Here is a 57,671-nt window from a genome sequence, read left to right on the forward strand (position 1 = left end):
AACCTCGCCCGCTCGACTTGCATGTGTTAAGCCTGCCGCCAGCGTTCAATCTGAGCCATGATCAAACTCTTCAGTTAAAATCATTTTGAAGTTTTAATCTAAACTTCCAAATCTGGCTCATCAATTTCCTGACTTAAATTTCGCTCAAATAAACTTCGAGTAATTTAAACCAATCAATCAATGAAATATTTTCGATCAATCAATCAGTAAAAATCCACACAAGTTGTTCTTCATAATCTCTTAATGATCTTCTCGATGCTTCGTCAGCATCAAGCTAGGTCGGCTATATTACGCTTTATTTCTAAAGTGTCAACTGGTAATTTAAATTATTTTAAACTTTCTTTCTAAAACTCAACTTAACCATTTTCAATCAAGTCATTGTTTTATCAGAAGTTTTAATCTTCATCACCGCCGATGGATGTGCATTATAGGGCAAATATTTCGCCATGCAACCCCTCTTTTTAAGTTTTATCAGTTTTTTAGTCCGAACGGTTAATTATTCAGCAAAATACTTCACTTTTCCACAAAATACTGTTTATTTCTTTTTCTTGATCATAAAAGGTTCAGGATTCATAACTACATCTGGCATTTTTTCTGGCTGATCATGTTCCTGCCATTTCAGTGCGCGGCAGTCGATATATTCACAATAGCCTCCTTCTCCTTGTTGTTGATCGCCATTTATAGCCAACTGATATTGAAAACTTCCGACATAACCTGCTGCAGCCCCAAATTTAAAATCACCACGACTCTGCGCCTGTAAATGAATTGAGGTGCCATCTTCATCTTGATAACGCCATTCAAACTCACGTGGCAAATACATACACTGACCTGTTGGCGTTTTTACTTTTGGATAAACCCGTTGAATATTAAATTGTACTTGCCCATCAAATACCCGAGTTTGCTCCGTGTTCGCATTTCGCAGATAGATTCGAGATTGCAAAATTCGATTCAACACATCACGACTTTGTAGCAATATCATTTGTTGCTGATGATTCAGATTAATCACTTGATAGCAAAAAAATGCCACAGCGAAATAAGGAAACTGGATTGAGCGGGCAAACTCAAAACTACCCAATTGCTCAATCTGAAAATGCTGATCTTTATAGCGCACACTACCCTGACACTGACACAACAAAGACCAATGTTCTGCCAAATTCATTCGCAATTTAGTGAAATATGAAATTGTAGAGCTTGTGGTGATCTTTAAATCAAAGCTAAGTTCGCTATCTTCACGTTGAATATGAAATTGCGGAAAGTGTCCAGTAATGCGCTCTTTATTGGCAAACTGAAAATACTCTGCAGTAAATACGCAATCATGTTGTATTGAATAATGATTGGACTGCCCCACCATGTGTGGGCTGCTACTACAAAGAATACTGGCTGTGTCTAAAGCTGAGGTTGTAATCACATTTTCAGGGCGCAGCATTGCGGTATTTAGGCTGCCCAATAAACCAATAAAGTTGAGATAATGTAAGGGTGCAGGCAAATTAGGAAGAATTAAGCCCTGATAGATAAATTTATAATGATGTTTTGGGGCGTGATAAGGCAGTTTGGCGGTTGCCGCAGGAGTTTGATTGAGTTGTTTGGAACGATCGAGAAAATCTTGAAACAGCTGCATATCAAACTCCTTGTGAGTTGATGCTTTTATGAAAGCTTAATTAACTCACTGCATTTTTTCTTGCCATAAAAGTGGTCACAAAACCTGAAAGTGCATAAATAATTGAAATCACTAAAATTCCAACAGGAATATTATAAGTCATGGCTGCAAGGATAAATACTGCGATTGGCAATACAAAAAACGGCACACGCTTACGATCAAAGGTTTTAAATGAATAATATTTAATATTGGAAATCATCAACAATCCTACTGCAATAATAATCACAGCATTGAGGATTTGTAGACCAATTTCACGAATATCATACAGTTCAGGAAAATCCCGTCCTACCCAAACCAGCGACACGATAATCAGCGCAGCCAAAGGACTTGCAACACCAATAAAGTAGCGTTTATCGACCACACCAATTTGCACATTAAAACGCGCCAAACGGAATGCGGCACAAGCCGTATAAACAAAGCAAGCCGCCAAGCCGATACGACCTAAATCATGCAAACTCCAGCTATACATCAAAATCGCAGGTGCAACACCAAAGGCGAGCATATCGGATAATGAATCAAACTGTTCGCCAAATGGACTTTGCGCACCAATCGCACGTGCCACACGACCATCTAAACCATCAAACAATGCTGCTAGAAAAATGGCATAAATCGCTTGGCTAAATTCGCCATTCATACTGGCAATAATGGAGTAAAAACCCGACAGCAAGGCTGCCGTGGTAATCAGGTTTGGCCACAGATAGATACCACGACGTTTCACCTTTTGCCCTTCACGGGTATGTTCTTCTTCCACCACTTCAAATGTAATTCCGTCATGCTCAAGATCACGGGAACTATATTCTCCTTCGGGTTTGGATGTGTTTGTCATTATTTTGTGTCCTAACTGTAACCTGAACGTCTATTTAAATTTTTTATTCGCCAACTAACCAACGCACTGCAGCATGTCCACCATGTTCTTGCATACGCAAGTGCGGGAACAACCATTGCAGGGCTTCATCTGCATCTTCAGAGAATTTCCATGGTGGATTAATCACCAATAAACCACAACCGTTTAAGCCCACAGGAGTATCGTCAGGCCACACACAAATTTCACAAATGAGTTGACGGCGAATACCTGTTTTAAACATTTTCTTTTCAAAACGTTCAATCATGGCGCGGTCTTTAATTGGATACCACACCGCAAATACGCCTGTTGGCCATTTTTTATGTGCAGCTGCCAATAATTCAACCAACTGAGGGAAATCTTTACGTTCCAATTCATACGGTGGATCAATCATCACCAAACCGCGTTTTTCTTTTGGTGGAATGACGCCCAATAAACCTTCGTAAGCATCACGCTCATGTAAACCTGCGCGTTTGTCACGAATGTTATGACGCAATTGCTGGAATACATCGCGCTGCATTTCAAAAATAGTTGCTTTGTCGATGTCACGCATACCTTGTAAAGCAAACCATGGCGAACCGGGATATGCACCTTGCCCATCCGTTTCACGCATTGCTTCAACCAGTTTTAAATACTGCTGTACGCCTTCTGGTGCCTGACGTTTGATTGAATCATCTAGTTTCACTAAACGATGAATACCATTTAAAAATTCGCCCGATTTTTGTGCAGGTGCTAAAGATAAGTCATATTTACCCGCACCGCCATGTGTATCGACATAGCGATAAGGTTTATCTTTGGCATTTAAACGTGTCAGAATTTGCAGCAATAAAACATGCTTCATGACATCGGCAAAGTTGCCCGCATGGAAATGGTGACGATAATTCATGTTTGGTTCATTCCTAAAATCAACCGACATTTTAGCATGAAAAAAAGTTTCATTCAGGAGCTTGTATTCCTCTAAAATAATCAGCTTGTCTTGCATTTTGTCTGAGTATCTATTTTATGGACGCCACACTGCTTCCAAAATCTTGGAATATTGATCAAATTCTTGAAGATTTAGATTTGCATGGTTTTGCTATGCTGGATGATGCCTATTCACCTGAATATCAACAACAGGTTCTAGCAGAGTGTAGTCAAAATTTAGATCAATTTCGTGAAGCAGCCATACAAAATGGTGTGATCAGCAAAATTCGCAGTGATCATATTTTATGGATTCACGAAAATTTAAGCTTTGCCCAACAACATACCCAAACCCTTTTGGCTTTGGCTGAACAATTCAATCAGGCATTTTATTTAGGGATTCGTGAGGTCGAAGCACATTTTGCCAGCTACCAAGCAGGTTCTTTTTATGCCTTGCACCGCGATAACCCACAACAAAAAAATGATCGGGTGATTTCTGCTGTCTATTATTTACACCCTGAATGGCAGACAGATTGGGGTGGACAACTACGTTTACAAGACAAACATGGAGCATGGCAAATTATAGAACCACGCCCAAATCGGATTGCAATTTTCCAAAGTGATTTATTGCACGAAGTTTTGCCTGCGACACAGCAACGTCTTTCCATTACCGCATGGCTACGCAGCGGCAATCAACTTTGGTAAAAACAGACCGCATTTTTCAGACTATTGGCTTTAAAACTGTAAATTTGCCCCGATGTAGAGCAAATATTGCTATCAGGAATTCACCCATGCGCAACTCGACTCAACAGCTTATTCAACGTATTGGGGAAACCGACCAACTTTTTTTACAAGGCAATACGCCTGAATTGGCATTAGAACGTGCCGATTTACGCTTACAATTGGTGAGTTTGAGCGAGTTACGCCAAGAACAGATTTACTTTTTGCAAGAAGCCATTGTGCTGTTGGAACAAGGTCGGATTGAATTTGAAGAAATACCGTTGACGCTGTATATCAACTTGTCTTTGCATTTAGCCAAAGCCTATATGATGTATTTTGAGCTGACCCGCGATGCAAAATACGCCTTAATTACTCAACAAATTTTAAAAGCCATGACTCATTATGCACATGGAGATATTTTCTTTTTCTTGGCCTATGCCAGTGCCAGTAAAAATGAAAGCGCACTGTGTCGCCACTGGTTAGGTAAGTACAGTAAAACTGCCGAATTTGATTTGGAACTCTTACAAATTCACCCTGCTTTTAACGCCTATCAAACAGAAGTCTGGTTTAAACAAATTCTCAAAAGCAGAATGCATTAAAAAAACGCCTCAGAACGTTCTGAGGCGTTTTTTTATACTAAAAATATTAAAGATGATAATGACTTGAACCTAAACAGCTTGTAAACGATAAGCATCTAAATGTAATTGTTGATTGAGTTCATCAATCCAAATGGCCCAATCATCGTCTTGTACCAAATGACTGATTAAAAATTCACGTTGTGATTTATTCCAAAACGGCGCTTCATGTAAATTAATATGTGCAGGTAATTGATGCGTACGTACATACAATTCAATGGCTGCAGGGCTGCTGGCTAAACCGAGTTGGCTGAATAACATGGCTAATGATGGAGTATTTTGCATGAGCACCTTGCCCCCTTTTATTAGTTTCGTTGTAATTCCTTATTCAACCAACTTATAACACTTTGTATAAAAAACCCAGTCTTCCGACTGGGTTTGTTGTATCTTTTTGTGAGCACGCAGTTTACTGGCTCTTTTTAGATGAAAAGTATTTGATTTAACTTAAATACCGATTAAACACTCGGGTGTTGATCACTATGCAATTGCTCATTTAAGGTTTCAATCACAATGGCCCAATCATCATCTTTTTTCCAGTGACTTTGCAAAAATTGGCGCTGCCCTTCCGTCCAAAACTCGGCACAGTGTAATTTGGTTTCTGCAGGTAATTGATGCTCACGAATAAATTGATCAATTGCTGCATCGTCAGCATCTAGACCCAATTGTTGAAATAACAGTTCTAAAGTCGGTTGTTGGTCAAACATGGCATCCTCCTTTGATTCGTCTTGTACTTTTAATGACCTTAACCTGCTTCGAGCCGCAATTCAGCAGCAGCCGAGTTGCAGCATGTTATTTTTTGTACGATGCGATATACCTAAAGCATCCCACTCAATATTCTTAACACGATGACAGGCAACAAAAAAGCCAGTCAATGTAAACCGACTAGCTTTCATCTACTTAAATTAAAAGTTAGCAACCTGTTAGTTTTTCAGGCTGTGGCTTTTCATTTGGAAAGAAGATTGGGCGCAATTTCACACCAATGGCATTCCCCATAAATGCAAATACTAGCCATAACCAACCATGCACACTGCCCGAAGCAATTCCGCTAAAGTATGCGCCAATGTTACAACCGTAGGCCAAACGTGCACCATAACCAAGTAATAAGCCACCTATAACAGCCGCAACCAGTGAACGGTGTGGAATATTAAAGTTCGGGGCAAATTTTCCAGCCAAACTTGCAGCAAGCAATGCACCCAACATAATGCCAAAATTCATCATAGAGGTGATGTCATGCCACAATGAATTTGCCAATGCTTTAGCATTGCCTGACTGCTGCCAATAATCCCAAGCGCTTACATCTACACCCGCAAAAACAGCAACTTTTGCAGCCCAAACTGCAAGCGCAGAAGTCACGCCCCACGGACGACCAGCCAATACCAAGGTAGCAAAATTCAGCAGCGTTAAAATAAGCCCACCCCAAATTAACGGCCAAGGACCTTTGAGGAAACGCTTCCAACCATGGTACTGACTTTGCGGCTCGACTTCTAAACTGCCATGACGTTTCTTTTCAAAAAACACGGTTGCGGCAGCAATCACAGCAAAAATAACAAAGCTTAGAATAAGTGCAGGAATCACCCCAAAACTTTCGACAATCGAGATTGGCGCCAAATGCGGCAGATTAAACCACCAATCTAAATGCGAAGTGGCAATCAGTGAACCTAAGCAGAAGAAAAATAGCGTAACCAACATACGCGCACTGCCACCGCCTACCGTGTATAGCGTACCCGATGCACAGCCACCCCCCAACTGCATGCCAATACCAAAAATAAAAGCACCAATCATGACCGACATCGACACAGGATTGACATTGCCCTTGACGGGATTGCCAAACAACTCACCTGCACCTAAAGCAGGAAAGAACAACAACACCGCCAAGCCCAGCATAATCATTTGAGCCCGCAAACCACGACCACGACGTTCTTTAATAAACACACGCCAGCTAGAAGTAAAACCAAAAGAGGCGTGATACAACGTCATCCCCAAAGCACCACCAATTAAAAATAACAGTGCTTGATTTAGACCCACGATTTGATAGGCGCCGATAGTACCGACAACAAGTAAGATAAAAGCCACCCAAACCGAAACATTCGATCTATGGGCACTTGCAACAATAACTTGACATGACAGAGAGAAGATTTGAAAAAGGAAACCCGCGTATTCTAAGCAATTTCCCCTACCGTGCAGGTCAATCGACCTATTTTATAGTCGCTTATCCATTCTGATATTTGATAAGCAATATGAGCTTAGCTGATGATAGGCTTTTAATTGCAAAGATAAAATCAAGCGCAAAAAAAATGCCAGTCAACTTTTAGGTTGACTGGCATCACTCCCGAAGGAGTTTTAACTTAATCTAGCAGATTAAATTATTTAATCATGTCAGCAATTGCTGCGCGTTCTTCTTCAAGTTCGTTTAACGTGAAGTTGATACGCTCACGGCTGAACTCGTCGATTTCAAGACCTTGAACGATTTTGTATTCGCCATTTTCGCAAGTTACAGGGAAACCGAACATTACGCCTTCAGGAATACCGTAAGAACCGTCAGAAGGAATACCCATAGTTACCCATTCGCCGTTTGTGCCAAGCGCCCAATCACGCATGTGGTCAATTGCAGCGTTTGCAGCAGATGCAGCAGAAGATAAACCACGTGCTTCGATGATCGCAGCGCCACGCTTACCAACTGTAGGAAGGAATACGTCTTTGTTCCATTCAGCATCGTTGATTTTGTCTTTTAAGCTTTCTCCATTTGCAGTTGCAAAACGGTAGTCAGCATACATTGTTGGAGAGTGGTTACCCCAAACTGTCATTGTTTTGATGTCAGAAACAGCAACGCCAGCTTTTTGAGCAAGTTGAGTTAACGCGCGGTTGTGGTCAAGACGTAACATTGCTGTGAAGTTTTTCGCTGGAAGATCTGGAGCAGATTTCATTGCGATGTAAGCATTCGTGTTCGCTGGGTTACCAACAACTAGAACTTTAACATCACGGCTAGCAACTTCGTTAAGTGCTTGACCTTGACCAATAAAGATTTCACCGTTTACTTTAAGAAGGTCAGCACGCTCCATACCAGGACCACGTGGACGAGAACCAACCAATAACGCGTAGTCAGCATCTTTAAATGCCACTTTAGGATCATCAGTACCGATCATGCCAGCCAATAATGGGAAAGCACAGTCGTCAAGTTCCATCATTACGCCTTTAAGCGCAGCTTGAGCTTTCTCAAAAGGAACTTCTAATAATTGAAGGATAACTGGTTGGTCTTTACCCAACATTTCACCGCTAGCGATACGGAATAATAGGCTGTAACCAATTTGACCAGCAGCGCCAGTAACGGCAACGCGAACAGGTTGCTTCATGTAATTATCTCCAATTGAGAGGATAGTCAATGCGATTAAATAGCTGTTCTATCTAATCTTAATAATCATAAACGCGAAAGATTGTACTCCAATCATTCAGCGGATGCATGCAAAAGCGCATCAAATTCCACAAAAGTCTGATAGAAAATATGAATAAAATTTCTCAAAAAGCTTAAAATTCAGAAATTACAGTCACCTAGCAAACTAGTAAGAACCTTTAATGACAAACTGATTCGGGCAATTTGATTCAATCGCTGCACCGCACTGCTTATAGCGTCCTTCGGTGTTATAACAAATTTTGATTTCAGTTAAATAACTTTTACCTTGATGGTTAGAGCACTGAAAATGCACGCTTTTTGATGACATACCTGAATTGGACTTGAGAAACAAACTCCGTAGTTGTGACAATTGCACCGTCTGCGTGTCTTGGCCTGTCAATACCGAAGGCACGTTCATCCGATCTGCATTATTAATAATCATGCGAAAATACTGACTGGCATTCATGGGCACACAGCCGCCAATACCTTGCCACAATTGTATCCGTGCAGCTTCATCAGGCATGACTCGCGCCACTACCTTCGCTTGTAGCGGCGGTAACTTCGCCGATGACTGAGTGCTGCACTCACGCGCAGCAACTTCAGGATATAAGCCTTCAATATTCAGTGAGTAGCCTTCTAAACATTTACGCTTTTTGCTTTTGCTCGAATCGATTAAACACACGGCGGGCGTCATTTGCACGGACATCACATAGCCTTGCACGGGGGCAGAAAATGTATTTTGCGTACACAAAACCAAAGCTGTACCACTCAAACCGAGCAATGTAACTTGAATTGGCTGTAAAACTGTACTCATCCACATTTTCAATGCTTCAGCCCCCTAAATTCTTATACACCCAATGACTCACGCATCTATATATCAACACGCATGATCATCTAACTGTATCACTTGTAACATTTTCCTAAGGTGTATTCCGAGATGGAATATGTTGCATACGGCTACTCATTGATTGTCCACCCTGCCCCAACAGCACACCATAGTGCGTGGCATTGGTCATGACATGCTTGACATAGTCACGTGTTTCCAACAAAGGAATGCTTTCAGTATATTGGTCTGCCGCAATTTGCTGAAACTCTGGCTGCCAACGGCGTGCACGATTTGGCCCGGCGTTGTATCCTGCTGTGGCCAGCACAGGGCTATTGCTTAATTGTCGCTGAATGGTCGACAAATAAAATGTACCATAACGAATATTGGTATTCATATCACTCAGCGCGGCAGGATTATAAGTTTCACCCATTTGTCGTGCAACCAAACGTGCCGTATCGGGCATGATTTGCATGAGTCCACCTGCGCCGACATGCGAACGTGCAGTGGTATTAAAACGGCTTTCCTGACGCATCAATCCATAAGCCCAAGCAGGGTCAATACCTGCATTTTGACTGTGGCTCACAACATAATTACGATGTGGCATAGCATAACGGTAACTATAGTTGTGCTTATTCACAGTACGATCTGCTGCATAAATGGCACGATCATACCAACCCATATCGGTTGCACGTTTAGCCGCTGCCAAAATCAAGCCATCATCTTGTCTTAAATACGCCTGACGCACCGCCCAGTTCCATTCACGATTGACATAATTGGCAGGTGCATTAATTTCACGCAAGGCAAAGGCACGGTTAAAGTGAATATCTTGATTCAAACGCTGTAAATCATTGGTACTTGGTTGGGTATTCGCAGGATTCGTATTGTAAGTTTGCCCAAGACGATCTTTCGCCAACAAGTTGTGATAATCATCACCCTGTGCCAGTTTTTTATAAATATTTTGCGCGCTGCGTTTCGATGCTGCATCACCACGTTGTTCTGAGGCACGTGCCAACCAATATTGCCAACGATCTTCCTGTTTTTGAGTCACACTCATGCTGTCTACAGCACGAATCACACTTTCCCATGCGCCAAAACGAATCGCCTGACGGGCATAAATTTCTGCTTCTTCGGGACTAAAAGGTAAGCCATAACTGGCGTCTAAGGCACTTAACACTTCACGCTTAAAATTGTTTTTCATGACTGTAGTGCCGCCAATATATCCCACAGCACGATACAAGGCTTTTTGTACCGATTCTGGCGCACCTTCTGCACTGCGTTTTAGTGAAGAAAGTGCCGAGTCTAAATCGCTATCGGCTAAACGTCCGATCGCATAAATAAGATAGGCATGGTCTTCGTTGCTTGCTTTAGGCGCAGACCACAAATAATTCAGTGGATTGGCTTGAATGCTGTTCAATTGTGCCAAACTGATATTCATACCTAAACTTTGCGCAGTCGCTAAAGCGAGCCCTGACTGCCCTGCACGCAATTGTGCCCATAAGCGTTGCTGTTTATCTTGCTGAGTCATAATTGGACTAGAGAGCATCATTCGACCTAGACCTGTACAAGATTCAGGTTGTGAGTTCGTGGTCAACCAAACATCTTTAAATTCCGCGACCACCAAAGGATCACCCGAACGGGTACGAACTTGTGCCATGGCACAGCTTTCGGCCTGATCAGCATTACTCACATAGGCAAGCACAGGTTGTGCACTGCTAAAATCGGCCTGTTTCACTTTTTCTTCGATGTAATCGGCTGCGAGTTTTTCTGCCATCGCTGATTGTGGATGGCGCTGTGCAAACTGAACAATTGCACTGGCAGGTTGCATGCCCAAATTGGTGTTCAATGCCCAGTATTCAGGATAGTAGCCCAAAACATCATTTTGCATGGCATATTGATACTGCTGCAATAAATCGACATCACCTGAATTGGCTGCACGCAGTGCATCATTAAACTGTTCATTTGCGGCATGCGTACCCGTCATCACGGCAAGCGAAACCAGACTTAGCACAAGCTTTTTCGTTAATTTATTATTTTGTTTCATCATTTGCAGCATTCGCTTGCCTTCAGTCATTTACTTCTGCCTCGAGATCCGCATCCAATCATTCAGCTTAGTTTAATTAGTCTAGAACCCAAGTTGTGTTCTGTTATGTAACCTTATGATTAGACACTATTAATCTTGAAATCAATCTTCCAACAATTTTGCTTCACATTTCAAGTATGTGATGCACGGATTAAAGGCTGTCAGTTTATCTTGAATTCCTGCTAAAATACGCCCCTCTGTTTTATCTATTCCGTTTATTTTTATAAACGAACTCGTGAATTATCTCTTAGGAGCCTACATGACGGTTCAAACCTTCATCCCGAATGGTGCCCAAGCTGCCTCAGAAAACACTGTTACCCAGCCACAGCACACCCCAGCCGACGGTTCAGTTAAAAAACTGTATATCGAAACGCAAGGGTGTCAGATGAATGAGTATGACAGTCACCGTATGGCAGACCTTTTGGGCGACTCGCACGGCTATGTGCTGACCAGCAACCCTGCCGATGCCGATATTTTGCTCATGAACACCTGTTCAATTCGTGAAAAAGCCCAAGAAAAAGTATTTTCTGAATTAGGACGTTGGCGCAAGCTTAAAGAAAAAAATCCTGATTTGGTCATTGGTGTAGGCGGTTGCGTGGCTTCTCAAGAAGGCGACAACATTCAAAAACGCGCACCGTATGTGGATATGATTTTTGGCCCACAAACCTTGCACCGTTTGCCACAAATGCTTGATCAGCACCACGATCAAGTTGAAAAACCAAAGAAAGAAAAAATCAAACTGGTGGATATTTCTTTCCCAGACATCGAAAAATTCGACTTTTTACCTGAACCGCGTGTTGAAGGGTTTAAAGCTTTTGTGTCGATTATGGAAGGCTGTTCAAAATACTGTTCTTTCTGCGTAGTGCCTTACACGCGCGGTGAAGAAGTTTCACGTCCTTTAGATGATGTCTTAGCTGAAATTGCGACTTTGGCCGAAAAAGGCGTGCGTGAAATTAGCTTGCTCGGTCAAAACGTAAATGGCTATCGCGGTGAAACTTTTGACGGTAAAATTTGTACTTTTGCCGATTTACTGCGTTTGGTTGCCGAAGTACCTGGCATTGGACGAATTCGCTACACCACATCACACCCGCTTGAATTTAATGATGATTTGATTCAATGCTACCGTGATTTACCGCAAATGGTGTCGCATTTACACTTGCCTGTGCAAAGTGGTTCGAATGATGTGCTACAAGCCATGAAACGTAACCACACCATTGATGTGTATATCGACAAGATTGCCAAGTTACGTAAAGTACGCCCAGACATGCACTTATCTAGCGACTTTATTATTGGCTTCCCGGGTGAAACCGATCAAAACTTTGAAGAAACTTATCAGTTTATTCAAGATATGGATTTTGACCACTCGTACAGTTTCATCTATTCAAAACGTCCAGGTACGCCTGCATCTGAACTTGAAGACACCACACCTGAAGATGTGAAAAAAGAACGTTTAGCCAAAGTTCAACAATGGATCAAACAATCGAGTATTGATAAGACCGATGCCATGCTTGGCACGGTACAACGTGTCCTAATTGAAAATGTTTCCGACAAAGACCCGAACATTTTAGTGGGTACGGCCGACAATACACGTTTAGTAACATTTATTGGTGACCCTGCTTGGGTCGGACGCTTTGCGGAGATTGAGATTACCGAGATTAAAACTTTGAATTTAGTTTACGGTGAACTCTTGAATCTTGAGCCTGACGTGGCGTAATGTAGGAGCTAAAGTCCAATAACAGATTAAGGAATTCTCTTGACTGCAGCGATTCGACGTACAGTAACTTTTCCTGGCATTTCAATGGAACGTCTAAAAAGCATGCTCGGTGCTTATAACGGACATTTGAAACAAATCGAACAACGTCTAGACGTCCAAATTTCTCATCGTGGTGACACCTTTTTTATAGATGGGGAAATTGATGCAGTTGAACGAGCCGAAACGCTCTTGCAACGCCTGCATGAAGAAGCGGAAAGCTCTGCACAAATTAGTGCAGACACGCTCCACATGATGATTCAGGGCAGTCAGACTGACCGTGAATTACAATCGGATGATGGGCAAGAGCATACTGGATTGGATGCTGTTTGGTTGCAAACCCGCAAAGGGCGCATTAATCCACGCGGTGCCAACCAAAAGCGTTATGTGCAACGTATTTTGCAAAGTGATATTTCATTTGGTATTGGCCCTGCAGGTACGGGTAAAACCTATTTGGCTGTTGCCGCTGCCGTAGATATGTTGGAACGCAATGAAATCCAGCGGATTCTATTGGTGCGCCCTGCGGTTGAAGCGGGTGAAAAACTGGGCTTCTTACCGGGTGATTTAACCCAGAAAATTGACCCGTATTTGCGTCCCCTTTATGATGCCCTGTATGAAATGCTCGGCTTTGAAAAAGTTGCTAAGCTGATTGAACGTCAAGTGATTGAAGTTGCACCACTGGCGTATATGCGTGGTCGTACCCTCAACCACTCTTTTGTGATTTTGGATGAAGCCCAGAACACCACGCCTGAACAGATGAAGATGTTCCTGACCCGTTTAGGGTTTGGTTCACGTGCAGTGATTACCGGTGATGTGACTCAGGTGGATTTACCACGTGGTCAGCAGTCTGGTCTGGCACATGCCTTACGTGTGATTGATAAAATCCCTGAAATTCATATTACTCGTTTCCATTCTCGTGATGTCGTGCGTCACCAGCTGGTTCAGAAAATTGTTGAAGCCTATGAAGGCTGGGACAGTGAGCAACAGCGTTTAAGTGCCGAAGCGCGTGCAGAACGTAAAGCGCGCCAGGAAGCATTAATTGCGGAAAATGATGCCGCAGCAGATGCACAGCACTAATCGCTGTGCGCTCTGCAACCTACTGAAGTATTAAGGATTCATTTTGAAATTAAGTCTCAGCCTGCAACAGGACATTCAAGCGCCTGAGCTGGTGTTAAAACGTGCCTATCTGAAAAAAGTAGTCGAAACCACTTTAAGACATATAGACACCCAAAGTGATTGTGAAATTGGAATTGCCTGTGTCGATCATGCCGAAAGTCACAAGCTCAATCTGGAATATCGCAAAAAAGACAAATCTACCAACGTCTTGTCTTTCCCAAGCGATTTACCCGATGAAATGGCACAAGTTTTGCCGAGCTTCCCTATTGGGGATTTGGTAATTTGTATTCCTGTGGTTTTACAGGAAGCTGCAGAACAAGCCAAAACACCATTAGCGCATTTCACTCACATGCTAGTACATGGCACGCTGCACCTTATGGGCTATGATCATGAAACCTCAGATGAGGATGCCGAAGAAATGGAAGCTTTAGAAGTTGAGATTCTTGCCAAGTTGGGTTTGGATAATCCATACATGGAAAGAGATTGAATTTTAAGTTTTAGAAAATCATAAAAATAGCGGGCTAAGGCTCGCTTTTTTGTTTAAAACTACTCCCTCCCAATGGGAGGGAGAACATTCATTAGAGTCCCATGATTGCTAAATACCAGAAGAACATTGCTGCGTAAAGCAGAGAGTAGATTCTTGTTACTTGTCCACAAAGTCCTCTCTCCCTTTGGGAGAGAGCCAGAGAGAGGGAAAAACTAGCGCACCTCAAACTCAGCTTCAGCAGGGTCAAAACGCCACGTCCGTACAATCCGCAATTCAGAAATATCTTTCATTTTGGCATCAAATGCACCAAAAGGTGCGGCTTTACGCACCGAAGCTTTGGCTGCTTCATCTAGCATGGCATGTCCTGAACTTTCAATTAAACGAATGGCACGAATCCCACCATTGTTGTTCAAAATCACCATTAAACGTACTTCGCCTGCCAAATTCTGTGCTTTGGCTTGTTCTGGATAATAACGGTTACCATAAAATTCGACTTTTTGACGGAATTTTTCCATATAACCAGCGGTGTTGTCTTGCTTGGCCTGAATCCCATCGATGGTTTTAATTTTTTGCTGACGGCTAAAATTTTGTTGGCGTTGTAAATATTGCGCTTCAATACTGGCGACCATGGCAGCCTTAGCTTGGAATTGGCTATTCAACTCCTGCATGGCTTTTTTGCGCTGATTTTCTGCAGCCTGTTTTTGCCAACTGAGCGTGGTCATCAATACTTTTTCTTCAAAGTTTAATTCACGCTGTTGCTGCATACGCTCTAAACTTTCCAATTGCTGCTCCCCTGCACTTTGTTCAGTCATGGGTGCAGGCATATCACTCGACATGCGATGTTCTTCACGGAACGTACCTGAACCTTGCTGATCGGCTTGGGCTAAGAAATCTGCATCTTCAACTTTTGCATCGCTCATGCGTACCGATACCGCAATCTCTTTGACCGCAGCATCGCTTTGTTGCGGTGCAGCAAACTGCACGGCCAAAATTAATGCGTGCAATACAGCAGCCACCAGCAACGCTGCAGCAAAAATAGGATCTTTCCACCAATCTTGCGTAGAAGGCATCAATTGAATTTTTTTTAGCATCACATTAATCCGACAAAACGTCTGATTCCCCAAGCCGCCAAATGCGGTATAAACTAAAGAGCATATTACTTTGCTCAGTTTTTGCTTTTCTGCAAAACTGCGAAGTTCATCAAAAAGCTGACTACTGAGCCTTAAAATCTTAAAAATGGTGCAACTTATTTTGCTAAACTGCAAGCTTCTATGCCTGTATTTTTAATACAATTCGACAAAATATTTGTATCTGTAAAGAATGAATGAACGACTTGGACGGCCGTATGCAAACCCTGATCACCAATATCTCTCAACGTATCCGTCAAGTGTACCAAAAAGCGGAAGGATTTATTGAGGATGAACGTGAATTTCCATTATCTCAGGTCTTCTTAAATGCGACTTTTCAGCGCTTTGTGACCGATAATGTGAAAATGTTGCAAGATCTGCACGCAGACTTACACGACGACTGGTTACGTCTTTATGCAACCCTAGATTACAACGGCTTGAACATCACTCTGTCTGTCGATTTAAAATTAGTACAGATGGAATTGAATAAAGATACTCAGCTGATTGTGTTTGAACAAATTAGTGACACGCAGGTGATTGAAGCAAGTTATCCAAGTTTTTTGCATAAAATCGCTGTGAAGTGCGCTTTATTTTACTATCAAAAAATACGCAATGATGACCCTTTAGGCATGATTTTAGAAAAACTCAAAGTCATTAAAGTCAAAGATGATTTGCTGCATTTAGATTTAAATCGCTGGTTGGGCAAAAGCCGCTCTATCATTGACACACTCAGCAAAGTTCATGTGAATCATGCGGTATTACGTGAAGCGGAATTGGTGCTCACTGGCAACGTCAATTTAACGGCGTTGTTCCGCAAAATGTCTGAAGAAAGACTAGAAGATGTGGAAGAATCTCTTGCAGATACGCAAGTCACACCGCTGAAACAAAAATAAAGCTAAGCTGAAACTTTAGAAGAGAATACATACAGGAAAACTACACAAGCCGCATAATTCCTAATTTTCTCTTCATATTCAACGCGTATAATGGCAACAAGCAAGCAAATTGCATCTCCCTACATACAGAGGAAATATCTCAGCAATGGCAAATCATGTATTGAAAAAAATGGGTATGGCAGCCGGTGTGTCTACAGCACTGTTTTTGGCTGGTTTCTCTAGCCAAACATTTGCCATGAGTCCTTTCCAAGCCAGTTATCAATTTAACTACAATGGTAAAAACTTAGGTTCTGCAACACGTACTTTAAGCCAAACAGGTAACCAATGGAGTTATGTGTTTGCTGCCAAAGCAGGCGTGATTGCCTCTGCTACAGAAACTAGCCGTTTTAGTTTTAATAATGGCAAAATTGGCTCATCTAGCTTTAGCCGCAGCAGTAAGATTTTGGTGCATAACAACACCATGAGTATTAACTTCAATCCTTCGGCGAAAACCATTAACACCAAAAAGGACAGCGACACCCGTTCTTTTGCGTGGAAAGCGGGCGTGTTGGATGAGTTGAATGCGGAACTGCAAATCCGTGAAGACTTAAAAAGTGGCGGTTTAAAATCGAGCTACTATATTGCCGATAATAAAGAGGTGGAATCACGTCGCTTTATTAAGCAAGGTTCAGAAAAAATCAAAACCAGTTATGGTACTTTTGATACCATTAAAGTGGTGCTGAAACACAACAAACCAAACCGTGATACGATTTTCTGGTTGGCACCAAAACTTGACTACTTGCCTGTTAAAGTTACCCACCAAGACAAAGACAAGTCTTATGGATTATTACTCACAGGCTATAAAGGCCCGACCAACTAATTTAGAATATAACTACTGAGCAAAGCTTGGCAGTTATTCACCATTTGGTAAATTGTTCTTGCATTTTTTCAGGTGCTTTTTAAAATACGCTTTTGCTTTGAAAAGCACCTGCTCTTGAGGATTCTCCCGTGCATGCACTAGAACAGAAAATTTTAGCCGAAGGTATCGTTCTATCTGAAGCGGTTCTAAAAGTCGACTCTTTCTTAAACCATCAAATTGACCCTGTGATGATGCAGCAAATTGGTCAAGAATTTGCGCGTTTGTTTAAAGATGCAGGCATCACCAAAATTATTACCATCGAAGCTTCTGGCATTGCACCAGCTGTGATGGCAGGTTTAGAGCTTGGTGTACCTGTAATTTTTGCACGTAAATATCAATCTTTAACCTTAAAAGATGATTTATACCGCTCTAAAGTATTTTCATTTACCAAGCAAACTGAAAGCACGATTGCCATTTCAAACAAACATATTAGCGCTAGCGACAAAGTCTTGGTGATTGATGACTTTTTGGCAAATGGTCAAGCTGCACTCGGTTTAGCAGATTTAATCCATCAAGCCAATGCAGAAGTCGTGGGTATTGGGATTGTGATTGAAAAGTCATTCCAGCCGGGTCGTGAATTATTGCTTGAAAAAGGCTATCGCGTTGAATCATTGGCACGAGTAAAGTCTTTGGCAAACGGTACAGTTGAATTTGTACGCGATTAAGGTCGATTAAAACTGATGTTGGTTCATCATTTAAACCCGATGATCAAAGAGTGCTTAGGCGCTCTTTTTTTTATGCTTTTTTTAAACTTAAACAACTCATTTACATATATTGAATTTACAAAATAGCCGCGCTACGCCATTCTGCACTTGAAATAACAGTGATTCAGCAGTCTAGTTTTTCTGATTGCAGCTCTAGACAGCACTTTTTAGATCGTCTGCGTGCATTGATGCATGCGGCATGAGCATAAGGCAATTTACAGTCATGACACAAGACAATCCGTTGATGCAACACAGTATCACCTGTCCGAAATGTGGTTCAACTCAAGTTGAAAAACGCAACCATCAACAAAACTTACAAAAAATTGGTGGCGTGTTATTAGGCTCTGCAGGTACAGCAGCAGGTACTGTGGGCGGCGCAGCTTCGGGAGCTTCTATTGGTGCGGCAATTGGTACAGCCGCAGGGCCATTGGGCGTGATTATGGGCGGCACGATTGGCACGTTTGTCGGGGCAATTAGTGTGGGAATCACAGGCGGTTTTCTTGGGCATCGCTTTGGTAAAAAAGCAGGTGTAATTGTCGATCAGAATATTTTTCTGGATTTTCAATGCCTCAAGTGCAAACACCGCTTTAAAGAAAAAATTCAAACAGCCAAGCAACTCTAAATAGCCCTAAATCAATTTCAAAAAAATGCTGCACATGGCAACACTTTTTGATTGTATCTTTTTATTTTGCAGTGCTGCTTGCAGAAGTCATCACAGTTTTTTGTGCCGCTAAATACTGTGCTTCCGCAGGTTGTTTTTCAATACGTTGTTCTTCTGGAAAACTCAGACTATGCACAATTTCAGTCGCTGCAACACTCGACCATGAACACCCTAAACTCATTAGACCTAACCCAATCAGCATCCACTTATTCATTTTCACTTTCCTCAATCTCTCATTTTTACAGCAGTCCGTTGTGCTCAATACATCTGTCTGCAAAAAAATGCTGCGTGAACCGTGACAGAAAACTCTGCTTTTAAAGCGGTTATTAGACGTGAAAAGAGAAAACTGAATATCACTGCAAATGGTGATTTTAGGTGAAAAGTGAACTTATTTTTTAGCACGCTCAATGCTACATAAGCCAATCGAATTCAAGTACAAAAGATAAAAGCGTAAAACGATATCCACATTTTACGCTTCATCTTAATTAAAGAAAGAATCTCACATGCCCTGTAATTTTTTTACCATTTCACCTAGGCGTTGTCCTTGCGCTTCACAAAGGATTTTTTCATCCTGACTCAAAGCCTGATCGTGGCGCGGGCCGCTCACATGCGTTGCACCATACGGCGTACCGCCCGTTTTGGTATTTGATAAAGCAGGATGCGCATTATGCAATCCCATAATCATCATTCCGTGGTGAAACAATGGTGGCAACATGGTCAATAAGGTACTTTCCTGTCCACCATGCATCGAACCCGATGAGGTAAAAACGCAGGCAGGTTTATTGTGCAATGCGCCATTCAGCCACAGACTAGTGGTTTGATCCCAGAAATATTTCATTTCAGATGCCATATTGCCAAAACGTGTAGGTGAACCTAAAGCCAAACCTGCACAATTGGCCAAGTCATCCAAAGTACAATAAATATCACCTTCGGCAGGAATACTTGGCTCTGCTTGTTGCACCACGGTCGAGATATTTGGCACAGTTCTAATTTTAACGGGCATGCCACTAGCCTCCACCCCGTTGGCAATTAAATGTGCCATTTCTTTGGTAGAACCATATTTACTAAAGTACAAAACCAGAATATATGCTTGCATCATGCTAAGAAATCAGACTAAAAATGAAAACTATACGGTATTTTGCTGCTTTTTTGGTTAAGCTTAACCATGAAAACAGATAAAGATGATTAAAAAAGTTGAGACAGCCACTGTATGATCGTTGAGTATTTAAAGAAACTGCCTTTTTATGACAAACAATGGTTTCAATTTGTCTTATTTGTGCTGCGTCGCTTTGAAGCAGATCGCTGCCGTGAACAAGCAGGCTCTTTAACCTACACTACCCTGTTTGCCGTTGTACCTATGCTCACCGTATTTTTGGTGATCATCTCATCCATTAAGGCACTCGAACCTGCACGGCAACAATTACAACAACTGATTTACAGCAACTTTTTACCTAAAACCACCATCGCCTTTGATAAAGCCTTAAATGCCTTTACCGACAAATCTAGCAACTTAACCGTCATCGGGATTTTGTTTTTATTCGTGACCACGGTGATGATGCTGACCAGTATTGAAACTGTGTTTAACCGAATTTGGCGGGTTAAGGAAACCCGTGGCGGCATTATGGGTTTTATGCGTTACTGGACCATTATCTCATTAGGCCCTATTTTACTGGGCAGTGCTTTTGTCATTTCCTCAACTTTGGCATCTATGAATGTGCTGAGTAATAACTTTGCAGGTTATGAACTCAATGGCGCATTTATTTTATGGCTGATTTCATTTGCCCTAACCATTTTAGGTTTTTTTATTCTGAATTGGACCATTCCCAACCGCAGTGTACCTATTAAAGCCGCATTAATTGCGGGGGTTTTCAGTGCTGTTGTATTTGAATTTTTGAAAAACCTGTTTGGTTTTATTATGTCCAACTTCACCAGTTATGAAATTATTTATGGTGCTTTTGCTGCCGTACCTATTTTCTTACTGTGGATTTTCCTGTCTTGGAATATTGTGCTGTTAGGTGTTGAAATTAGTTATGCCTTGACCGCTTTTGAAGCCAGTCGCGAAAAAAAATGCCATCCGCTGCTCATGCTATTGGACTTACTGGAATTGTTTTACAAAAAACAAATGCGCGGAGAAAGTGTCACTGAAGCTGAAGCCTTAGATGTATTGGGACGTAATGAAATTGGGCGCTGGCCGTCTTATGTGCTGATGCTAGAACAACAAAATTTAATTAAACGTACTGAAAATGATGAATTTGTTTTGGTGCGCAATTTATCTCAGGTAGATTTTTGGAGTTTTTATTCACAGCTACCGTATTCATTGCCACGTCGTCAGGACTTGGCCAATGTCTATCCTGATGATGAATGGATGCAAAAACTTGGCCCCGTACTCAGTGAAACCGATGACTATTTGGCTGCCAAATTGTCGATTCCGCTCTCTAAGATTTTTGAAGAAAAATAATCTTGTACGCGCTCGCTAGATTTTAAATATCACCCATCTTCAAATTTAAACCCGTATTGAGCTACTAGGTTATTTGAAGATGATTTTTACATGACAACATTGCTGATGTTGAGTCTTGCTCAAGTTCATGGAAAAGCTGCAAATACTTATTTTCTTTTTAGTACTTGGGTTTTATGTTTAAACCAACATTGAGCATTCACCATCAACACCCCCAGCATGACCAAAACAGCCCCAATCATAAAACTTTGGCTCAAGCTTTCATTCAACAACCATACACCAAACAATACGCCAAATAATGGCGTTAAAAATGAAAACACGCCTAAACTGGATGCTAAATATTGTTTCAGCAACCAAAACCAAGCGAGATAGCTAATAAACGAAATCAATACCGCATGAAAAATCAAACTGCCTATGGCTAAGGCTGTCCAATAAATTTCAGCCTGTCCCATCCACCATGCCATCGGCAGTAAAATCAAAAAACCACCCATCAATTGGTAAAACAAAGTTTGTGTTGCAGGGGCTTCCGATAAACGACTTAGACGTACCGCAACAGTTGTGGCTGCCCAAAGTATGCCTGCACTCAGCGCAAGTAAATCGCCAAAAAGCATCTGGCTGAAGTTTTGGTGGCTCTCTTGTTGCACAGTATCACGCCATAAAAAAGTCACCGCTATGCCAGCAAAAGACAACAGAATCCCGCCCCATTGCAAGCGAGATAAACGCTCTGCAGGTAGTTTCCAATGCAACGCTAAAGCCACAAAAATAGGCGCGGTATATAGTAAAACCACCACATGCGACGCAGAAGTATATTGAATCGCCTGCCCTAACATAAAAAATTCTGCGGCAAATAAAATACCCACCAATATGCCTGCAGGCAGATATTCAGTCGAAGCCCATTGTGTATTTCTTGCAAGCAATAACAAAGGCAACACCATCACAGCAGACAAGCCTGAACGCAGTGCCAATTGCATCAAGGGTGAAATATCTGCCGCAGCAACTTTTAGCACCACTTGTTGCAAACCCCAAAAAACACACAAAATTAGCATCATACTGCTGGCTTTTGCATCAAGTGCTTGGCGTGAACTCATGGCTGAACCTGATCTGAGATAAAAAATAGACTTTAAAGTAAGCAGCGGACTCAACCTAAATCTTTTGGATATTCAACATCATTGAGTACTTGAGGAGTTTTGGCATTATGCGCGACTTTGCATAAAAAAAGCGACCTAAATAGATCGCTAATTTTTAAGGATTAACTTAATCATCTGTTGCGAAAGCAATATCACTGAGTCCGGCTTCACTCGCACGTGACATCACTTGCGCCACAGTATCATAACGCGCATCTTTATCTGCTCTTAACACCACGGTTGGCTGTTGAGCTTGCTGACTAGCATCATTAAAGCGGGTTTGCAACTCATCTAAACTAATGATTTGATCATCCCACGCCACTTCACCATTGGCATTGATACTGACCTGAATTTGCTCAGGCGGTAAATCAACAATTTCTGCGCTGGTTTGCGGTAAGGTTAATGGTATAGATGGGTTGGCAACGGTCGCTGTCACCAAAAAGATGATCATCAATACCAACATAATGTCGATCAGGGGAATAAGGTTCATCTCATTCATGCCTGAATCGTTGTCTTCACCCAATTGAAAAGCCATTAAACCTGACCTCCCACTAAACTTTGTTGTGTTGCATTCACTTCAGTTCTTTGAACAGAAGAATCTTGTTGCAACATGGTGTCAATCAACAAACTATGTGCATGATCTTGCAAATTTGTAGATAAGGTACGGTTCACACGCGAACAAATGTTGTAAGCAATCACGGCAGGAATCGCCACCGCCAAACCGAAGCCCGTCATAATCAACGCTTCACCAACAGGCGTTGCCACTTGAGCCAATCCCGCCTGACCGCTTTTTCCAACCGCAACGAGTGCATGGAAAATACCCCAAACTGTACCAAACAAACCCACAAACGGTGCTAATGACGCAATTGTACCCAGTACCGATACGCCTTTTTCTGCCGATGCTTTTTCTACCGAAATTTGACGCAATAAGGCTTGCTCAGCAACCGCTTTACGCTGCTCAAAATTTAAGGGCACCAGTTTTGCTTTAAGCTGATTTAAAGCCTGTGACAGTTGAGCATAAGCTTGTTGCTTCAATTGGCGCGTGCCTATCAAACGTAATGCGAAGATGGTCCATGTCGCAATCGACATCGCCAATAACACGAAATACAGCGTTTTGCTGACTGCATCTGCGTGTTGCCAATAGACGGAAAAGTTCATACTCGAACTCCTGTTGAAGGTTAGCCGTTAGGGTTCAATGTCAATTCAAAAGGCTGCTCAGCACGAATTGGATAAGCCACGCCATTTTCTTTGTACGGTTTGAATTTTGCACTACGCACTGCGCGTAAAATCTTTTGATCTAAAGCAGGTACACCACTAGAACGCGTAATTTGAGCATCGGTGATCACGCCTTTTTCATTGGCTTCAATCCGAACCACCACGTTACGGGTTTCTCCCTGTAAATCACGATTGGTATAAGAAGGTTTTGGAGAACGACTCCATTGCACGCCTGAGCCGCCAATCGACACTGTTTTTGGAGCAGAAGGTGCGACAGGAGCAGGTGCTGGCGCAACAGGTGCAACTGTCGGTTTCGGTGCAGGCTGTACCACTTTAGTTTCAGTCACCGTTGCTACAGGTGCAGGTTGCACCACACGTTCGACTGGTTTTTCTACGGGCTTCGCCACGGGTTTAGGGGCTTCTGCTTTTTTAACTTGCTGTACTTTTTCTACTTTTTTCGGTGGCGGTGGCAACGGTTTTTCTACCACAGGCACTTCTTTTACAGGCTGAGGCTTGGGTTTTTCAGGCTGTGGTTCAGCCTTAGGTTGCGGTGGCAACGGTTTAGGCTGTTCTTGAATTTTTACAAAGCGTACTTTTAAAGGTTCTTTTTCTATGGGCTTTAAGGTCGGAGTTTGCATTTGCCCCAATGCCCACAACACACCGACATGACCTAATGCAACCACAGCTAAAGCCGTCACAACTTTCTTTTTCATGGCATTGGGCATTTGTAGCATAGCGTTGGGAGATTGGTTCATTAAAGTCAGCGACCTTCAAAAGCAATTGCCAAACCATCACAGTTCCGAACGATCAAACTGATCGGTTAGCACAATTAAAGTAACGCAATAATAAATGAGAAGTGTTTTCATTTGCAACTATTTTTTAATAACAAACGTGAATCATCCAATAAATTTGCTATTTTAAAAACAGTTTAAATAAATGTTATAACATTACAATTTTAGCATAAAAAAACATGCCATGTCGGCATGTTTTAATTCGATTTTTAGATAGCTTTTACCCTATTGAAATACAACAGTTTTGTTGCCATCTACAATAATACGGTCTTCCAAATGCCATTTAACTGCACGTGCCAGTACATTACGTTCCACATCCTGACCCAATTCACGCAGTTGATCTACCGTAAAGTCGTGGTTTACACGCTCTACATCTTGCTCAATGATCGGACCTTGATCTAGGTCTGCTGTTACATAGTGTGCAGTTGCACCAATCAGTTTTACGCCTTTTTCATAAGCTTGTTTATATGGATTTGCGCCCACGAAAGCAGGCAGGAATGAATGGTGAATATTGATCACTTTCATTTCCCACTTAGAGACAAACTCTTCATCCAAAATTTGCATATAACGCGCCAATACCAACAAATCATTGCCTTGCATCAATTCATCAATTTTAGCGTAAGCTTCACGTTTATTTTCTTTATTAACAGGCACTACTTCAAACGGAATACCAAAGTTTTCTACCGCTTCACGCAAGGTGTCATGGTTCGACACCACTTTGGTAATTTCACATGGTAAACCACCACGTGAATGACGCCATAATAGTTCGAGCAAAGCATGATCAACTTTAGACACCAAAATGCCGACTTTTTTCACATCGCTGACCAAAGCCAAACGCCATTGCATTTCATAACGCTCTGCCACGTTAGAAGCAAAGGTTTGCAATAAGCTTTCTTTACGGCTTTGCAAGTGATCCAGTTCAAACTCAACCCGCATGAAATAACGCCCGCCCTGAGCTTCTGTTGCGTATTGATCAAGCGCGGTAATGTTGGCTCCTTGATGATACAAAAAGCTCGATACAGCCTGCACAATACCTGGCTTATCTTCACAGGTAATCAGTAAACGTGCAGTATTCGCAGTCGTCATATTCATGTTGTTTTTAGTCACTACTTGGTTAAATTGAAAAACAAGCCGAGTATTCTAGCGCGTTTCTCAGACATTCTAAATAGCCATTCTCAGTCTCTTAGTCGGCTTGAGTATTTTTACTGGATGATAAACTCTCAAACAGTTCAGATGTGCCTAGTGTTTCTAGTAAACGCTCATAGGTTGCACGACTTTCACCCCGTAAATATGCCCCTTCAAGGAACAGCATTTGACGTAAAGCCTGCCAAATCCATTTTTCTTCCAAATGGTTTGAATCGGTAATGTGACCCGACATATATAAGAAGTTCGTCCAGTTGGTCAGCACAATCCAAATATTGATAATCAAGGCTTCAATTTCTGACTCAGTCATTTGCATCAGACCCGCATCCACAAAGGCCTGATAAATTTTTTGTCCCTGCTGCATGACCTGTCCTGCAAAACGTGGATACATTTTGCGGAAATCTTCATTGGTTTCGACCAAATGATAGACATCACGATGCAAAAAACGATAAGCCCACAGCTGACTACTGAGAACCTGAAAATAACGAATTTTGTCATTGGCATCTAAGCCACGATTTTCAGGCAAAGCCAGCATTTCTAAAGTTTCTTGCTGATATTGTTCCATCAGCTCTTTAATAATTTCGTTCTTATTGCGGAAGTGGTAATACAAGTTTCCTGGGCTCATGCCCAGTTCTGCCGCAATATGATTGGTTGTTACCGAACGCTCACCACGCTCGTTAAACAATTGCAAACTCAATTGCAAAATACGTTCTTTGGTTTTCAACGTTTTGGTTTGAGACATCCTAAAAACAACCATTCTTTAAAATTTGGGGGGCATGAAAACATAAAGTCACTTGACTGATTAGAGTAAATACTCTAAAAATTAACTTATATTGCTTTTATTGAATGGTAACATGCCATGAACAGTCAAACAAAAACAACTTCAATGACCCCACATTCACCCGATTTACAACGTCTGGATGATATTTTGGCATTGCAGAAATATGCCTATCAGCGTCATCCTGTCCCAAGTGCCAAAGAACGCATTGAACGCTTAGCCCGCTTAAAACGTGTGATTGTGAAATATCAGGATCAATTTGCCGAAGCCATTAACCGTGACTATGGCAACCGCGCCATTGCAGAAACCAAAATTGGTGAATTACTTACCTGCTTGGAACATATCAAATATTACAGCAAAAACCTGACCGACTGGATGAAGCCATCTAAACGTCAGGTTGGTATTATCCACCAACCTGCAAAAGCATGGGTACAGTATCAACCTTTAGGGGTAATTGGCATTATTGCACCTTGGAACTATCCGCTGCTGTTGTCTTTAGGCCCACTGATCTGTGCTTTGGCTGCAGGCAACCATGCCATGATCAAAATTTCCAGTGCTTCTGCGCATTTTGGTAAAGTACTGGAAAACGCCATGAGCGAAGCATTTCCACAGGAATTGGTGGCAGTAATTAATGGCGGCGGTATTATTTCCGATGCGTTCTGTCATTTGCCTTTTGACAAAATTATTTTCACAGGCTCTACCGAAGTCGGCAAAACTGTAATGGCTGCCGCGTCACAAAACCTTGTGCCTGTCATTTTAGAACTAGGTGGAAAATCCCCTGTTTTGGTGCATCCATCTAGCGATATGGTCGATGTAGCGCAGCGTATTGCGGTAGGTAAACTCTGGAATGCTGGACAAACCTGTGTTGCACCCGACTATATGTTCTTGCCTAAAGGCAAAACTGCCGAATTTATGGAGCATTTCGAGCAATTTGTGACCGAAATGTATCCGCATATTCGTGATAACCAAGACTACACTTCTATTATTAATGACAAACAATATCGTCGCTTACAGGGCTATTTAGAAGATGCACGTGAGCGAGGTGCAAATATTATTGAAATTAATCCGCAAAGTGAAAATGTGGCTGCAACCCGTAAAATGGCACCAACGGTACTGACCAATGTCAGTCCAGACATGCAAATTATGCAAAATGAGATCTTTGGTCCAGTCCTGCCAATCTTAGAATATGAACAAATTGATGATGTAATCGAGTTTATTAATAGCCGACCGCGTCCTCTTGCTTTATACTATTTCGACTTTGATCAGGCGCGTGCCGACTATGTCGCACAGCGAACCCATTCAGGGCATTTCGGACTCAATACTGTATTGACCCACGTTGCACAAGATGACTTACCATTTGGTGGTGTTGGTGCATCGGGCATGGGGAAATATCACGGTCCAGAAGGTTTTTTCAGCTTGTCACATGAACGGTCGGTAATGTCTAATCCGAAGCTTTACAGCTTGAAGTTCATTCTCCCCCCATTTGATAAGCCGATTCATCGATTGATTTCGAAGACGCTTCTTCGTTAACTGATCAAGGCATGAGCTATCAAACACGCTCATGCTGTTTTTGAAGAAAATCGCTTGTCTTTTAAGCGTATTTTTGATATAAAACGCCCCTTGAATGAATTCATCCGTTTATTTTTGACTGGCCATACAGATTTGCTGTTGGCTAAATCAATGGAGTTACACCATGTCTAAGGTTTGCCAAGTTACCGGCAAGCGTCCAGTCGTTGGTAACAACGTCTCACACGCCAACAACAAAACTAAGCGCCGGTTCGAGCCGAACCTGCACAACCACCGTTTCTGGTTAGAAAGCGAAAAACGTTTCGTACGTCTTCGTTTAACCACTAAAGGTATGCGTATTATCGACAAATTGGGCATTGAAAAGGTTGTTGCTGACCTTCGTGCTCAAGGTCAAAAGATCTAAGTAAGGAGTCAGGACAATGCGTGATAAGATTCGCTTAGTTTCTACAGCTGGTACAGGTTATTTCTATACCACTACTAAAAACAAACGTACTATGCCGGAAAAAATGGAAATCAAAAAATTTGATCCAAAAATCCGTCAACACGTAGTTTTCAAAGAAGCTAAAATCAAATAATTTTAGCTTTTTTAAAAAACGACCTTATTCAGGTCGTTTTTTTTTGCACTTTTTTTGCCTCACTTGTTAAAATTTCCTCGTTTTCTTTTTTGGCACTATTTGTGCTTGTCTTATTTCAGTCTTTTGACCACACCTTCACCATGGCTTAGGAGTTTCTCGTGCCTCATGATGTAGAACTCATCATCTTACTTGCCGTTGGTTTTAGCTTGGCACTGGTATTTGGCTATATCGCTGCGCGCTTACGCCTTCCACCGCTTATGGGCTATCTGATTGCAGGTGTCATCATTAGTCCCAACACACCGGGCATTGTGGCAGATATTCATCTTGCCAACCAATTGGCAGAACTTGGGGTCATGTTCCTCATGTTCGGTGTTGGCATGCATTTCTCGCTAAATGATTTAATGCAGGTACGACGCATTGCTTTGCCTGGTGCAGTATTGCAGATCGCCGTGGCGACCCTGCTCGGTGTAGGCGTGTCGATGATGTGGGGTTGGAGTTTTGGTTCTGCCTTAATTTTTGGCTTGAGTCTGTCTTGTGCCAGTACCGTTGTGCTCTTAAAAGCATTGGGTGATCGTGGCCTGCTCGACTCCGTGAACGGTAAAATTGCCGTAGGCTGGTTGTTAGTTGAAGACTTAGTGATGGTCTTAGCATTGGTGCTTTTGCCTGCCACAGCTGTATTACTGGGTGGACAAGCTATCGACAATGCCAGTGATGAAAATATTTGGCTAACACTCGGACTGACTTTATTAAAAGTTTCAGGCTTTATTGCCTTTATGCTGATTGTTGGCAAACGCCTTGTGCCCTTCATTATGCAAATTGTGGCTCGCTTAGGCTCGCGGGAACTGTTTACCCTGACTGTGGTCGCTGCTGCGGTATCAATTGCCTTTGGTGCTTATAAAATCTTTGGCGTGTCGATGGCACTTGGGGCGTTCTTTGCGGGGATGGTGGTCAAAGAATCTGATTTCAGTCATCGCGCCGAAGAAGAAACTTTACCCTTACGTGAAATTTTCTCCATTCTATTTTTCGTTGCTGTGGGCATGCTGTTTGACCCGCGTATTCTGATAGAAGAACCACTGCACGTTTTAGCGGTCGTCGGCATTATCATGGTGGGTAAAACCATTGCAGCCATGGCATTGGTCTTGTTCTTCCGCTATCCACTCAATACAGCCTTGACCGTAGGCGCGAGCTTGGCACAAATTGGTGAGTTTTCCTTTATTTTGGCAACGCTAGGTGTATCTTTACAACTGCTGTCACTAGAAGGACAAAACCTGATTTTAGCAGGCGCACTCATTTCAATTACCCTCAATTCCTTTGTTTTTTCTGCGATTGAGCCTGTGCAAAACTGGATTCGGGAACGCTCTTATTTGGCGCGTTTGCTTGAACGCAGCAATGACCCTTTAGCCATGCTGCCCGATGAAGTTTCTCAAGATTATTTACGTGATCAGGTGGTGATTGTTGGACATGGTGAAGTCGGACGCCGCATTACTAAAAATTTAATGGCTGAGAATATTAAGGTCGTGATTGCGGAAGAAAACCGTGAAATTGTCGAAGACTTACGCGAAAAAGGCATTGCTGCAGTCAGCGGCATTGCCACAGAAGCGGGTGTACTGATTCAGGCACATATTCAACATGCACGACTACTCGTTCTCTCGCCTATGGACATTCTGGATATTCATAAAATTGTGGATATTGCCAAAACCCTAAACCCTGAAATTCAGGTTTTGGTATGTGCAGAAAGCAAAGCCGAAGCGGAAGTAATTCGTAAAGACAACATTGGTGAAGTGTATTTTGCCAAAGAAGAAATGGCGAAAAATATGAGCAATTATATTTTAAATCAAATTGAAATTGCCCATCATCAGCCACCAACGCATTGAGCATCATTCATCTAAAACCCATAGCCAAAATCACAAAAAGCGCACCGTTTAAGCTGCGCTTTTTTTGTTGACGTATAGATTGGCTTTCATTGTGTTGATGAAAAACTATCTAATAATGTCCATGATTTTAACCAAAGCAGATAGACAATCTATTCATTAAAGATAGCTCATCACCGAAAGACCTTTTGGGATTAACTCATAAATTGCGGCTGTTCATCCACAATTTCGGCATGCCATTCATTGACCTGCTTTTCCAACAAGCCAAATAATGCCGCCTGAATCATGTGCTGTGCCACAACAGCCGTCTGATCGCCCAATATGGCTTTGACTTCGTCATTGAACTGGATTTTGACCAATGGCTCTTTCTCTGAGCCTGCATTACGCAATGCCAACTCGCCACCTTCAAGCTGAACCAGCTCTAAAATTGCTTCCTGATTACCAAATAATTCTTTCAATTGCTCTATAGACATATATCCTCCATGCTCGACATGGCGGCAAAGGCGCTTGCACTTTGCATCGTTCAGAATATTTATATCGGGCTGATCAGATTTTTTTCAAGGGCGTTTGGTCGGCTTAAAATTCCACCATTTCATTACGAAAACCATCAATCAACTGGGTTAAGTCACGATGCCATTCGCGCAAAATTTTCGTATCTGGTAGCCATGCTTGCGGAGATTGCGTGACTTTAATAATCAAATTGGATGACGTTTCCTGTTCAGGTTCTGGTGCACTTGGCTCGGGCGTGTACTGACATAAACGATAAGCGCGCTTTAACTCTGCAATAAAACCCGATTTGCTCAGTTGCTCCAAAATTGCCACTTCAGGGGAAATCTGCCCTTTGGCTGCCATCAATTCTTCAATTGATTTAAGGGTTGGATTACTGTCATTTAAACGATAATACCGCACCAATTCCTGCAAAAAAGCCAGCACCGCGCCATTTAAATGAAACACCGCAGCTTCACGATGTGCCTGCGCTTGCTGAACATGCTCGGTTTGCTCGGCCTGCTGACATGAAAGACGGGCGAAATATAATTTCTGATTGGTACGATCTGCATGAAAACGAGCAACACGGGACATGAGCATTTCCTCAATTTAGCGTTCTAAGAAGCTTAGATTAAACCGATTTTCCTGCAACACCCAATAAAAAATACACTATTTTTACTGCGATAAAATCGCGCACCAATGCAGTGCCAATCTCGTATTTTTACTAAAAATCACGCATAAAAAAGGAGCATTTTTTGCTCCCTTTGAACTATTTTGATGCAGGTTTATCTTCTGCTGCTTTGACACGTATTCCATGACCATGCAGACGCAAAGTATTCAGCGCTTTAATGGCTTTTACTGCCTCACGTGCATGTGGCATTTCTACAAATGCAAAACCTTTAGATTTTCCTGTTGCAGCATCCAACACCAAATTACAAGATTCTACAGTGCCATATTCCTGAAAAAGCTTTAACAATTCTTCTTCAGTCACTGTACGTTCTAAACTACGAACTAAAATTTTCATCTTACAACCTTAAAATAGGCAAAAAACATCAAAAAGCACTCGCCTACTCTACTTTTTGCAGGAAACCATGTGGCATAGTTTAATCGAGATCAATGCCAAAATCTAAATTAATCGCTTGGCGTTCCACCAAGGCACTTTTCACAGTTTGCTGACGGGTACGGTGATGAGTTTCCATCGCACACAACTGCCGTGTCAGATCATTCAAAAAATAACTGTCCAGTTTGCGCCCTTGTTCATCTACCGTATCACGCGCCCATAAATTAAAATTTTGCTTGGTTAAAATCAGTTCATTTTGGGCACGGGTCAAAGCCACGTACAGCACTCGACGTTCTTCTTCAATATCATCAAAACTGCCCTGCGCCCGTGCATGGGGGTACTGTCCTGCTGTCACATTCGCCACATAACAGACTTTTTGCTCAGTCCCTTTGGCAGAATGAATGGTGATTAAAGTGACCACATCGGTATCAGACTGGCGTTCAATTTCAGAAATAGACACAGGATCAAGCACGTATTCTTCTAAAAACTCACTTAACTGTGCATGCTTGCCCGCCAATTGTTGCACCAACTGAAAATCACCCTGACGACGATTCCAGTCTTTTTTATAATTATCAGTCAATTGTTCCTGAATCGCTTCAATGCCTAAACCGACGCAAGCCGCAACTTCATGTCGTAAGACATCCATTTGCTTCATGATCAATAAAGTTTTTTCTGGCAAGCGTCCAAATTTTTCCAGCTTTTCAATCACCTGATCCATTGTCGGTTCAAGCAACAATTGCTGTGCCAACTTACTCGCACCGACATCACCCACGCCATTCCATAAAGTGAGAAAACGCATCCATGCAATATCATCTAAAGGATTGGCAATAACGCGCAATAAACTAAGTAAGTCTTTCACATGCGCAGTTTCCAAGAGCTTCATGCCGCCAATAAAACGATACGGCACACTTGCCGCAATACAGGCGGCTTCAATATGTCGCGCTGCAAAACTCGAACGCACCAAGACCATGTGATCTGACCACGGCGCGCCTTGCAAGAAATGTCGCTCTTTAATATCAATCGCAATCCATTTGGCTTCATCAAATTCATTCGGGAAAATATGCATTTTGGGTTTGATGCCATCACCACGATGCGCCTGCAACCGTTTGTTATAGCGAATCTCACTTTGATCTAACAACCAATTGGACAGGTCTAAAATTTCCTGCGTAGAACGGTAATTTTGCTCTAATTTGAAAATTTGAGCATTGGGTACGCGCTCTGTGAAATGATGAATATTTTCAAAATCTGCACCACGGAAACCATAAATCGATTGTGCATCATCGCCCACACAAAACAAACTGACCCGATCTTTTAAAGGCTCAAGCAAAGCCCATTGCAAAGGATTGGTGTCCTGCATTTCATCAACCAGAAGATGCTGACAAATTGACGCGACATAATCGACCAGACCTTCCGACTGCGCCAATGCCGATGCCACCACAGCCAAAATATCGTCATAATCGAGAAAGCCACGTGCACGTTTACGGCTTTCGTATTCCTGCATAATTTCAGCAATTTGATCTTTTAATGCCAAATATTCAGGCTGTTGCTTTTCTAAAGCCACACTCAGTTTTTGACGGGTATTCCGCGCAAAAGAATACAAATCACATAATTCTTGAGGCTTGGGTAACTGACTTGGATTTTTCTTATCATCTTTTCCACGAATGAGGCGAAACATCATCAACTGATCATCACGATCAATAATTGAAAACTGCTCTAAGCCAAAGGCTTTAGGAGTACGGCGTAACAGATACATACAAAAAGTATGAAAGGTCGAAGCACGTAAGCCTTTGGCTTGCTCGCCCAGCGCTAGCTCCACCCGTGCGACAATTTCACTCGCCGCACGACGGGTAAAGGTCAAAATTTGAATTTGATTGGCTGGAATACCCTGATCAATCAAGTACGCTGCACGTGCCACAATGGTTTTGGTTTTGCCACAGCCTGCGCCAGCCAAGACCAGACTATGTTGATGTGCTGTCGTGGCTGCTTGTTTTTGCTGGGGATTCAATTCATCAATTAGGCTGGCTAAACTCATAGTGACTCATCGTAGTGGGTGGATGAATAGTTTAACAGATCGGTTTAGGAATAAACCCATGAATATAAATGGCTCGGTTCATGCCTAAACACATACTTTTACACAAGCTCTATTGTAGAGATGTGGATAAGTACATGCTTATCCACATTATTTCCAGCCCAATTCTATGGCAGTGATTTCGTTAATACGTGTCTGTTGTAACGATTCAGGCATTTTACTTTTGCTTTGCGAAAGTGGCACATAACCCGCCATCAGTTCAGCCTGTCGTTGTGGATACAATGGTTGCTGATTTGGGTCTGCATAACCAATCGGATAAATCGGCTGACCTGTGCTTAAATCATATTTATCTGTGGCACCAAAGGTATGCAGTAATTCATGCACCATCACCATGGTATTACGCTCACTGTGTGCAGCAGAAGCAAATAAATTCACCGAGCCAATTTTACCTTTTTGTAAAGCGGTGGAATGCTTCAAAATTTGAGTTTGACTCGGATCATAATAATTCAGGTACAGCGTCACGGTTGCCGTACCATCACTGCTTTGTCGTTGCTGCCAAGCGTAAAATCGGAACTTTAAACTCCAAAGTACAGTATTAAGTAGTGATGCCTGCTCAGGCACTTTTGGTGGCAACTGCTTTAATTCTCGCCCCTGTTTGAAATAAAGCGCAATGGGTTGCCCACGGTACTGCAAAGAAGCTTGTTTTAGATAGTCTTGAGCAGAATTTAAATTATTGATATTTAATGTATTGATATAGTTTTGGGTATTTGATCGTCCATCGGCATTGATTGGGTGTAACAATACGATGATGGGCTTATTCCAGTCTTGGCTCTGATCACGCCAAGCATTGACTGCAACGACCAGCAAAACCAGCAATAAGCATAAAATTCGGATTTTTTTCCACATGAATTAGGACAACATTAAGACATCAGCTTGCCGACTTTAACACGATTGTGATCACTGGAAAATTCCAACCAACCACTGTGTATTGAAAGTATAGCTGACTGTGTATTTTCAAATCCCTGATTTTGAATATTAAAGTAGGGATCATTTTGTTCGATATGTTAAATAATCTCGGAAATTTTTGCCCAACCTGCCTGATCTGCAAGTTGCTGAATGGTTTTTTGGACAAGTTTGACAAACGTACTAAAACTACGCTTTCTCAAATACATCTGACTGCCCTGTAATTTGGTTTCAAATAAACCCAAGGCTTTAATTAAACCAGAGAGTTTATCGTAACCATAGTTTCGGGTGTCAAAGTCGGGCTTGACCGAGCTGATATACGTACCAATTGCCCCTAAATAAGCCCAACCACTATCATCGGCATTTTCTTTGACCGCTTTATAAATCAGGTTCAAGGTGTATTTATCTATGCTGAGTGCAACATCGGTAACTTTATTATTTTTCCCTTTCTGATCAGATTCTTCTGCTACCGCAGCTTTTTCAGCTTCGGACACCAAGTTTTCTACATAAATAAATTTATCGCAGGCTTTACGAAAAGCTTCAGGCGTATTACTACGCCCAAAACCATAAACGATTAAACCACTTTCACGAATGCGAGAGGCTAAAGGCGTGAAATCACTGTCGCTAGATACAATACAAAAACCATCTAAAGCACCGCTATACAACAAATCCATGGCATCGATAATTAAAATCATATCGGTGGCATCTTTGCTTTTGGTATAAGCAAATTGCTGTACAGGCGTAATGGCGTGCGGTAAAAGTACATCACGCCAATTTTTTAGACTTTCGCTGCTCCAGTCACCATACACGCGCTTTACACTGGCGATGCCATACTTCGCCACTTCTTCCAATACAGACTCAATCGAGTTGACCGATGAGTTATCTGCATCGATTAAAATGGCGAATTTTTTTGGCTTCAACTCCATAACAGATCGTGTTAAGCCTCAACCCATTTACCATCTTGGTAAACCAATGACCATTTGGTTTGTTTGCCTTCAGGCGTTTCCGAACCAATATATTGCGCTTGATTCTTACGGCTGAATTTCACTAATGTTGGATTACCCTCTGGGTCTGCATCAGGTGCTTGCAAAATAAATTGATATTTTGGATCAAGCTGTTCTGCAACTGTGCGTAATTCCGCGACTTTCGGTGCACGGGTTTCACGTACTTTCGGGAACTTACTGGCTGCCAAGAACAAGCCTGCTGCACCATCACGCAACACAAAGAAATCATCGTGTTTGGTTGAACGTAAATGTTCCATTTTAATTGGATCAACACGCGGTGGCGCAGGCTGACCATTCTTGAGTACTTTTCGCGTGTTTTCACAGCTGGTGCAGGCAAAATAAGGGCCAAAACGACCTGTTTTCAACTGCATTTCGCCATCGCACTTGTCACACGGAATGGTTGGGCCATCATAGCCTTTAATTTTGAACTCGCCTTCTTCTAGCTCAAAACCTGCACAGTCTGGGTTATTCCCACAAATGTGCAGTTTACGACCACCATCAATCACATAGCTGTCCATGGCAGTTTCGCAAATTGGACAGCGTTTTTTAGACATCAAATCTGCAGTTTCAGCGGTATCATCATCCGACAATACAGCAAGCGACTCGACAGGAGTTAGGTTCAGAGTTCCCTTGCAACGTTCTTTCGGTGGCAAGTTATAGCCTGAACATCCCAAGAATACCCCTGTTGTACCTGTACGAATCTGCATTGGACGTGAACATTCTTTACAATGCACGGCATCAACCTCTACAGGTAGATTACGGCGCATGCCTTGTTCGCCCTGTGCATTGGTCAAACGCTGCTTGAAGTCACCATAAAAACTGTTGAGTAAGTCTTTCCAGTTACGTTCTCCATCTGCAACTTTATCCAGCTGACCTTCCAAGTCTGCTGTAAAATCGTAGTTCATCAGGTTATTAAAACTTTCATCCAGACGATCTGTAACAATCTCACCCATTTTTTCGGCAAACAGACGACGGTTTTCCAGTTTGACATAACCACGGTCTTGAATAGTTGAAATAATCGCAGCATAGGTCGATGGACGTCCAATACCTTTTTTCTCAAGCTCTTTCACCAAAGAGGCTTCGGTAAAACGCGCAGGCGGTTTGGTAAAGTGTTGTGATGGATCAAGCTTCTCTAATTTAAGAATTTCACCGACTTTAACTGCAGGCAGTAACACATCATCATCCGATTTGTTTTGCCCACGCACTTTGGTAAAGCCATCAAAAACCAGCGTACGACCTTTGGCTTTTAACTCGACACCATTGGCATCAACCAAAATGGTCGATGATAAATATTCGGCTGGTGTCATTTGGCAAGCGACGAACTGACGCCAAATCAGATCATATAAACGCTGTGCATCGCGCTCTACACCCACCAAACTGTCGCCTTTAAGCGCAACATTAGATGGACGAATCGCTTCGTGCGCTTCTTGTGCGCCTGCTTTATTGCCATAACGATTTGGTTTAGCAGGCAGATATTTTTGACCAAACTCCGCTTCAATATGCGTACGCACCATATTGACCGCGTCATCACTCAGGAAGGTCGAGTCTGTACGCATATAGGTGATAAAACCTGCCTCATACAAACGCTGTGCTAGCATCATGGTTTTCTTGACTGAAAAACCAAGACGGGTACTCGCAGCCTGTTGCAGCGTTGACGTGATATACGGCGCACTTGGGTTGACTTTGGTCGGCTTATCTTCACGTGCAGATACGGTGTATTGCGCATCTTTAATCAAGTTCAGTAAAGCATCGGTTTCAGCTTTGTTGCGTAACTTGAGGGTTTTACCCGCTTGCTTAACCGCTTCTAGACGAATGTCATCTTTTTCAGATTTAGTATCTGCAAAGACTTGCCAATATTCTTCGGGTACAAAGGCGCGAATTTCACGCTCGCGCTCCACAACCAGCTTCACCGCAACTGACTGCACTCGTCCTGCCGATAAACCACGGGCAATTTTTTTCCAGAGCAGTGGCGAAATCATAAAACCCACCACGCGATCTAAGAAACGACGTGCCTGTTGGGCATTGACTTTGTTAGTATCTAAACGCGCAGGATGCTTAAAGGCTTCTTGAATCGCATTTTTGGTAATTTCGTTAAACACGACACGTTGATAACGTGAGTCATCTCCACCAATGACTTCTTTTAAGTGCCACGCAATCGCTTCCCCTTCACGGTCCAAGTCCGTTGCGAGATAGACTTCATCGACCTGCGATGCCAGTTTTTTTAATTCAGCGACTACATTTTCTTTGCCTGGCAGCACTTCATAGTGTGCTTTCCAGTCATGTTCAGGATCAACCCCCATACGGTTGACTAATGCTTGTTGAGCTTTTTCAGCTTTCTGAGCCTCGGTCAGTTTGGTTCGGGTGGTGGTTTTCTTTTCTGTGGTTTTTGCGCCACCACTGGTTGGCAAATCACGCACGTGACCGACCGAAGACTTCACAATGTAGTCCGAACCAAGATATTTATTGATTGTTTTCGCTTTTGCAGGCGACTCCACAATCACTAAGGCACGTTTGTGACCAGCTTCAGATTTGGCTGCAGTGCTTTTGGATGTGGACCGAGGAGCGTTCGCCATAAGTAACCGTATTTCCTATTTAATGGTTTAAAAATTAACGTTCAGCCAAGCTATGTAAAAAGGCTTTCATCTCATCTAATTGAGTTGCGCGAAGATCGGCTTCTTCATCCCAATAGATTCCTACACAGTTTGCCTGCATATCAATAGCATAAATGCCCTTTAATGCAATGGGTAAGCCTTGGAATTTCTCATCGCCATGCAACAGTTCTAGCTTTTGGTCTGTCACTAAAGCACGCATTAACGGTAAACGTGCATCGGCAATGAGTACACTGTAATACGCCACCATACTGGCACGTGATTCCGTGGCTTTCGGGATTTTTGTCCAGTCAGGCGCAACCACCAAACGAGGGTGTAGTCCCATTTTTCGGGCTTTTTCACGCATCAATCCTAAAGCTTTTTCTCTTGGGCTGACACGCAGACCAAAAATAGAGCCCATCACAAATATAATGATGGCAACGGCAACCCAAATTCCAGTATTTTCCATAGTACAACCTTTCTATTCTTATATTAGAGTTGCATAAGCACAATATAAAACGCAAGATTAAAATAAGCTGTGATTTATTTATTTCAAGTGTTTTAGTCTATCTGCCTACAAACAGCTTAAAATCGTCTTACGTGAAAAGGCATCATTTTCAAAACTTTAAATGGTTGATAAATGATGACTTAAATCAGTCGTATCGATAAAAAACTATCTTGCAGATGGGTTTTAAATCGACTCATGCCATTAATCGAAAAATTCTAAAACTTAGCTTAAAAACATCTCATGACTATATAGCACTTCATGTCCATTCCAATAAATATAGCCTTTTTCAATCAGTTCTTTGAGCAATAAACGAATATCAGATTTTGGAAATAACCGTTCCAGCAAATCACGCAATTCATAAATATCTTTTGGTTTTTCACCTTTTAGCTCACGTAACTTTTTGGCAACTTCCCATTGCACAGGGTCAATTTGGCTAAAGTTTTTAAATAAACTGTGCTGAGGATGTGGCTCTACGGCTTCAGTTTGCGCCACGATTGTAGAAGTGACTGTCGCCTCTTGCGTAGATTCTTCCACGACATCTAGGTCAAGTTGTACCCACTGCTTCAGTACTTTTTTACGAAAGCTAATTTGCTCATCCACTCGCTTTACAATTTTCAGGTTCATCAACATGCCAACCACATGCTGCACTTTGTCTGCCTCAAGTTGCAAAATATTGGCAATCGAGTTTTTTAAAGCCTCTACGTTGGTTGGCTTGCCTGACATTTTTGCCAACGCATCACAATACTTTTTTACCAACAGCAATTCAGGTTTGTTGCGAATTGCCATTGGGCTTGGTAAACGATTTTTGCTTTTCCCAGACTGCATTTCAGGCTGAATATGAATCAGGTGACAGGCAATTTCAGATGCTTGCAACATTTCCATTAAAATCTGAATACTGTCAGCCGCAGAAATCACTTCAACTTGTGTTTCTGGCTCTAGCAGTGCCATCAGTTGCCCAACTACCACTGCATATTCAAACTCTTTAAACTCTGCGCGCGGGCTGTCTAAAATCATAAGTTGACCCGTACTGATCCAGCCAGCCAACTCAGTTAAATCCTGCAAGTTATATTCAAATTTTCCTGCACAATTAAACAGATACACACTCGGATGATGCTCAATAATTTCTCGCAACAAAGTCGCGGTAGGCTGGTTGTTTTCAAGGTCAAGTAACACAACTTTAAAGGACATAAACTTTAGCGGACACAATAGGGTTTAAAAGATTCAGGCACAGCAGCCGAGCATTACAGCGGGAAGTACAGCAAAGGTCAAATTAAAATCAGCACGGAAACCAATACCGTTGATTAAGTACGATTGATTAATAGTGTGGTGGGCGATTGGTCATCGGGTCAAATGGTGCAATCCCATCCGACAAATCTGCCGACTCTACCCGCTGATATAACAACTGCATTTGTTTCTTTAAATCAGCAATTTCCAGACTTTGATGAACCACTTGTTCATTCAATTGCTCAACTAAATCGTCCAAAAATGCAATTCGCACTTGCAAATCTTCAATGGGTGCGGAAAATGACGCCTGATCATCTATACTTTGTTTAGTCATTTCAAATCCTCATTTGAGATTTTTTAGGAAACACTATGGCCTATATTACTTTAAGGGATGTCCAACTCGCATTTGGTGGACCTGCCTTGCTCGACGGCGCGAATTTTAACCTAGAACGTGGCGAACGAGTGTGTTTGATTGGCCGTAATGGAGAAGGTAAGTCTACTCTACTTAAACTGATTGAAGGAAGTTTACTGCCCGATGCAGGTGAAGTGTCTATTCAAAATGGCATCACCATTGCCATGTTGGCGCAAGATGTGCCCATGGATTCAGGCAAAGTCGCCGATATTGTTGCTGATGGTGCAGGCGAAGCTGCTGCAGTATTAAAAGCCTATCACGAAGCCAGTGATGCCTGTGTATTGGGCGATATGGATGCCTGTGACCGTATGGGGAACTTGCAACACAAGCTAGATCAGCTTGATGGCTGGGCGCTAGAAAATAAGGTCAATGCCATTTTAAGTAAAATGGGACTTGATCCAAATGCCGACTTGGCCGATTTATCGGGTGGACGTAAACGTCGTGTGTTGTTGGCACGTGCCCTACTCACCCAACCTGACGTATTGTTGCTAGATGAACCAACCAACCACTTAGATGTGGAAAGTATTGAATGGTTAGAAAAATTCCTACTCGATCAAAATAATTTAACCCTGCTGTTTATTTCGCATGACCGTGCTTTTGTCGATAGTATCGCCACCCGCATTGTTGAGTTAGATCGTGGTGTATTACGCAGCTACGAAGGCAACTATTCACGTTATTTAGATTTAAAAGCACAGCAACTTGAAGCTGAAGAAAAACAAAATGCGCTGTTTGATAAAAAACTGGCCGAAGAAGAAGCATGGATTCGTCAGGGCATTAAAGCACGTCGTACCCGCAACGAAGGACGTGTGCGTGCTTTAAAAGCTTTACGTGAAGAATCCAAAGCACGTCGCTTCCAACAAGGCAAAGTCAATATGGCAGCGCAGGAAGCCAATCGCTCAGGTAAACTGGTCTTTGATATTGAACATTTACAAGTGGCCTTTGGCAATCAAGCTCCAATTATCAAAGACTTTTCAACATTGGTATTACGTGGCGACCGTATTGGTTTAGTTGGTGATAACGGTGTCGGTAAAACCACTCTGATTAAAGCCATTTTAGGTGAAATTGAGCATGGCGGCTCTGTCAAAACAGGAACACAACTGGAAATTGCCTATTTTGACCAATTGCGTAACGTCTTGGATTTGGAAAAGTCGGTCAAAGATAACGTGTCTGAAGGTTCAGATTTTGTTGATGTGAACGGACAACGTCGTCATATCTATAGTTATTTACAAGACTTTTTATTCTCACCAGAACGTGCGCGCACGCCTGTTAAAGCCTTGTCTGGCGGTGAACGCAACCGTATTTTACTGGCAAAATTATTACTCAAACCATCTAACCTGATAGTGATGGATGAGCCGACCAACGACTTGGATATGGTCACTTTAGAATTGCTTGAGGAAATGCTCAGCGACTATAAAGGCACCTTATTGCTGATTTCACACGACCGTGCCTTTATGGACAACGTGGTGACTTCAACTTGGGTATTTGATGGCAAAGGCAATATTGATGAATATATTGGCGGCTATCAGGACTATTTGCAGCAACGCCCAGACCAAACTGTGGTTGATCAAAAAAGTGATGTTAAAAAAGCCGTTGCCAAAGCCGAAGCGGCTGCAGCAGCACCAACGGCTAAAAAAGTAAAATTGAGCTACAAAGATCAACGTGCTTTAGAGCAGTTGCCAGGTGAAATTGAAGCACTGGAACAGGAACAAACCGAATTGGCTGAAAAACTGGCGGATGGTTCTTGGTTTGTAACAGATGCCAATGCAGCCACCAAAGCCTCACAGCGTTTGGCTGAAATTGATGAAGAACTGCTGGAAAAACTGGAGCGTTGGGACGAACTGGAAAACTTGGCGAATGGTAACTAGGGTCTATTGACACTTCGTCTACGCTTGTCCTGAAAGACTTCGCAAAACCGTTTTAAGCATCTTTCCCATTGGACGGATGCTTTTAAATTTTAAAATCGGTTCGTGCTAAACTGCAACGATACAACACTTTACACGGTCATTATGAGTCAACACACTGAATATCAACCAGGCGAATTTCAATGGTCTTTCCTGTTGCCAAAATATTGGGGCATCTGGATTGGCATTGTCTTCCTGATGATTTTAGCCATTTTGCCGTGGGCGATTCAGTATCGTTTGGCGCAGCTTTTAGGCAATCTTGCCTTTAACAGCATGAAGTCACGTCGCGTAACTACGTTACGGAATTTGGAAGTGTGTTTTCCTGAATGGAGCGAGGCTGAAGTACAAGAAAATGCTCGCCAAGTCTTTGTTGATCAAATGCTGGGCGTATTTGAAACCTTAAATGCGTGGTACTGTCCACAGTGGTTTAAAGGACGTACTCAGGTTGAAGGTTTAGAACATATTCAGCAAGCCCAAGCAGATGGTCGCGGGGTTTTATTGTTAGGTACACATTCTACTCTGCTAGATGCAGGCGGCTATGTCTGTGCGCAATATTTTGACCCCGATGTGGTCTATCGTCCACAAAACAATCCATTACTGGACATGCTGATTTACCGTTGTCGCGCCACCATTTACGGTCATCAAATTGACCACGATGACATGCGTGGTTTAATCCGTCACTTAAAAAATGGTCGTGCCATTTGGTATAGCCCAGATCAGGACTTTGGTTTAAAACAAGGTGTTATGGCGCCATTTTTTGGCGTGCCTGCTGCGACAGTTACAGCGCATCGTCGTTTACTTAAAATGACCAAAGCCGCAGCAATTCCGTTATATTTTTACCGTACAGGTGAGCTTTCCAACCCTCAATATAAAGTCTTGATTGAACCTGAACTGCTGGATTTCCCAAGCGCAGATGAAGTTGCAGATGCAACGCGCACCAATTTCATTATTGAGCAGCAATTACGGATCGCTCCTACCCAATATATGTGGTTTCATCGTCGGTTTAAGAGCCGCCCCGAAGGTTATGACAGTATTTACTAATCTGTACGGCAGAAGGAAAGATTCATGAAAGTCATGCAGTTATTACCCGAATTAAACAGTGGCGGTGTAGAACGCGGTACGCTCGAAATCGCCCGAGCCTTGGTCGCTCAAGGACATACGTCATTGGTGGTGTCGAATGGCGGACGGATGGTTAACCAACTCGAAGCTGAAGGTTCCACTCATTTAAAGTTAGCCATCCACAAAAAATCATTATCAAGCTTGTGGCAAATCCGTCCTTTACGCCAACTGATTATGCAACATCAACCTGATATTGTGCATGTACGTTCCCGCGTACCTGCATGGCTAACTCATTTTTCCCTAAAAGGTATTCCAGCCGAAAAACGTCCACACTTAATTTCAACTGTACATGGTTTTTATTCAGTTAACCGTTACAGCCAAATTATGACCCAAGCGGAAAAAGTGATCGCAGTTTCTGACAGTGTAGTCAAATACATTCGTGATCATTATCAAAACTGTCCACCTGAAGATATTGTCCGTATTTATCGTGGAATTGACCCTGCTGCATTTCCGCACGGGTATCAACCTTCGGCACAATGGATGCAACAAACCTATCAAGATTTCCCAGAACTTGAACATAAGTTTTTAATTTGTTTGCCGGGACGTATCACCCGCTTAAAAGGTCATGAAACATTGATTGATCTAATTGCGAAATTAAAAACCCAGTATCCACAGATTCATGCTGTTGTTGTAGGCGGTGCAGATGTTAAAAAAGCAGCTTATTTACAGGAACTGGAACGCAATATTCGGGATAAACATCTGACCGAAGCGATAACCTTTGTTGGACACCGTTCTGACATTCGCGAGTGGCTTGCGTTTAGCGATATTGTACTTTCACTTTCCAATCAGGCGGAAACCTTTGGACGCACTGCACTTGAGGCTTTATCTGTAGGAACACCTGTGATTGGCTGGAACCGTGGTGGTGTGGCTGAAATTTTGTCACAACTGTATCCGCAAGGGCTCATCGCAGCAGATGACCAAGTGGCTTTATTCAATGCAGTGCAATTGCATCTGGAAATACCGCAAAGTGTCACCCCTGTTGAATTGTTCAGCTTGGCAGATATGTGTCATCAAACCTTAGATTTATATCAGCAAGTTTTGCAGTCAAAACACACCTAAAGCCTTAAAACTGAATCGAGCTGATTGAAATTTAATTTGTTTAAAAACAATGAGAATGAAAAAATAAGCCCTAAAAAATCATCGCCCGAGTTCTACATCCTGTAAAACTCGGGCTCATGAGGTTGTGCTTTCAAAACTTATTGTTATTTTGTTGTGTGGCGTTCCTTACCTACATCATATCCTTGATGTTTATCCCTCAGCGTCGTCTTCCTTAATGGGATATTCCGTTCCCGAGTCCTTGTGCTGATGAATTAATCTTAACCAGATCAGTCAGAATAAACCATGCGTCATGTGCCTAAATCCGTGTAAGCCATTTCGTACACTTTTCGTTTAATTTCTAAACCGATTTATCCTGTGCTTTATACGGTTGTGCAATTTCATCGGTCACCAGTTTTTCTTCTTGCTCTGCTTTTTCAATCCCATCCTGAATCGCCTGTTGTGCTTCCTGCTCATCGGCATCGGTTTGCGGCAGTTCTTCCTGAATTCGATCAAACACCCGCCCAGTTTGCAATACCACATACACAGGAAAATGATCTGAACCAATATGTGCTAAACGCTGCATATCTACCAATGCAAAATCTGTACTATGAAATACATGGTCTAATGACCAACGCAGTAAAGGATAATCGGCATGAAAGGTATTGATATAGTGCCGCCCTACGCGCGGGTCGAGCAAGCCACTGATTCTTTGAAACAAGCGCGTAGTCCGCGACCATGCCACATCGTTTAAATCACCCATTACGATACAGCTTTCATCTAAATCTTTGATTTGATCGCCTACAATCAACAATTCGGCATCTCTTAAAACTGAATCTTTGGCTTCGGTAGGACTTGGTGGTTTAGGATGCAAACAATACAACTGTACAGGCTGCCCCGAAGGCAAAATCACACTGGTATGAATGGATGGAATTTCATCGCTGAGAATAAATTTGATCTCACTGTCTTTTAATGGCAAACGGCTATACAAATGCATGCCATATAAATTATCTAAAGGTGCAGCGACCCGATAAGGATAATCGGCTTCAATCACAGACAAGGCTTTCTGCCAAGCCAAATCAGATTCTAGGGTCAACACCAAATCTGGTTTTAAGGCTTGAATATGTTCAATTAAAAGATGATATTTTTGATTTGGTGTCAGGACATTGGACACGATTAATGAAATCTGTTTTTCAGGATTTAGCTGTTCTGGACGAACTTGTTTGACCTGTTTTTTCCACAGCAAGGTGTAGGGCAAGACCATTTTGAGCTGATAAGCCAAAGCCGCAATCAACCCAATTAAAATCACTTGGCTAGACACATCCCACGTCTGCTCCCAAATTAGGAGCAAAACAAAGGCAATGATGCCCAAAACCAAGATCTGTAAACGTGGAAAATCTGCGCCCCGAATCCACCATTCATCACGCGGAATCAGTGACCAAAAACTTAACCAAATGACTAATATTGCAAGCCCTTCTACCCAAATCATCTTGCTTTACTCTTTTGTATTTTTTGTCGTTTTTACATGAAAACCAAAGTTATCAATTTTGTATGTAACACAAACAAGAGATTTCACTCAATAATACTCATGTTTTGTTCATGTAATGCTTGCAGTTGCGTCCCCTTTTGATAGACTTATATTCCTTTATTGTTTTTTAACGCACCGAGGCAAAGTGACATGAAAGTAGGTCTGGTCGGTTGGCGCGGGATGGTGGGTTCCGTCCTTATGCAACGTATGGTTGAAGAAAATGATTTTGCTCATTTTGAGCCATTCTATTTCTCTACCAGTAATGCTGGCGGTGAAGCACCAGCGTTTGGTGGTAAGACTGCCCCAGCACTTATGGATGCAACAGATATTGAAAGTCTGAAGCAAATGGATGTCATTATTACCTGTCAAGGTGGTGATTACACTTCTGCCGTTTTCCCGAAGCTTAAAGCTGAAGGATGGAATGGTTACTGGATTGATGCTGCATCTACCCTACGTATGGATGATGAAGCGATTATCGTACTTGATCCAGTCAACATGAATGTCATTAAAGATGGCTTGGTGAATGGCACCAAAACATTTGTGGGCGGTAACTGTACTGTTTCACTCATGTTGATGGGCTTGGGTTCATTATTCCAAAACAATTTGGTGGAATGGGCAACTTCAATGACCTATCAAGCAGCTTCTGGTGCAGGTGCGCAAAACATGCGTGAGCTGATCACAGGCATGGGCTACTTGTATAACAACACCAAAGACTTGTTGGATGACCCACGTTCACCAATTTTAGACATCGACTCTAAAATTGCCGAATTACAACGTGGCGAAGGTTTCCCATCGGCAAACTTTGGTGTGCCTTTAGCGGGTTCTCTCATTCCATATATCGACAAACAGCTTGAAAGCGGTCAGTCAAAAGAAGAATGGAAAGGTCAGGTTGAAACCAACAAGATTTTAGGCAATCAGCAGATTGTTCCAATTGATGGTCACTGTGTGCGTATTGGCGCAATGCGTTGTCACTCTCAGGCAATCACATTGAAGCTGAAAAAAGACGTTCCACTGAACGAAATTGAAGATATGATTCGTCAATCAAGCCAATGGGCAAAAGTGGTACCAAATACACGCGAAGCATCAATGACCGATCTTACCCCAGTTGCAGTTACAGGGACTTTAACAGTACCTGTTGGTCGTTTACGCAAAATGAACATGGGTAAAGAATACCTTGGTGCATTCACTGTAGGTGACCAATTACTTTGGGGCGCAGCAGAGCCATTACGTCGTATGTTACGCATCTTAATTGATTACAAAAATGCTTAAGCTTCGTCTTGAGCACTGAATCATTTTTGATTCTGTGATCAATCTCAACAAGCCAGTCAAATTTGACTGGCTTTTTTATGTAATCAACGTGTTAATATTTTACAATCGACCTACAACTCGCTACTCTATCCTTTTCGCCTTGCGATAAATGACCGAGCTAACAATTAAGATGACTGTATATAACAAATTAAAGATCGCCATTTTATCTATTTTGGCTTCACAGCAAATGTATGCAATGAATGTTGACCCGATTCAAATTCAGTCAACAACTGGGGAATTGCTCTATGCCGAAATCAACTTTCGTCAATCGAATGTGAATGAAGCGATTGATGTTAGTTTAGCTACGGCCGAAGATCTGATGTCGATTGGTGCGAGCCACCGTCCGCCTGGTCATCTTAACTTTTTTACACGTCGTAACAGCAATGGTACAGGGGTTATCACCATTACCTCATCTCGACCTCTAACCGAGTCTGAGTTGAATATTGTGGTCAAAATTAAAGAAGGCAATGCAACCCGCCTGCAACATATTCGCACCCCATTAAAACGCAGTGCACCTGCGCCATTGGCCGCTATGCAACGTAGCAATGAACAAGCTTTAATGCCTGTTATGATTGTCAATGAGCAAGATATTGCTTTAAATTTACCTGTAAGTACGGCCTATCAGGTTAAAACACCCAAAGCAATTGAACAACAGGCTTTTGAAGCACCGCTAACCATTAAACGCAATACACCGCCTGCGTTAAACCATCAAGCAGTAACAGTGATTCAAACTGCGCCAAGCCGTAGCGCAGCGAGTGAAAATACGACTGTTGCTGCTCCAAAAGCAGCGCCAGCAAAAACAAATAACAACCCAACACCGACAGCATCTACAGCCACCACTTCAGTCACTGCACAACAATCGGCTGATCCATTGGTACAAAAATTTGCTGAACAGCAACGCACGAAGCAACTGGCACAAACTCAGCCTGCTGCTGCCGTGAAAAAGCCTGCACAAACAGCGGCTGCACAGGCTAAACCAAGCCCTGCCACAGCCATGCCTGCAGTCAATACCCAACACGTGGTGCAATCGAATGAATCATTATGGGCAATTGCCTCACGCATTGCGGGTGAAAATAACCGCCCTGTTGCTGAAGTGATGCAGCAAATTAAAGCCAATAATGAGCATGCTTTTATTCAAGGCGATGCCAATCGTTTGCGTCGTGGTGCGACCTTAAATTTACATGCACAAGCTAACTCTAAAACAGAGAAAAAAGCCGCAATTCCAAAACCAGAAACGGCCAGTACACCACAATCAGGCAAAGCCAAATATCGTTTAAATCAAGCAGAAATGAGCCTCGTGGCAGAGAATCAACAGGACTCCACCCACGGTTCTGCCAAGAAGAACACACAATCCACACAAACTTCGGGTGACTTGTCATTAAAAGTTATGACATCCCGTGAGAAAACCGTTAAATTACAGAGAAACGTAACAGAATTAGAATTGGCATTACGTCAGAAGGATCACAGAATTCAATTACTCAACGCGCGCCTTGCTGAACTGCAACAACAATTGCAAAAACAACAAGCCGCAAATAAGCCAAAACACTAAATGTTACACACAATGATTTTTTTGGGATAAGGTCAAACAGGGACCACATCCTCAAGGGGTATAAACATGCTGATTTATGTGATTCCGTTTATTTTATTACTGGTGATCGCAATTTTCTTGAAAAAGCGTGAAGCAAGTAAAGAAGCCGAACCAAGCAACAAGAAAACAGCAGCGCCAGCCAAAACCAGTGGCAAGAAAACCACAACTACCAAAAAAGTTGCCCAGAAATCGGTGGTGGTTGAAGAGGTTGTTCCAACTCCACAACACTCTACCCCTGTCCCTGTAAAAATCCAAACTAACATTGAAAACCTGATCAAAGAGCGTAATTTCTTTGCTGCAGAAGCGCAAATTAACCAAGCATTAAAACGTGATAACTCATTGCATGGTTTGTATTTGTTATTGCTTGATATTCATTTACAGCAAAAAGATGAGTTTGCGATTGATCAATTACTCAATCATATACGCGCTTTGGGCCTTGATGATATTTTGGTTCAAGCAGAAGCTCAAAAACAAGTATTTGATGAGCAAAACAACAAAGCAATTGATGGGATTGATTTTCAACCAACGACTCCAGCGGATTTAGAATCGGCTCCTGTTGAACAAAAATCAACTGCTGATTTTGATGCCCTCATACAATCAAAAGATGATATCTCTTCTGATAGCTCTTCTTTTGACCAGTTACAGCACGAACTAACTTCAAATAAAACAGCAGCACCTGAAGCAGCTTTAGAATTTGATACCTCATCGTTAAATTTCAGCCCTGCTGCTGCACCTGTAGAAAAAGCAGCTGAGCCTGAAGTAAAAGCAGAACCTGCTGCTTTAGACTTTAATTTTTCTGTAGATACTGCACCAGCAACAGAGAAAACTGAAACACCCGCAATTACTCCTGAGCCAAGTACAAGTGCTACAGAAGCAGCCCAACCGCTTGAGTTTTCTTTTGATTTAGAACCGAATAAAACTGAAATAGTAGCATCTGAAACACCAGCAAATGCACCTGCTACAACTGAAGCCCCAAGTTTAGACTTTGACTTTTCAACAACAGAAACCCCTGCGACTGTTGAAGCAAAAACTGAACCTGCAACACCTGATTTTAATTTCACATTTGACAATACGCCTGCTGCGGAAACCAATCTTCAACCTACAACTGAACCAGAAATCATTGCTGCACCAAGTATTGCACTTGAACCTGCTGCAACCGTTGTCAGCACAGATGTTGATCTGAATGATCCATTGGTGAAATCATTCCCAGACTTATCTCAAGTGGATGAAATTCAGTTGAACTTAGACTTAGCGAGCCAATATGTAGAGTTAGGCGCTTATGATGCTGCGAAAGCTTTACTTAGCGAACAAGGCGCAAATTATTCTGCTGAACAACGCCAACGTGCCGATCAGTTACTGAATCAAATCGCTTCTTAATTCAAATCAGATTAAGATAAAGCAGTCATTCTTGACTGCTTTTTTTATGATGAAAAAAATTGCGTTAATCTATATGGGCGGCACTTTTGGCTGTGTCGGTGAACCACTAAGCCCAATGCCTGCCGAGCAATTCCTGCCACGCTTGGCACAGGTCTTGCCCCTAAATTTAGAGATTGAATGTTTTGTTGCCCCTGTCATTAAAGACAGTAGTGCCTGCACAGCAGCAGACTGGTTACAGCTCATTCAATATATTCAAAAATTACAACAAGATAATTTTCAACATTTCGTCATTTTACATGGGACCGACACCCTCAGCTACGCCTGTGCAGTCTTGGCACGTTTTTTAGCGCAAAGTACCCATGTCATTCTCACGGGTAGCCAATATCCCTTACTCAATGCCCAAGGCACAGATACCCGTGAATTTAGTGATGCCTTGGACAACCTGAATTTTGCTTTACAACAGATTCATCAAGTGACTCAGGGCGTATATCTCGCCTTCCATCATCAACTGATTCATGCCGCAACGGCACTGAAACAACACACCACCGAGTTAAATGCATTTATAGGTCAGTCCGCTTTGGTTTGCACGGAGAGCAAATCGCAGAATGAGCCAGCATTCAACATTAGCTCTCAACATATTGAAAAAGCCCAGCACTTTAACTGCCTGAATTGGATGTTGCAGCCAATTGCCATTTCTGCTTTGGTCGATAATTTAAAAGCCTTACAGCAACATCCCCCACACTGCCTGATTTTACAGAGTTATGGCACAGGCAATATGGCAGTCAATGCCGAAGTGATTGCGTTAATTCAGGCCTTGCAAGCTCAACAATGTGCCGTCATTCTCACCACACAAGTCACTTTTGGTGGCATGCAACAACGCTATGCGATCAGCCAGTGGTTACAGGACAGCAAAATTTTAATCAGTGATTGCCAAAGTCACGCAGATCTTTATGCCAAAGCCTTAAAAATGTATTTACAATACGACAGCCTTGCACAGTGGTATGCGCATTGGCAGTCTTCAGTGTGATTTGAGGTGATTATGCAGCGTTTTGCAATCGGAATTGAGTTTTGTGGCATTCGGTATCGGGGTTGGCAGACCCAGCAAGCAGGCGTACCTAGTGTGCAGGAAACCATTGAAAAAGTTCTGAGCAAAATTGCCGATGAACCCATTATTTTACATGGTGCAGGACGTACCGATGCAGGCGTGCATGCAACCAATATGGTGGCACATTTTGATACGCATGCCATTCGCCCTGAACGCGGTTGGTTGATGGGTGCCAACAGCCAACTACCCAAAGACATTGCAATTCAATGGATTAAAACGATGAATATGGACTTCCATGCTCGTTTTAAGGCTCAGGCACGGCGTTATCGCTATGTCGTGTATAACAATCCACAACGCCCTGCCTTGCTGCACAAACAAGTCACTCACGCTTATTATCCCTTAGATGTCGATAAAATGATTGCGGCTGCGCAGAAATTTGAAGGGACACATAATTTTGAAAGCTTTCGTGCCGCAGCGTGTCAGTCCAATCAGCCTGTCCGTCATGTCAGCCATTGCCGCTTAATTCGTCACGGCAATTATTTAGTGTTAGATATTCAAGCCGATGGTTTTTTGCATCACATGGTTCGCAATATCATGGGTTGTCTATTGGAGATCGGGCAAGGTTTGTATGACATTGCACATATTGACCAAATTTTTGCAGCTCAAGACCGTAAAGCAGCAGGAATTACTGCCCCGCCAGATGGCTTGTATTTTATTCAGGCACATTATCCTGAACAGTATGATTTACCGAAAGTTCCTTTAGGGCCACATTGGTTAAACATGCCGGAATAATTTAATCCCTCCCGACCTCCCTTTTCCAAAGAGAGGAGCTCCATTTCGAGGCGTTAAAAACGAAAGTCCCCCCCTTTGAAAAAGGGGGATTTAGGGAGGATTCTGTTTAGGAAAGGTTTTAAATTTTCAAACTTAACGCTGTTTACGTTTTCTATATTCCACTGGAGTTTCATTGGTCCAGCGTTTAAAAGCACGATAAAAAGTACTTGGCTCTGAAAAACCCGTTAAGTACACAATCCGCTCCACGCTTTCATTGGTATTCGATAATAATCGTTTAGCCAGACGACAGCGATAATCGGACAGAATTTGCTGAAAACTGGTATTGGCTTCGCTCAATTGGGTACGCAAACGGCGTGGCGTGATATTCAATTGCGCCGCTACTGTTTCCAATGTCGTTTCACCGCTTTCTAAAGTTGAACCAATGGCACGGCGTACTTCACCAACCAAGTCATAACGCGCCAGCTCCTGCAGCTTTTCTAATGCCAACTGTTCGTGTAATTGCAATAACTCAGGTTCTGCCTGCCACAGTGGATAATCCAAAATACTCGGATCAAAATACAAACGCGTTTCTTTCTGCCCCAAACTCACAGGACATTCAAAGACACGGAAATATTCATCATCTGCAGCACCATCACTAAAGTTAAAGTCAATATAAATAGGCTGAAAACGACCTTCGGTAATGAATTTAAAGAAGCGTAAAACACCCGACATGGCGCATTCAGAAAAATGACGATTGACGATATTTTCTGACCACGGCTGCACGCCATTGGTTAAATAGCAGCGTCCATCTTCCACCACCAATTTGGCATCAAAAGCATCACTAATCAGGCGTTGATAAGCCAAAGCACGTTTTAGGCCTTCACCAAAGTTTTCTGAAGAAATAAACAAATGTTCAATCACCTGCCCGCGATAAAGTGGCAAATGTTCCCCCAGATGTAAACCAATATCAGGGTCTTTACTGACTTCCTCAGCCGCAACCCAAAACGCATATTGTGCATTTAAAGGCGTACGTTCATTGGCTTCGACCTGATTTAAGGCCACACCTGCTTTTGTTAAAATATCTTCGGTTGGCAACCCCGCACGACGAATCGCTTGGTAGCCTAAACGCAATACAACCGATGCATCAGTTAGCTGACCCACGCAAAAACCTTCCTTGTATGTACTTCATTTATACTTAAAAAGATTGAAATTAGATTAACTGCGATTGACCGAACTGACAACCTACCCAAGCCCATTTTTACAGAAAAAGTATAAACCGATGATTCGCTTATTTTACTAACAGATGCGCTGTGTATAGGGTAAAGCATCTTGTTTTTTTCAGAAAAATTGCCTATAATTTGCGCCTTTCCAATTTGATACTCAGGTAGGCTATGGCCAATAAAGAGGAACTCATCGAGTTCGAAGGCGTTGTCACCGAAACGCTTCCTAATACTATGTTTCGTGTACGTTTAGAAAACGGTCATGAAGTGATTGCTCACATTTCTGGTAAAATGCGTAAACACTATATTCGTATTTTAACAGGCGACAGTGTGAAAGTTGAAATGACACCTTACGACTTAACCAAGGGTCGCATCACTTATCGCGCACGCTAAGTTTTAGAGTAAGCTAAAGCCACTTTCGGAGTGGCTTTTTTACGTTCACTTAAAAAAATTCTGTTTAGCCTTTAATTCGTCCCCGCCGCTTATCGAATCACCACATTCTTTTCTTGCATTGCCTTCTACAATAAAGTTTTGAGCAAGGGAGAAAAAGCATGTTATTTCGATCCTGCGTTGCTTGTATAACAGGTCTTTTTGCGCTCAGTTTAGTGGCGTGTAGTAGTAATCCACCGCATTCCACTTTAAACCGCGATGCGTATTTACAGCAATTTATTGGTCAATCTAGCCAATATATCCTGACCCATTTGCAATTAAGCCAAATTGGCTATCAACAGCTTGGTACAGCTCAAGCTACCCCTCAATTGCTACATTACCGTATCATTATTCGTCCTGTACGTGTTCCGATCCCTATGGCGCTGCATCCCACTACAGGTATTGGTGCTGTTCCGTTAAATATCGGTATCCCGAGTCATGAAAGTTACGATGTTGCACTGACTTGTGATTTGTATTTTCGCCTACAGCAGGGTATTGCTACCGCAGTGTATGTTTCGGGACAACGCTGTTAAGTCTCCTAGCTAAAACACTCTGAAAGTACAAAACCAATAAAAAAACGCAGCCCGAAGACTGCGTTTAATGATTTGATTTTGAGCTGTAAGCGATAGGTTAAATCGCTTAAATTTTTAGTTGAGTGCCGTAACGACTGCTTGACCCATTTCAACAGTACCAACTTTATTCATGCCTTCAGACATAATATCGGCAGTACGTAAACCTTGATCTAATACATTGCCTACTGCATCTTCAATGGCTTTTGCTGCCGCTTCTTCGCGGAAGGTGTAACGTAACATCATTGCCACAGAAAGAATGGTTGCCAATGGGTTTGCCAAGTTTTGACCTGCGATATCTGGCGCTGAACCATGGCAAGGCTCATACATACCTTTGCCATTTTCGTCTAAAGATGCAGATGGCAACATACCAATAGAACCTGTCAACATCGCCGCTTCATCAGACAAGATGTCACCAAACAAGTTACCTGTCACCAATACGTCAAATTGTTTTGGCGCGCGTACCAATTGCATCGCTGCGTTATCGACATACATGTGCGACAAGTTGATTTCTGGGTACTGTTCTGCATGTAACTGAGTCACGGTTTGCTTCCACAATTCAGTCACTTCCAGTACGTTGGCTTTATCTACCGAACATACTTTACCGCCACGCAATTTCGCCATTTCAAACGCTACTTTTGCAATGCGTTTGATTTCTGACTCAGCATATACGTCGGTATTAAAACCTTGTTTTTCACCATTTTCTAATTCACGGATACCACGTGGCTGACCGAAATAGATACCACCTGTCAATTCACGCACGATTAAGATATCTAAGCCTGATACGATTTCAGGTTTTAAGCTTGAAGCATCTGCCAATTGTGGATACAAAATTGCAGGACGTAAGTTAGCAAATAAATTGAGTTCTGAACGCAATTTTAATAAGCCACGCTCTGGACGGATTGAACGCTCAATGTTGTCCCATTTTGGACCACCAACTGCACCCAATAAAATTGCATCGGCTTTTTTCGCTTGCTCAGATGTCACTGCTGGGTACGGTTCGCCATGTGCATCAATTGCAGAACCACCCAATAAACCTTGTTCCCAAGTCAAACCCAAATTGAATTTTTCATTGACACGTGTCAGCACTTGTTCAGCAGCTTTCACAATTTCTGGACCAATGCCGTCACCAGCTAAAATCAAAATATGTTTTGACATGAGAGTTTCCATTGTTCATGACAGTCAAAGACTGTGGGATTAAATTTTTTGTTCTACAAACTCACCCAAGCCATTTAAGACATTGTAGGGTTTGCAAAAACGTCGAATGGTTTTGTTGTTTTGCACCAAATCTACACATAAAGGATCTGGCGCAGACACATTTAATAAGCTGCCTTTAGTACGACTTCGATCACGATACATTCTAAAGGTATATTTTTGCTTGGCATTAAACTTATGAATTACATGCAGTTTTTCTGCACGATCTTTAGAAATGGGATAAAAGCGAATCACCAATTCATGTTGTTTAGGCGGTACAGATAAATACAAGGCATTGGATTTATTTAAGGATGATTCCTGTAAACGCACTAAACCCTCCTGAATGGCAGCACGTGTAACACGATGTTTTTCTGCATCGACAATTGTGACCGTATTTAAACGCTCAAACTCACAATCATCTGTACCCGCACAGTAAATCAGTGCATTGGATTTGCTTTGTTCAGTTTCTTTCACCTGTTTAATGCGTGCTGTATTCCACGTTTGGCATGCGCTTAGCATGGTGATACATAATCCAATGACAGCAAGCCGACCGAAAATTTTAGTCATTGTTCGCGCCCAACCTCACCTGTTAGATACAAAATATAAAAATTATTATGTGCCGATGTTAGCAAGAGTTAGGCAGCGATGCTATGACAAATTTCAGCGAATTTATGCCTGAATTTCGGCAAAAACCCATGGACGCGACTGCTTAGTTTTCTCTTCATAAGCACGAATGTCATCGGCTGCTTGTAATGTTAAGCCAATATCATCCAAACCATTCAATAAACAGTGTTTACGGAATGGATCTACTTCAAATTTAAATGCCGTACCGCTTGGTGTACGTACTTCTTGTGCGTCCAAGTCGATGGTTAATTGATAGCCTTCAGTCGCCGCACACTCTTTAAATAATTGCTCGACCTGCTCTTCAGACAAGATCACAGGCAACATGCCGTTTTTAAAGCAGTTATTGAAGAAAATATCGGCAAAGCTTGGTGCAATAACGGTACGGAAACCATATTCATTCAATGCCCAAGGTGCGTGCTCACGGCTTGAACCACAACCAAAGTTGGCACGTGAAATTAAGATTGAAGCACCCTGATAACGCGGCTGATTCAATACAAACTCAGTATTAATCGGACGTTTTGAGTTGTCCTGACCCGGATAACCTTCATCTAAATAACGCAATTCATCAAATAAGTTATCGCCAAAACCTGTACGTTTGATAGATTTCAAAAACTGTTTTGGAATGATTAAGTCTGTATCGACATTGGCACGGTCTAATGGTGCAACGATACCTTGTTCAACGGTATATTTTTTCATGTTTAATTCTCACTGAATCCGTAACCTCTCCCTTGCCCTCTGCTATAGCGAGAGGGAACGCCATCTCTCTGAGAGAAGGCTGGGATGAAGGCATAACTTAGAATGAACGTACGTCTACAAAATGACCTGCGATTGCTGCCGCAGCTGCCATTGCTGGACTCACCAAATGGGTACGACCACCGTTACCTTGACGACCTTCAAAGTTACGGTTTGAAGTCGATGCACAGTGTTCACCCGGTTGCAATTTGTCTGCGTTCATTGCCAAGCACATTGAACAACCTGGTTCACGCCATTCAAAGCCTGCTTCTACAAACACTTTGTCTAAGCCTTCTTGTTCCGCTTGTTGCTTAACTAAACCAGAACCCGGAACCACCATCGCCTGTTTAATGCTTGCTGCAACTTTACGACCTTTAATCACTTCAGCGGCTGCACGAATATCTTCAATACGCGAGTTGGTGCATGAGCCAATAAATACGCGGTCTAATTGAATATCTGCCAAAGACTGACCTGCAGTTAAGCCCATATATTGATAAGCACGCGTCCAGTCATTGCGCTGTACATCATCTTTCGCCTGCTCTAAAGTTGGTACGGCTTGTGATACTGGAATGACCATTTCAGGTGAAGTTCCCCAAGACACTTGCGGCTCAATTTCTTCGCCTTGTAATACCACTACGGTGTCAAAGTGCGCGCCTTCATCTGAGTGTAAAGTATTCCAGTAAGCAACTGCTGCATCCCATTGCTCGCCTTTTGGTGCATAGTTACGACCTTTCACGTATTCAATGGTTTTGTCATCCACAGCGACCATACCTACGCGCGCGCCTGCTTCAATCG

58 protein-coding genes and 1 rRNA gene (1 of these 59 running past the window's edge) are annotated in these 57,671 nt (G+C 42.4%); 24 read left to right on the plus strand and 35 right to left on the minus strand.

The features are described from left to right. The 4 genes from FTU35_RS13360 to FTU35_RS10155 form a co-directional block, all read right to left on the minus strand. Positions 1–77, minus strand: a 16S ribosomal RNA gene (locus tag FTU35_RS13360); the annotation flags it as partial. 458 nt (positions 78–535) lie between these two features. Continuing rightward, positions 536–1,618, minus strand: a complete 1,083-nt coding sequence (locus FTU35_RS10145) for a DUF6670 family protein (RefSeq protein WP_104853049.1) — start codon at positions 1,616–1,618, stop codon at positions 536–538. A 40-nt stretch (positions 1,619–1,658) separates the two neighbouring features. Continuing rightward, on the minus strand, positions 1,659–2,483 hold the full coding sequence (gene pssA / locus FTU35_RS10150) for a CDP-diacylglycerol--serine O-phosphatidyltransferase (RefSeq protein WP_004976213.1): 825 nt from the start codon (positions 2,481–2,483) through the stop codon (positions 1,659–1,661). Positions 2,484–2,526: 43 nt separating this feature from the next. Continuing rightward, positions 2,527–3,384, minus strand: coding sequence for a 23S rRNA (adenine(2030)-N(6))-methyltransferase RlmJ (locus FTU35_RS10155; protein WP_026438537.1), 858 nt, complete (start codon positions 3,382–3,384; stop codon positions 2,527–2,529). 116 nt (positions 3,385–3,500) lie between these two features. Between FTU35_RS10155 and FTU35_RS10160 the strand changes: the two genes are divergently transcribed. Further along, positions 3,501–4,103, plus strand: coding sequence for a 2OG-Fe(II) oxygenase (locus FTU35_RS10160; RefSeq protein ID WP_154321049.1), 603 nt, complete (start codon positions 3,501–3,503; stop codon positions 4,101–4,103). Between the two features lie 86 nt (positions 4,104–4,189). Further along, positions 4,190–4,717 carry a hypothetical protein gene (locus FTU35_RS10165; protein WP_154321050.1) on the plus strand — a complete coding sequence of 176 codons (528 nt, stop codon included), beginning with the start codon at positions 4,190–4,192 and terminating at the stop codon, positions 4,715–4,717. A 69-nt stretch (positions 4,718–4,786) separates the two neighbouring features. On the opposite strand, the gene FTU35_RS10170 is transcribed toward FTU35_RS10165, so the two are convergent. From FTU35_RS10170 to FTU35_RS10195, 6 genes are all read right to left on the minus strand, one after another. Beyond that, positions 4,787–5,044, minus strand: coding sequence for a DUF2789 family protein (locus FTU35_RS10170; RefSeq protein WP_026438086.1), 258 nt, complete (start codon positions 5,042–5,044; stop codon positions 4,787–4,789). 164 nt (positions 5,045–5,208) lie between these two features. Beyond that, the gene (locus tag FTU35_RS10175; RefSeq protein WP_096901745.1) at positions 5,209–5,457 is read right to left on the minus strand and encodes a DUF2789 family protein; all 249 of its coding nucleotides are present in this window, start codon (positions 5,455–5,457) and stop codon (positions 5,209–5,211) included. Between the two features lie 205 nt (positions 5,458–5,662). Further along, a complete protein-coding gene (locus FTU35_RS10180; protein WP_154321051.1) occupies positions 5,663–6,880 on the minus strand; it encodes a YeeE/YedE family protein in 1,218 nt (405 codons plus the stop codon). A 236-nt stretch (positions 6,881–7,116) separates the two neighbouring features. Continuing rightward, complete coding sequence (locus FTU35_RS10185; RefSeq protein WP_019836931.1) at positions 7,117–8,103, minus strand: malate dehydrogenase; 987 nt, start codon at positions 8,101–8,103, stop codon at positions 7,117–7,119. Between the two features lie 204 nt (positions 8,104–8,307). Further along, complete coding sequence (locus FTU35_RS10190; protein WP_154321052.1) at positions 8,308–8,955, minus strand: ribonuclease I; 648 nt, start codon at positions 8,953–8,955, stop codon at positions 8,308–8,310. A gap of 106 nt (positions 8,956–9,061) precedes the next feature. Continuing rightward, entirely contained in the window at positions 9,062–10,948 is a 1,887-nt protein-coding gene (locus tag FTU35_RS10195) for a lytic transglycosylase domain-containing protein (protein WP_171501138.1), read from the minus strand. A gap of 358 nt (positions 10,949–11,306) precedes the next feature. On the opposite strand from FTU35_RS10195, the gene miaB reads away from it, so the two are divergent. Genes miaB through ybeY form a run of 3 tightly spaced genes read left to right on the plus strand, consistent with a single transcriptional unit; the run spans position 11,307 to position 14,400 of the window. Continuing rightward, positions 11,307–12,761, plus strand: coding sequence for a tRNA (N6-isopentenyl adenosine(37)-C2)-methylthiotransferase MiaB (gene miaB / locus FTU35_RS10200; RefSeq protein ID WP_004976194.1), 1,455 nt, complete (start codon positions 11,307–11,309; stop codon positions 12,759–12,761). A 39-nt stretch (positions 12,762–12,800) separates the two neighbouring features. Next, the gene (locus FTU35_RS10205) at positions 12,801–13,874 is read left to right on the plus strand and encodes a PhoH family protein (RefSeq protein ID WP_154321054.1); all 1,074 of its coding nucleotides are present in this window, start codon (positions 12,801–12,803) and stop codon (positions 13,872–13,874) included. A 43-nt stretch (positions 13,875–13,917) separates the two neighbouring features. After that, on the plus strand, positions 13,918–14,400 hold the full coding sequence (gene ybeY, locus FTU35_RS10210) for an rRNA maturation RNase YbeY (RefSeq protein ID WP_004976192.1): 483 nt from the start codon (positions 13,918–13,920) through the stop codon (positions 14,398–14,400). A gap of 212 nt (positions 14,401–14,612) precedes the next feature. On the opposite strand, the gene FTU35_RS10215 is transcribed toward ybeY, so the two are convergent. Beyond that, positions 14,613–15,470: an energy transducer TonB gene (locus FTU35_RS10215; RefSeq protein ID WP_171062604.1), complete on the minus strand. Its 858-nt coding sequence runs from the start codon at positions 15,468–15,470 to the stop codon at positions 14,613–14,615. 275 nt (positions 15,471–15,745) lie between these two features. Between FTU35_RS10215 and FTU35_RS10220 the strand changes: the two genes are divergently transcribed. The 4 genes from FTU35_RS10220 to FTU35_RS10235 all read left to right on the plus strand — a co-directional run bounded on the left by FTU35_RS10220 (position 15,746) and on the right by FTU35_RS10235 (position 18,644). Further along, entirely contained in the window at positions 15,746–16,420 is a 675-nt protein-coding gene (locus FTU35_RS10220; protein ID WP_004976182.1) for a hypothetical protein, read from the plus strand. A 145-nt stretch (positions 16,421–16,565) separates the two neighbouring features. Further along, positions 16,566–17,279 carry a DUF3108 domain-containing protein gene (locus FTU35_RS10225; protein ID WP_004976176.1) on the plus strand — a complete coding sequence of 238 codons (714 nt, stop codon included), beginning with the start codon at positions 16,566–16,568 and terminating at the stop codon, positions 17,277–17,279. A gap of 128 nt (positions 17,280–17,407) precedes the next feature. Next, positions 17,408–17,983: a xanthine phosphoribosyltransferase gene (locus FTU35_RS10230; protein ID WP_004976172.1), complete on the plus strand. Its 576-nt coding sequence runs from the start codon at positions 17,408–17,410 to the stop codon at positions 17,981–17,983. Positions 17,984–18,245: 262 nt separating this feature from the next. Continuing rightward, a complete protein-coding gene (locus FTU35_RS10235; RefSeq protein ID WP_154321055.1) occupies positions 18,246–18,644 on the plus strand; it encodes a hypothetical protein in 399 nt (132 codons plus the stop codon). Positions 18,645–18,705: 61 nt separating this feature from the next. Here FTU35_RS10235 and FTU35_RS10240 read toward each other — a convergent pair whose 3' ends face one another. Together FTU35_RS10240 and wrbA are read right to left on the minus strand one after the other, a co-directional pair. Further along, on the minus strand, positions 18,706–18,897 hold the full coding sequence (locus FTU35_RS10240) for a hypothetical protein (protein ID WP_004976167.1): 192 nt from the start codon (positions 18,895–18,897) through the stop codon (positions 18,706–18,708). A 285-nt stretch (positions 18,898–19,182) separates the two neighbouring features. Then, a complete protein-coding gene (gene wrbA / locus FTU35_RS10245) occupies positions 19,183–19,779 on the minus strand; it encodes an NAD(P)H:quinone oxidoreductase (RefSeq protein ID WP_026438329.1) in 597 nt (198 codons plus the stop codon). Positions 19,780–19,893: 114 nt separating this feature from the next. Here wrbA and FTU35_RS10250 point away from each other — a divergent pair, with 114 nt between their 5' ends. Next, complete coding sequence (locus tag FTU35_RS10250; protein WP_131261034.1) at positions 19,894–21,141, plus strand: YihY family inner membrane protein; 1,248 nt, start codon at positions 19,894–19,896, stop codon at positions 21,139–21,141. Between the two features lie 146 nt (positions 21,142–21,287). On the opposite strand, the gene FTU35_RS10255 is transcribed toward FTU35_RS10250, so the two are convergent. From FTU35_RS10255 to FTU35_RS10280, 6 genes are all read right to left on the minus strand, one after another. Then, entirely contained in the window at positions 21,288–22,226 is a 939-nt protein-coding gene (locus FTU35_RS10255) for a DMT family transporter (RefSeq protein WP_131261036.1), read from the minus strand. A gap of 166 nt (positions 22,227–22,392) precedes the next feature. Beyond that, positions 22,393–22,797 carry a biopolymer transporter ExbD gene (locus FTU35_RS10260; protein ID WP_004976158.1) on the minus strand — a complete coding sequence of 135 codons (405 nt, stop codon included), beginning with the start codon at positions 22,795–22,797 and terminating at the stop codon, positions 22,393–22,395. Then, positions 22,797–23,420, minus strand: a complete 624-nt coding sequence (locus FTU35_RS10265; RefSeq protein WP_096901723.1) for a MotA/TolQ/ExbB proton channel family protein — start codon at positions 23,418–23,420, stop codon at positions 22,797–22,799. Before FTU35_RS10265 ends, FTU35_RS10260 begins: the two co-directional genes overlap by 1 nt. A gap of 20 nt (positions 23,421–23,440) precedes the next feature. Further along, entirely contained in the window at positions 23,441–24,232 is a 792-nt protein-coding gene (locus FTU35_RS10270) for an energy transducer TonB (protein WP_104853035.1), read from the minus strand. A gap of 261 nt (positions 24,233–24,493) precedes the next feature. Continuing rightward, complete coding sequence (purU, locus tag FTU35_RS10275; protein WP_004976151.1) at positions 24,494–25,360, minus strand: formyltetrahydrofolate deformylase; 867 nt, start codon at positions 25,358–25,360, stop codon at positions 24,494–24,496. Positions 25,361–25,451: 91 nt separating this feature from the next. Beyond that, positions 25,452–26,153: a TetR/AcrR family transcriptional regulator gene (locus FTU35_RS10280; RefSeq protein WP_004976150.1), complete on the minus strand. Its 702-nt coding sequence runs from the start codon at positions 26,151–26,153 to the stop codon at positions 25,452–25,454. A gap of 117 nt (positions 26,154–26,270) precedes the next feature. Here FTU35_RS10280 and FTU35_RS10285 point away from each other — a divergent pair, with 117 nt between their 5' ends. The 4 genes from FTU35_RS10285 (at position 26,271) to FTU35_RS10300 (ending at position 30,165) form a co-directional block, all read left to right on the plus strand. Further along, entirely contained in the window at positions 26,271–27,719 is a 1,449-nt protein-coding gene (locus FTU35_RS10285; protein WP_004976148.1) for a coniferyl aldehyde dehydrogenase, read from the plus strand. Between the two features lie 163 nt (positions 27,720–27,882). Next, entirely contained in the window at positions 27,883–28,119 is a 237-nt protein-coding gene (rpmB, locus tag FTU35_RS10290; RefSeq protein ID WP_004976147.1) for a 50S ribosomal protein L28, read from the plus strand. Positions 28,120–28,135: 16 nt separating this feature from the next. Further along, entirely contained in the window at positions 28,136–28,291 is a 156-nt protein-coding gene (rpmG, locus tag FTU35_RS10295) for a 50S ribosomal protein L33 (RefSeq protein ID WP_004976146.1), read from the plus strand. 158 nt (positions 28,292–28,449) lie between these two features. Then, positions 28,450–30,165, plus strand: coding sequence for a cation:proton antiporter (locus FTU35_RS10300; protein WP_179990487.1), 1,716 nt, complete (start codon positions 28,450–28,452; stop codon positions 30,163–30,165). A gap of 191 nt (positions 30,166–30,356) precedes the next feature. Here FTU35_RS10300 and FTU35_RS10305 read toward each other — a convergent pair whose 3' ends face one another. The 10 genes from FTU35_RS10305 to FTU35_RS10350 all read right to left on the minus strand — a co-directional run bounded on the left by FTU35_RS10305 (position 30,357) and on the right by FTU35_RS10350 (position 40,358). Then, positions 30,357–30,635: a hypothetical protein gene (locus FTU35_RS10305; protein ID WP_131261040.1), complete on the minus strand. Its 279-nt coding sequence runs from the start codon at positions 30,633–30,635 to the stop codon at positions 30,357–30,359. A 103-nt stretch (positions 30,636–30,738) separates the two neighbouring features. Then, positions 30,739–31,242, minus strand: coding sequence for a DUF6586 family protein (locus FTU35_RS10310; RefSeq protein WP_179988458.1), 504 nt, complete (start codon positions 31,240–31,242; stop codon positions 30,739–30,741). 175 nt (positions 31,243–31,417) lie between these two features. Next, on the minus strand, positions 31,418–31,672 hold the full coding sequence (locus FTU35_RS10315) for an RNA-binding protein (protein WP_004976139.1): 255 nt from the start codon (positions 31,670–31,672) through the stop codon (positions 31,418–31,420). Positions 31,673–31,751: 79 nt separating this feature from the next. Then, entirely contained in the window at positions 31,752–33,740 is a 1,989-nt protein-coding gene (locus FTU35_RS10320; protein ID WP_154321059.1) for an ATP-dependent helicase, read from the minus strand. Positions 33,741–33,887: 147 nt separating this feature from the next. Beyond that, positions 33,888–34,643 (minus strand): hypothetical protein, encoded by a 756-nt coding sequence (locus tag FTU35_RS10325; RefSeq protein WP_154321060.1) that lies wholly within the window; start codon positions 34,641–34,643, stop codon positions 33,888–33,890. 158 nt (positions 34,644–34,801) lie between these two features. Then, positions 34,802–35,626 carry an NYN domain-containing protein gene (locus tag FTU35_RS10330; RefSeq protein ID WP_180064716.1) on the minus strand — a complete coding sequence of 275 codons (825 nt, stop codon included), beginning with the start codon at positions 35,624–35,626 and terminating at the stop codon, positions 34,802–34,804. 11 nt (positions 35,627–35,637) lie between these two features. Then, entirely contained in the window at positions 35,638–38,277 is a 2,640-nt protein-coding gene (gene topA / locus FTU35_RS10335; RefSeq protein WP_180064717.1) for a type I DNA topoisomerase, read from the minus strand. 34 nt (positions 38,278–38,311) lie between these two features. Beyond that, on the minus strand, positions 38,312–38,761 hold the full coding sequence (locus FTU35_RS10340) for an ammonium transporter (protein ID WP_004976129.1): 450 nt from the start codon (positions 38,759–38,761) through the stop codon (positions 38,312–38,314). 261 nt (positions 38,762–39,022) lie between these two features. Then, positions 39,023–39,988 carry a hypothetical protein gene (locus FTU35_RS10345; RefSeq protein WP_180009188.1) on the minus strand — a complete coding sequence of 322 codons (966 nt, stop codon included), beginning with the start codon at positions 39,986–39,988 and terminating at the stop codon, positions 39,023–39,025. Between the two features lie 127 nt (positions 39,989–40,115). After that, positions 40,116–40,358, minus strand: a complete 243-nt coding sequence (locus FTU35_RS10350) for a SlyX family protein (RefSeq protein WP_004976120.1) — start codon at positions 40,356–40,358, stop codon at positions 40,116–40,118. A 35-nt stretch (positions 40,359–40,393) separates the two neighbouring features. Here FTU35_RS10350 and FTU35_RS10355 point away from each other — a divergent pair, with 35 nt between their 5' ends. The 3 genes from FTU35_RS10355 (at position 40,394) to FTU35_RS10365 (ending at position 44,515) form a co-directional block, all read left to right on the plus strand. Continuing rightward, on the plus strand, positions 40,394–42,301 hold the full coding sequence (locus FTU35_RS10355) for an ATP-binding cassette domain-containing protein (RefSeq protein WP_004976119.1): 1,908 nt from the start codon (positions 40,394–40,396) through the stop codon (positions 42,299–42,301). A gap of 141 nt (positions 42,302–42,442) precedes the next feature. Further along, a complete protein-coding gene (locus FTU35_RS10360; RefSeq protein ID WP_154321067.1) occupies positions 42,443–43,378 on the plus strand; it encodes a lauroyl acyltransferase in 936 nt (311 codons plus the stop codon). 24 nt (positions 43,379–43,402) lie between these two features. Then, positions 43,403–44,515, plus strand: a complete 1,113-nt coding sequence (locus FTU35_RS10365; protein ID WP_004976117.1) for a glycosyltransferase family 4 protein — start codon at positions 43,403–43,405, stop codon at positions 44,513–44,515. 337 nt (positions 44,516–44,852) lie between these two features. Here the strand turns inward: FTU35_RS10365 and FTU35_RS10370 are convergent, their stop codons facing one another. Continuing rightward, positions 44,853–45,980 (minus strand): endonuclease/exonuclease/phosphatase family protein, encoded by a 1,128-nt coding sequence (locus FTU35_RS10370; protein ID WP_104853024.1) that lies wholly within the window; start codon positions 45,978–45,980, stop codon positions 44,853–44,855. Between the two features lie 189 nt (positions 45,981–46,169). Between FTU35_RS10370 and asd the strand changes: the two genes are divergently transcribed. From asd to truA, 5 genes are all read left to right on the plus strand, one after another. Beyond that, entirely contained in the window at positions 46,170–47,288 is a 1,119-nt protein-coding gene (gene asd, locus FTU35_RS10375) for an aspartate-semialdehyde dehydrogenase (protein ID WP_004976115.1), read from the plus strand. A 169-nt stretch (positions 47,289–47,457) separates the two neighbouring features. Continuing rightward, a complete protein-coding gene (locus FTU35_RS10380) occupies positions 47,458–48,876 on the plus strand; it encodes a FimV family protein (protein WP_228274478.1) in 1,419 nt (472 codons plus the stop codon). A 66-nt stretch (positions 48,877–48,942) separates the two neighbouring features. Then, on the plus strand, positions 48,943–50,292 hold the full coding sequence (locus FTU35_RS10385; protein ID WP_131261052.1) for a fimbrial protein FimV: 1,350 nt from the start codon (positions 48,943–48,945) through the stop codon (positions 50,290–50,292). Positions 50,293–50,338: 46 nt separating this feature from the next. After that, positions 50,339–51,319, plus strand: a complete 981-nt coding sequence (locus FTU35_RS10390) for an asparaginase (protein ID WP_154321069.1) — start codon at positions 50,339–50,341, stop codon at positions 51,317–51,319. 12 nt (positions 51,320–51,331) lie between these two features. Next, a complete protein-coding gene (truA, locus tag FTU35_RS10395; protein ID WP_180064718.1) occupies positions 51,332–52,129 on the plus strand; it encodes a tRNA pseudouridine(38-40) synthase TruA in 798 nt (265 codons plus the stop codon). Between the two features lie 132 nt (positions 52,130–52,261). Here the strand turns inward: truA and FTU35_RS10400 are convergent, their stop codons facing one another. Next, positions 52,262–53,269, minus strand: a complete 1,008-nt coding sequence (locus FTU35_RS10400; RefSeq protein ID WP_004976104.1) for an AraC family transcriptional regulator — start codon at positions 53,267–53,269, stop codon at positions 52,262–52,264. Positions 53,270–53,499: 230 nt separating this feature from the next. Between FTU35_RS10400 and infA the strand changes: the two genes are divergently transcribed. Together infA and FTU35_RS10410 are read left to right on the plus strand one after the other, a co-directional pair. Further along, complete coding sequence (gene infA, locus FTU35_RS10405) at positions 53,500–53,721, plus strand: translation initiation factor IF-1 (RefSeq protein ID WP_001284370.1); 222 nt, start codon at positions 53,500–53,502, stop codon at positions 53,719–53,721. 158 nt (positions 53,722–53,879) lie between these two features. Beyond that, on the plus strand, positions 53,880–54,290 hold the full coding sequence (locus FTU35_RS10410) for a hypothetical protein (protein WP_154321071.1): 411 nt from the start codon (positions 53,880–53,882) through the stop codon (positions 54,288–54,290). A 114-nt stretch (positions 54,291–54,404) separates the two neighbouring features. On the opposite strand, the gene leuB is transcribed toward FTU35_RS10410, so the two are convergent. From leuB to leuC, 4 genes are all read right to left on the minus strand, one after another. Next, positions 54,405–55,484 (minus strand): 3-isopropylmalate dehydrogenase, encoded by a 1,080-nt coding sequence (gene leuB / locus FTU35_RS10415; protein WP_004976098.1) that lies wholly within the window; start codon positions 55,482–55,484, stop codon positions 54,405–54,407. A 39-nt stretch (positions 55,485–55,523) separates the two neighbouring features. Further along, positions 55,524–56,087, minus strand: coding sequence for a hypothetical protein (locus FTU35_RS10420; protein ID WP_154321072.1), 564 nt, complete (start codon positions 56,085–56,087; stop codon positions 55,524–55,526). A 102-nt stretch (positions 56,088–56,189) separates the two neighbouring features. After that, entirely contained in the window at positions 56,190–56,840 is a 651-nt protein-coding gene (leuD, locus tag FTU35_RS10425; RefSeq protein ID WP_004976094.1) for a 3-isopropylmalate dehydratase small subunit, read from the minus strand. Positions 56,841–56,937: 97 nt separating this feature from the next. Beyond that, positions 56,938–57,671: the 3' portion of a 3-isopropylmalate dehydratase large subunit gene (gene leuC / locus FTU35_RS10430; RefSeq protein ID WP_004976092.1), read on the minus strand. The gene runs 715 nt beyond the window's last position; 734 of the gene's 1,449 nt are visible here — the last part of the coding sequence; its start codon lies off the right edge, out of view — the gene reads right to left on this strand; it ends in the stop codon at positions 56,938–56,940.

The sequence above is a fragment of the Acinetobacter sp. YH12095 genome (assembly GCF_013419245.1).
Classification (GTDB): domain Bacteria; phylum Pseudomonadota; class Gammaproteobacteria; order Pseudomonadales; family Moraxellaceae; genus Acinetobacter; species Acinetobacter towneri.

Excerpts from the sequence above, each read along its gene's own strand:
- FTU35_RS10145 (WP_104853049.1), bottom strand. The coding sequence starts at position 1,618 with ATGCAGCTGTTTCAAGATTTTCTCGATCGTTCCAAACAACTCAATCAA.
- pssA (WP_004976213.1), bottom strand. The coding sequence starts at position 2,483 with ATGACAAACACATCCAAACCCGAAGGAGAATATAGTTCCCGTGATCTT.
- FTU35_RS10155 (WP_026438537.1), bottom strand. The coding sequence starts at position 3,384 with ATGAATTATCGTCACCATTTCCATGCGGGCAACTTTGCCGATGTCATG.
- FTU35_RS10160 (WP_154321049.1), top strand. The coding sequence starts at position 3,501 with ATGGACGCCACACTGCTTCCAAAATCTTGGAATATTGATCAAATTCTT.
- FTU35_RS10165 (WP_154321050.1), top strand. The coding sequence starts at position 4,190 with ATGCGCAACTCGACTCAACAGCTTATTCAACGTATTGGGGAAACCGAC.
- FTU35_RS10175 (WP_096901745.1), bottom strand. The coding sequence starts at position 5,457 with ATGTTTGACCAACAACCGACTTTAGAACTGTTATTTCAACAATTGGGT.
- FTU35_RS10185 (WP_019836931.1), bottom strand. The coding sequence starts at position 8,103 with ATGAAGCAACCTGTTCGCGTTGCCGTTACTGGCGCTGCTGGTCAAATT.
- FTU35_RS10190 (WP_154321052.1), bottom strand. The coding sequence starts at position 8,955 with ATGAGTACAGTTTTACAGCCAATTCAAGTTACATTGCTCGGTTTGAGT.
- FTU35_RS10195 (WP_171501138.1), bottom strand. The coding sequence starts at position 10,948 with ATGACGGGTACGCATGCCGCAAATGAACAGTTTAATGATGCACTGCGT.
- miaB (WP_004976194.1), top strand. The coding sequence starts at position 11,307 with ATGACGGTTCAAACCTTCATCCCGAATGGTGCCCAAGCTGCCTCAGAA.
- FTU35_RS10215 (WP_171062604.1), bottom strand. The coding sequence starts at position 15,470 with ATGCCTTCTACGCAAGATTGGTGGAAAGATCCTATTTTTGCTGCAGCG.
- FTU35_RS10220 (WP_004976182.1), top strand. The coding sequence starts at position 15,746 with ATGCAAACCCTGATCACCAATATCTCTCAACGTATCCGTCAAGTGTAC.
- FTU35_RS10225 (WP_004976176.1), top strand. The coding sequence starts at position 16,566 with ATGGCAAATCATGTATTGAAAAAAATGGGTATGGCAGCCGGTGTGTCT.
- FTU35_RS10235 (WP_154321055.1), top strand. The coding sequence starts at position 18,246 with ATGACACAAGACAATCCGTTGATGCAACACAGTATCACCTGTCCGAAA.
- FTU35_RS10240 (WP_004976167.1), bottom strand. The coding sequence starts at position 18,897 with ATGAATAAGTGGATGCTGATTGGGTTAGGTCTAATGAGTTTAGGGTGT.
- wrbA (WP_026438329.1), bottom strand. The coding sequence starts at position 19,779 with ATGCAAGCATATATTCTGGTTTTGTACTTTAGTAAATATGGTTCTACC.
- FTU35_RS10250 (WP_131261034.1), top strand. The coding sequence starts at position 19,894 with ATGATCGTTGAGTATTTAAAGAAACTGCCTTTTTATGACAAACAATGG.
- FTU35_RS10255 (WP_131261036.1), bottom strand. The coding sequence starts at position 22,226 with ATGAGTTCACGCCAAGCACTTGATGCAAAAGCCAGCAGTATGATGCTA.
- FTU35_RS10260 (WP_004976158.1), bottom strand. The coding sequence starts at position 22,797 with ATGGCTTTTCAATTGGGTGAAGACAACGATTCAGGCATGAATGAGATG.
- FTU35_RS10265 (WP_096901723.1), bottom strand. The coding sequence starts at position 23,420 with ATGAACTTTTCCGTCTATTGGCAACACGCAGATGCAGTCAGCAAAACG.
- FTU35_RS10270 (WP_104853035.1), bottom strand. The coding sequence starts at position 24,232 with ATGAACCAATCTCCCAACGCTATGCTACAAATGCCCAATGCCATGAAA.
- purU (WP_004976151.1), bottom strand. The coding sequence starts at position 25,360 with ATGAATATGACGACTGCGAATACTGCACGTTTACTGATTACCTGTGAA.
- FTU35_RS10280 (WP_004976150.1), bottom strand. The coding sequence starts at position 26,153 with ATGTCTCAAACCAAAACGTTGAAAACCAAAGAACGTATTTTGCAATTG.
- FTU35_RS10285 (WP_004976148.1), top strand. The coding sequence starts at position 26,271 with ATGAACAGTCAAACAAAAACAACTTCAATGACCCCACATTCACCCGAT.
- rpmB (WP_004976147.1), top strand. The coding sequence starts at position 27,883 with ATGTCTAAGGTTTGCCAAGTTACCGGCAAGCGTCCAGTCGTTGGTAAC.
- rpmG (WP_004976146.1), top strand. The coding sequence starts at position 28,136 with ATGCGTGATAAGATTCGCTTAGTTTCTACAGCTGGTACAGGTTATTTC.
- FTU35_RS10305 (WP_131261040.1), bottom strand. The coding sequence starts at position 30,635 with ATGTCTATAGAGCAATTGAAAGAATTATTTGGTAATCAGGAAGCAATT.
- FTU35_RS10310 (WP_179988458.1), bottom strand. The coding sequence starts at position 31,242 with ATGTCCCGTGTTGCTCGTTTTCATGCAGATCGTACCAATCAGAAATTA.
- FTU35_RS10315 (WP_004976139.1), bottom strand. The coding sequence starts at position 31,672 with ATGAAAATTTTAGTTCGTAGTTTAGAACGTACAGTGACTGAAGAAGAA.
- FTU35_RS10320 (WP_154321059.1), bottom strand. The coding sequence starts at position 33,740 with ATGAGTTTAGCCAGCCTAATTGATGAATTGAATCCCCAGCAAAAACAA.
- FTU35_RS10325 (WP_154321060.1), bottom strand. The coding sequence starts at position 34,643 with ATGTGGAAAAAAATCCGAATTTTATGCTTATTGCTGGTTTTGCTGGTC.
- FTU35_RS10330 (WP_180064716.1), bottom strand. The coding sequence starts at position 35,626 with ATGGAGTTGAAGCCAAAAAAATTCGCCATTTTAATCGATGCAGATAAC.
- topA (WP_180064717.1), bottom strand. The coding sequence starts at position 38,277 with ATGGCGAACGCTCCTCGGTCCACATCCAAAAGCACTGCAGCCAAATCT.
- FTU35_RS10340 (WP_004976129.1), bottom strand. The coding sequence starts at position 38,761 with ATGGAAAATACTGGAATTTGGGTTGCCGTTGCCATCATTATATTTGTG.
- FTU35_RS10345 (WP_180009188.1), bottom strand. The coding sequence starts at position 39,988 with ATGTCCTTTAAAGTTGTGTTACTTGACCTTGAAAACAACCAGCCTACC.
- FTU35_RS10350 (WP_004976120.1), bottom strand. The coding sequence starts at position 40,358 with ATGACTAAACAAAGTATAGATGATCAGGCGTCATTTTCCGCACCCATT.
- FTU35_RS10355 (WP_004976119.1), top strand. The coding sequence starts at position 40,394 with ATGGCCTATATTACTTTAAGGGATGTCCAACTCGCATTTGGTGGACCT.
- FTU35_RS10360 (WP_154321067.1), top strand. The coding sequence starts at position 42,443 with ATGAGTCAACACACTGAATATCAACCAGGCGAATTTCAATGGTCTTTC.
- FTU35_RS10365 (WP_004976117.1), top strand. The coding sequence starts at position 43,403 with ATGAAAGTCATGCAGTTATTACCCGAATTAAACAGTGGCGGTGTAGAA.
- FTU35_RS10370 (WP_104853024.1), bottom strand. The coding sequence starts at position 45,980 with ATGATTTGGGTAGAAGGGCTTGCAATATTAGTCATTTGGTTAAGTTTT.
- asd (WP_004976115.1), top strand. The coding sequence starts at position 46,170 with ATGAAAGTAGGTCTGGTCGGTTGGCGCGGGATGGTGGGTTCCGTCCTT.
- FTU35_RS10380 (WP_228274478.1), top strand. The coding sequence starts at position 47,458 with ATGACTGTATATAACAAATTAAAGATCGCCATTTTATCTATTTTGGCT.
- FTU35_RS10385 (WP_131261052.1), top strand. The coding sequence starts at position 48,943 with ATGCTGATTTATGTGATTCCGTTTATTTTATTACTGGTGATCGCAATT.
- FTU35_RS10390 (WP_154321069.1), top strand. The coding sequence starts at position 50,339 with ATGATGAAAAAAATTGCGTTAATCTATATGGGCGGCACTTTTGGCTGT.
- truA (WP_180064718.1), top strand. The coding sequence starts at position 51,332 with ATGCAGCGTTTTGCAATCGGAATTGAGTTTTGTGGCATTCGGTATCGG.
- infA (WP_001284370.1), top strand. The coding sequence starts at position 53,500 with ATGGCCAATAAAGAGGAACTCATCGAGTTCGAAGGCGTTGTCACCGAA.
- FTU35_RS10410 (WP_154321071.1), top strand. The coding sequence starts at position 53,880 with ATGTTATTTCGATCCTGCGTTGCTTGTATAACAGGTCTTTTTGCGCTC.
- leuB (WP_004976098.1), bottom strand. The coding sequence starts at position 55,484 with ATGTCAAAACATATTTTGATTTTAGCTGGTGACGGCATTGGTCCAGAA.
- FTU35_RS10420 (WP_154321072.1), bottom strand. The coding sequence starts at position 56,087 with ATGACTAAAATTTTCGGTCGGCTTGCTGTCATTGGATTATGTATCACC.
- leuD (WP_004976094.1), bottom strand. The coding sequence starts at position 56,840 with ATGAAAAAATATACCGTTGAACAAGGTATCGTTGCACCATTAGACCGT.